This window comes from Siccibacter turicensis LMG 23730, assembly GCF_000463155.2.
Lineage (GTDB): Bacteria > Pseudomonadota > Gammaproteobacteria > Enterobacterales > Enterobacteriaceae > Siccibacter > Siccibacter turicensis.
On the sequence record NZ_AWFZ01000030.1, the window covers coordinates 255,267 to 312,017 of the forward strand.

At 59.3% G+C, this 56,751-nt stretch carries 58 protein-coding genes and 1 tRNA gene (2 of these 59 running past the window's edge); 22 read left to right on the forward strand and 37 right to left on the reverse strand.

The window, feature by feature from the left end:
- Window positions 1-703 carry the 3' portion of an alanine transaminase AlaA gene (gene alaA, locus DW58_RS10750; RefSeq protein ID WP_024549275.1) on the forward strand. 512 nt of this gene lie to the left of the window's left edge, so only the last 703 of its 1,215 coding nucleotides appear in the window; its start codon lies off the left edge, out of view; the stop codon is at window positions 701-703.
- Between the two features lie 76 nt (window positions 704-779).
- The gene (gene yfbR / locus DW58_RS10755) at window positions 780-1,379 is read left to right on the forward strand and encodes a 5'-deoxynucleotidase (RefSeq protein WP_024549276.1); all 600 of its coding nucleotides are present in this window, start codon (window positions 780-782) and stop codon (window positions 1,377-1,379) included.
- A 38-nt stretch (window positions 1,380-1,417) separates the two neighbouring features.
- On the opposite strand, the gene DW58_RS10760 is transcribed toward yfbR, so the two are convergent.
- The 4 genes from DW58_RS10760 to yfbV form a co-directional block, all read right to left on the reverse strand.
- Window positions 1,418-3,250 (reverse strand): SLC13 family permease, encoded by a 1,833-nt coding sequence (locus DW58_RS10760; protein WP_024549277.1) that lies wholly within the window; start codon window positions 3,248-3,250, stop codon window positions 1,418-1,420.
- A 97-nt stretch (window positions 3,251-3,347) separates the two neighbouring features.
- Complete coding sequence (locus tag DW58_RS10765; RefSeq protein ID WP_071789263.1) at window positions 3,348-4,049, reverse strand: sugar phosphatase; 702 nt, start codon at window positions 4,047-4,049, stop codon at window positions 3,348-3,350.
- Window positions 4,021-4,515 carry a YfbU family protein gene (locus tag DW58_RS10770; protein ID WP_024549279.1) on the reverse strand — a complete coding sequence of 165 codons (495 nt, stop codon included), beginning with the start codon at window positions 4,513-4,515 and terminating at the stop codon, window positions 4,021-4,023. Before DW58_RS10770 ends, DW58_RS10765 begins: the two co-directional genes overlap by 29 nt.
- Window positions 4,516-4,590: 75 nt before the next feature.
- Window positions 4,591-5,046: a terminus macrodomain insulation protein YfbV gene (yfbV, locus tag DW58_RS10775; RefSeq protein WP_024549280.1), complete on the reverse strand. Its 456-nt coding sequence runs from the start codon at window positions 5,044-5,046 to the stop codon at window positions 4,591-4,593.
- Between the two features lie 332 nt (window positions 5,047-5,378).
- Between yfbV and ackA the strand changes: the two genes are divergently transcribed.
- Window positions 5,379-6,581, forward strand: a complete 1,203-nt coding sequence (gene ackA / locus DW58_RS10780) for an acetate kinase (protein WP_024549281.1) — start codon at window positions 5,379-5,381, stop codon at window positions 6,579-6,581.
- An 81-nt stretch (window positions 6,582-6,662) separates the two neighbouring features.
- Entirely contained in the window at window positions 6,663-8,804 is a 2,142-nt protein-coding gene (gene pta, locus DW58_RS10785; protein ID WP_024549282.1) for a phosphate acetyltransferase, read from the forward strand.
- A gap of 58 nt (window positions 8,805-8,862) precedes the next feature.
- On the opposite strand, the gene DW58_RS10790 is transcribed toward pta, so the two are convergent.
- The gene (locus DW58_RS10790) at window positions 8,863-9,213 is read right to left on the reverse strand and encodes a RamA family antibiotic efflux transcriptional regulator (RefSeq protein ID WP_024549283.1); all 351 of its coding nucleotides are present in this window, start codon (window positions 9,211-9,213) and stop codon (window positions 8,863-8,865) included.
- Window positions 9,214-9,532: 319 nt separating this feature from the next.
- Here DW58_RS10790 and DW58_RS10795 point away from each other — a divergent pair, with 319 nt between their 5' ends.
- Window positions 9,533-10,105: a TetR/AcrR family transcriptional regulator gene (locus DW58_RS10795; protein WP_024549284.1), complete on the forward strand. Its 573-nt coding sequence runs from the start codon at window positions 9,533-9,535 to the stop codon at window positions 10,103-10,105.
- A 61-nt stretch (window positions 10,106-10,166) separates the two neighbouring features.
- Here DW58_RS10795 and yfcD read toward each other — a convergent pair whose 3' ends face one another.
- Genes yfcD through yfcF form a run of 3 tightly spaced genes read right to left on the reverse strand, consistent with a single transcriptional unit; the run spans window position 10,167 to window position 12,006 of the window.
- Window positions 10,167-10,718, reverse strand: coding sequence for an NUDIX hydrolase YfcD (yfcD, locus tag DW58_RS10800; protein WP_024549285.1), 552 nt, complete (start codon window positions 10,716-10,718; stop codon window positions 10,167-10,169).
- Between the two features lie 56 nt (window positions 10,719-10,774).
- Entirely contained in the window at window positions 10,775-11,326 is a 552-nt protein-coding gene (gene yfcE, locus DW58_RS10805; protein ID WP_024549286.1) for a phosphodiesterase, read from the reverse strand.
- A 35-nt stretch (window positions 11,327-11,361) separates the two neighbouring features.
- Window positions 11,362-12,006, reverse strand: coding sequence for a glutathione transferase (gene yfcF, locus DW58_RS10810; RefSeq protein ID WP_024549287.1), 645 nt, complete (start codon window positions 12,004-12,006; stop codon window positions 11,362-11,364).
- Window positions 12,007-12,152: 146 nt separating this feature from the next.
- Between yfcF and yfcG the strand changes: the two genes are divergently transcribed.
- The 4 genes from yfcG (at window position 12,153) to DW58_RS10830 (ending at window position 14,790) form a co-directional block, all read left to right on the forward strand.
- Window positions 12,153-12,782, forward strand: coding sequence for a GSH-dependent disulfide bond oxidoreductase (yfcG, locus tag DW58_RS10815; protein WP_024549288.1), 630 nt, complete (start codon window positions 12,153-12,155; stop codon window positions 12,780-12,782).
- A 75-nt stretch (window positions 12,783-12,857) separates the two neighbouring features.
- A complete protein-coding gene (gene folX / locus DW58_RS10820) occupies window positions 12,858-13,229 on the forward strand; it encodes a dihydroneopterin triphosphate 2'-epimerase (protein WP_024549289.1) in 372 nt (123 codons plus the stop codon).
- A 71-nt stretch (window positions 13,230-13,300) separates the two neighbouring features.
- Window positions 13,301-14,194 (forward strand): TIGR01777 family oxidoreductase, encoded by an 894-nt coding sequence (locus DW58_RS10825; protein ID WP_035894770.1) that lies wholly within the window; start codon window positions 13,301-13,303, stop codon window positions 14,192-14,194.
- 74 nt (window positions 14,195-14,268) lie between these two features.
- Window positions 14,269-14,790, forward strand: coding sequence for a GNAT family N-acetyltransferase (locus tag DW58_RS10830; RefSeq protein ID WP_024547452.1), 522 nt, complete (start codon window positions 14,269-14,271; stop codon window positions 14,788-14,790).
- Window positions 14,791-14,810: 20 nt separating this feature from the next.
- Here the strand turns inward: DW58_RS10830 and hisP are convergent, their stop codons facing one another.
- The 15 genes from hisP to pdxB form a co-directional block, all read right to left on the reverse strand.
- Complete coding sequence (gene hisP, locus DW58_RS10835) at window positions 14,811-15,584, reverse strand: histidine ABC transporter ATP-binding protein HisP (protein WP_024547451.1); 774 nt, start codon at window positions 15,582-15,584, stop codon at window positions 14,811-14,813.
- Window positions 15,585-15,595: 11 nt separating this feature from the next.
- On the reverse strand, window positions 15,596-16,315 hold the full coding sequence (locus DW58_RS10840; RefSeq protein WP_024547450.1) for an ABC transporter permease: 720 nt from the start codon (window positions 16,313-16,315) through the stop codon (window positions 15,596-15,598).
- Window positions 16,312-16,998, reverse strand: coding sequence for a histidine ABC transporter permease HisQ (locus DW58_RS10845; RefSeq protein ID WP_024547449.1), 687 nt, complete (start codon window positions 16,996-16,998; stop codon window positions 16,312-16,314). Before DW58_RS10845 ends, DW58_RS10840 begins: the two co-directional genes overlap by 4 nt.
- A gap of 105 nt (window positions 16,999-17,103) precedes the next feature.
- The gene (gene hisJ, locus DW58_RS10850) at window positions 17,104-17,886 is read right to left on the reverse strand and encodes a histidine ABC transporter substrate-binding protein HisJ (protein ID WP_024547448.1); all 783 of its coding nucleotides are present in this window, start codon (window positions 17,884-17,886) and stop codon (window positions 17,104-17,106) included.
- Window positions 17,887-18,103: 217 nt separating this feature from the next.
- Window positions 18,104-18,886: a lysine/arginine/ornithine ABC transporter substrate-binding protein ArgT gene (argT, locus tag DW58_RS10855; protein ID WP_024547447.1), complete on the reverse strand. Its 783-nt coding sequence runs from the start codon at window positions 18,884-18,886 to the stop codon at window positions 18,104-18,106.
- Window positions 18,887-19,160: 274 nt separating this feature from the next.
- Window positions 19,161-19,730 carry a UbiX family flavin prenyltransferase gene (locus tag DW58_RS10860; protein WP_024547446.1) on the reverse strand — a complete coding sequence of 190 codons (570 nt, stop codon included), beginning with the start codon at window positions 19,728-19,730 and terminating at the stop codon, window positions 19,161-19,163.
- Between the two features lie 118 nt (window positions 19,731-19,848).
- Window positions 19,849-21,366, reverse strand: coding sequence for an amidophosphoribosyltransferase (purF, locus tag DW58_RS10865; RefSeq protein WP_024547445.1), 1,518 nt, complete (start codon window positions 21,364-21,366; stop codon window positions 19,849-19,851).
- A 34-nt stretch (window positions 21,367-21,400) separates the two neighbouring features.
- Window positions 21,401-21,889 carry a colicin V production protein gene (gene cvpA, locus DW58_RS10870; RefSeq protein WP_024547444.1) on the reverse strand — a complete coding sequence of 163 codons (489 nt, stop codon included), beginning with the start codon at window positions 21,887-21,889 and terminating at the stop codon, window positions 21,401-21,403.
- A 220-nt stretch (window positions 21,890-22,109) separates the two neighbouring features.
- Window positions 22,110-22,811, reverse strand: a complete 702-nt coding sequence (gene dedD, locus DW58_RS10875) for a cell division protein DedD (RefSeq protein WP_024547443.1) — start codon at window positions 22,809-22,811, stop codon at window positions 22,110-22,112.
- A complete protein-coding gene (folC, locus tag DW58_RS10880) occupies window positions 22,801-24,069 on the reverse strand; it encodes a bifunctional tetrahydrofolate synthase/dihydrofolate synthase (RefSeq protein ID WP_024547442.1) in 1,269 nt (422 codons plus the stop codon). The genes dedD and folC overlap by 11 nt, the downstream gene beginning before the upstream one ends.
- A 73-nt stretch (window positions 24,070-24,142) precedes the next feature.
- Window positions 24,143-25,060, reverse strand: coding sequence for an acetyl-CoA carboxylase, carboxyltransferase subunit beta (accD, locus tag DW58_RS10885; RefSeq protein WP_024547441.1), 918 nt, complete (start codon window positions 25,058-25,060; stop codon window positions 24,143-24,145).
- 265 nt (window positions 25,061-25,325) lie between these two features.
- Window positions 25,326-25,985 (reverse strand): DedA family protein, encoded by a 660-nt coding sequence (locus tag DW58_RS10890; protein WP_024547440.1) that lies wholly within the window; start codon window positions 25,983-25,985, stop codon window positions 25,326-25,328.
- 25 nt (window positions 25,986-26,010) lie between these two features.
- On the reverse strand, window positions 26,011-26,823 hold the full coding sequence (truA, locus tag DW58_RS10895; protein WP_024547439.1) for a tRNA pseudouridine(38-40) synthase TruA: 813 nt from the start codon (window positions 26,821-26,823) through the stop codon (window positions 26,011-26,013).
- Window positions 26,823-27,836 (reverse strand): aspartate-semialdehyde dehydrogenase, encoded by a 1,014-nt coding sequence (locus DW58_RS10900; RefSeq protein WP_024547438.1) that lies wholly within the window; start codon window positions 27,834-27,836, stop codon window positions 26,823-26,825. Before DW58_RS10900 ends, truA begins: the two co-directional genes overlap by 1 nt.
- A gap of 61 nt (window positions 27,837-27,897) precedes the next feature.
- Window positions 27,898-29,034: a 4-phosphoerythronate dehydrogenase PdxB gene (pdxB, locus tag DW58_RS10905; protein ID WP_024547437.1), complete on the reverse strand. Its 1,137-nt coding sequence runs from the start codon at window positions 29,032-29,034 to the stop codon at window positions 27,898-27,900.
- A gap of 159 nt (window positions 29,035-29,193) precedes the next feature.
- Between pdxB and flk the strand changes: the two genes are divergently transcribed.
- Window positions 29,194-30,198: a flagella biosynthesis regulator Flk gene (gene flk, locus DW58_RS10910; protein ID WP_024547436.1), complete on the forward strand. Its 1,005-nt coding sequence runs from the start codon at window positions 29,194-29,196 to the stop codon at window positions 30,196-30,198.
- A gap of 66 nt (window positions 30,199-30,264) precedes the next feature.
- Here the strand turns inward: flk and fabB are convergent, their stop codons facing one another.
- Window positions 30,265-31,485, reverse strand: a complete 1,221-nt coding sequence (gene fabB / locus DW58_RS10915; RefSeq protein ID WP_024547435.1) for a beta-ketoacyl-ACP synthase I — start codon at window positions 31,483-31,485, stop codon at window positions 30,265-30,267.
- 156 nt (window positions 31,486-31,641) lie between these two features.
- On the opposite strand from fabB, the gene mnmC reads away from it, so the two are divergent.
- Both mnmC and DW58_RS10925 read left to right on the forward strand, forming a co-directional pair.
- Window positions 31,642-33,642: a bifunctional tRNA (5-methylaminomethyl-2-thiouridine)(34)-methyltransferase MnmC2/FAD-dependent 5-carboxymethylaminomethyl-2-thiouridine(34) oxidoreductase MnmC1 gene (gene mnmC / locus DW58_RS10920; RefSeq protein ID WP_024562625.1), complete on the forward strand. Its 2,001-nt coding sequence runs from the start codon at window positions 31,642-31,644 to the stop codon at window positions 33,640-33,642.
- Between the two features lie 153 nt (window positions 33,643-33,795).
- Window positions 33,796-35,343 carry a methyl-accepting chemotaxis protein gene (locus tag DW58_RS10925; protein ID WP_024547969.1) on the forward strand — a complete coding sequence of 516 codons (1,548 nt, stop codon included), beginning with the start codon at window positions 33,796-33,798 and terminating at the stop codon, window positions 35,341-35,343.
- A gap of 35 nt (window positions 35,344-35,378) precedes the next feature.
- On the opposite strand, the gene DW58_RS10930 is transcribed toward DW58_RS10925, so the two are convergent.
- From DW58_RS10930 to prmB, 6 genes are all read right to left on the reverse strand, one after another.
- Window positions 35,379-35,657 (reverse strand): YfcL family protein, encoded by a 279-nt coding sequence (locus DW58_RS10930; RefSeq protein ID WP_024547968.1) that lies wholly within the window; start codon window positions 35,655-35,657, stop codon window positions 35,379-35,381.
- A 31-nt stretch (window positions 35,658-35,688) separates the two neighbouring features.
- Complete coding sequence (locus DW58_RS10935; protein WP_024547967.1) at window positions 35,689-36,228, reverse strand: elongation factor P hydroxylase; 540 nt, start codon at window positions 36,226-36,228, stop codon at window positions 35,689-35,691.
- Window positions 36,228-37,028, reverse strand: a complete 801-nt coding sequence (locus tag DW58_RS10940) for a sulfite exporter TauE/SafE family protein (RefSeq protein ID WP_024547966.1) — start codon at window positions 37,026-37,028, stop codon at window positions 36,228-36,230. The genes DW58_RS10935 and DW58_RS10940 overlap by 1 nt, the downstream gene beginning before the upstream one ends.
- A gap of 9 nt (window positions 37,029-37,037) precedes the next feature.
- Entirely contained in the window at window positions 37,038-37,862 is an 825-nt protein-coding gene (gene mepA / locus DW58_RS10945) for a penicillin-insensitive murein endopeptidase (protein WP_024547965.1), read from the reverse strand.
- A 4-nt stretch (window positions 37,863-37,866) separates the two neighbouring features.
- Window positions 37,867-38,952, reverse strand: a complete 1,086-nt coding sequence (gene aroC, locus DW58_RS10950) for a chorismate synthase (protein ID WP_024547964.1) — start codon at window positions 38,950-38,952, stop codon at window positions 37,867-37,869.
- A gap of 71 nt (window positions 38,953-39,023) precedes the next feature.
- Entirely contained in the window at window positions 39,024-39,956 is a 933-nt protein-coding gene (gene prmB / locus DW58_RS10955) for a 50S ribosomal protein L3 N(5)-glutamine methyltransferase (protein ID WP_024547963.1), read from the reverse strand.
- Between the two features lie 168 nt (window positions 39,957-40,124).
- Between prmB and smrB the strand changes: the two genes are divergently transcribed.
- Window positions 40,125-40,676, forward strand: coding sequence for an endonuclease SmrB (gene smrB / locus DW58_RS10960; protein WP_024547962.1), 552 nt, complete (start codon window positions 40,125-40,127; stop codon window positions 40,674-40,676).
- 107 nt (window positions 40,677-40,783) lie between these two features.
- On the opposite strand, the gene sixA is transcribed toward smrB, so the two are convergent.
- The 4 genes from sixA to DW58_RS10980 form a co-directional block, all read right to left on the reverse strand.
- Window positions 40,784-41,272, reverse strand: coding sequence for a phosphohistidine phosphatase SixA (gene sixA, locus DW58_RS10965; protein WP_024547961.1), 489 nt, complete (start codon window positions 41,270-41,272; stop codon window positions 40,784-40,786).
- Window positions 41,273-41,478: 206 nt separating this feature from the next.
- Window positions 41,479-43,632, reverse strand: coding sequence for a fatty acid oxidation complex subunit alpha FadJ (fadJ, locus tag DW58_RS10970; protein WP_024547960.1), 2,154 nt, complete (start codon window positions 43,630-43,632; stop codon window positions 41,479-41,481).
- Window positions 43,632-44,942: an acetyl-CoA C-acyltransferase FadI gene (fadI, locus tag DW58_RS10975; protein ID WP_024547959.1), complete on the reverse strand. Its 1,311-nt coding sequence runs from the start codon at window positions 44,940-44,942 to the stop codon at window positions 43,632-43,634. The genes fadJ and fadI overlap by 1 nt, the downstream gene beginning before the upstream one ends.
- Window positions 44,943-45,089: 147 nt before the next feature.
- Window positions 45,090-45,374 carry a YfcZ/YiiS family protein gene (locus DW58_RS10980; RefSeq protein ID WP_024547958.1) on the reverse strand — a complete coding sequence of 95 codons (285 nt, stop codon included), beginning with the start codon at window positions 45,372-45,374 and terminating at the stop codon, window positions 45,090-45,092.
- Between the two features lie 369 nt (window positions 45,375-45,743).
- On the opposite strand from DW58_RS10980, the gene fadL reads away from it, so the two are divergent.
- Complete coding sequence (gene fadL, locus DW58_RS10985) at window positions 45,744-47,105, forward strand: long-chain fatty acid transporter FadL (protein WP_035885542.1); 1,362 nt, start codon at window positions 45,744-45,746, stop codon at window positions 47,103-47,105.
- A 76-nt stretch (window positions 47,106-47,181) separates the two neighbouring features.
- On the opposite strand, the gene mlaA is transcribed toward fadL, so the two are convergent.
- On the reverse strand, window positions 47,182-47,934 hold the full coding sequence (gene mlaA / locus DW58_RS10990) for a phospholipid-binding lipoprotein MlaA (RefSeq protein ID WP_024547956.1): 753 nt from the start codon (window positions 47,932-47,934) through the stop codon (window positions 47,182-47,184).
- Window positions 47,935-48,425: 491 nt separating this feature from the next.
- Here mlaA and DW58_RS10995 point away from each other — a divergent pair, with 491 nt between their 5' ends.
- The 4 genes from DW58_RS10995 (at window position 48,426) to ypdK (ending at window position 51,057) form a co-directional block, all read left to right on the forward strand.
- Entirely contained in the window at window positions 48,426-49,367 is a 942-nt protein-coding gene (locus DW58_RS10995) for a formate/nitrite transporter family protein (RefSeq protein WP_024547955.1), read from the forward strand.
- A gap of 88 nt (window positions 49,368-49,455) precedes the next feature.
- A tRNA-Arg gene (locus DW58_RS11000) sits at window positions 49,456-49,527 on the forward strand.
- A gap of 165 nt (window positions 49,528-49,692) precedes the next feature.
- The gene (gene corA, locus DW58_RS11005; RefSeq protein ID WP_024547954.1) at window positions 49,693-50,661 is read left to right on the forward strand and encodes a magnesium/cobalt transporter CorA; all 969 of its coding nucleotides are present in this window, start codon (window positions 49,693-49,695) and stop codon (window positions 50,659-50,661) included.
- 339 nt (window positions 50,662-51,000) lie between these two features.
- A complete protein-coding gene (ypdK, locus tag DW58_RS21580; RefSeq protein WP_390901340.1) occupies window positions 51,001-51,057 on the forward strand; it encodes a membrane protein YpdK in 57 nt (18 codons plus the stop codon).
- A gap of 43 nt (window positions 51,058-51,100) precedes the next feature.
- On the opposite strand, the gene alaC is transcribed toward ypdK, so the two are convergent.
- A complete protein-coding gene (alaC, locus tag DW58_RS11010) occupies window positions 51,101-52,339 on the reverse strand; it encodes an alanine transaminase (RefSeq protein WP_024562561.1) in 1,239 nt (412 codons plus the stop codon).
- Window positions 52,340-52,383: 44 nt separating this feature from the next.
- Between alaC and DW58_RS20925 the strand changes: the two genes are divergently transcribed.
- The 3 genes from DW58_RS20925 to DW58_RS11020 all read left to right on the forward strand — a co-directional run bounded on the left by DW58_RS20925 (window position 52,384) and on the right by DW58_RS11020 (window position 55,182).
- Window positions 52,384-52,629 carry a hypothetical protein gene (locus DW58_RS20925; protein WP_152525654.1) on the forward strand — a complete coding sequence of 82 codons (246 nt, stop codon included), beginning with the start codon at window positions 52,384-52,386 and terminating at the stop codon, window positions 52,627-52,629.
- 118 nt (window positions 52,630-52,747) lie between these two features.
- On the forward strand, window positions 52,748-54,454 hold the full coding sequence (locus DW58_RS11015) for a sensor histidine kinase (RefSeq protein ID WP_024550054.1): 1,707 nt from the start codon (window positions 52,748-52,750) through the stop codon (window positions 54,452-54,454).
- Window positions 54,451-55,182, forward strand: coding sequence for a LytR/AlgR family response regulator transcription factor (locus tag DW58_RS11020; RefSeq protein ID WP_024550053.1), 732 nt, complete (start codon window positions 54,451-54,453; stop codon window positions 55,180-55,182). Before DW58_RS11015 ends, DW58_RS11020 begins: the two co-directional genes overlap by 4 nt.
- A gap of 52 nt (window positions 55,183-55,234) precedes the next feature.
- On the opposite strand, the gene glk is transcribed toward DW58_RS11020, so the two are convergent.
- Window positions 55,235-56,200: a glucokinase gene (glk, locus tag DW58_RS11025; protein WP_024550052.1), complete on the reverse strand. Its 966-nt coding sequence runs from the start codon at window positions 56,198-56,200 to the stop codon at window positions 55,235-55,237.
- 391 nt (window positions 56,201-56,591) lie between these two features.
- Between glk and mgrA the strand changes: the two genes are divergently transcribed.
- A protein-coding gene (gene mgrA, locus DW58_RS11030; RefSeq protein ID WP_024550051.1) for an L-glyceraldehyde 3-phosphate reductase crosses the window boundary here: on the forward strand, window positions 56,592-56,751 show its 5' end (the start). Its footprint extends 830 nt past the window's final position; the window shows 160 of its 990 coding nt (coding positions 1-160); the start codon lies at window positions 56,592-56,594; its stop codon lies beyond the right edge, outside the window.

Below are 56,751 nucleotides of genomic sequence, written 5' to 3' on the forward strand. Positions count from 1 at the left end.
CATTGTGATTATCAACCCCAACAACCCTACCGGCGCGGTCTACTCCCGCGAGCTGCTGATGGAGGTGGTTGAGATCGCCCGTCAGCACAACCTGATTATTTTTGCCGACGAGATCTACGACAAGATCCTCTACGACGATGCCCAGCACCACTCGATTGCGGCGCTGGCGCCTGACCTGCTGACCGTGACCTTCAATGGCCTGTCCAAAACCTACCGCGTGGCCGGATTCCGTCAGGGGTGGATGGTGCTGAACGGCCCGAAAAAGCACGCCAAAGGCTATATCGAAGGGCTGGAGATGCTGGCCTCAATGCGCCTGTGCGCTAACGTGCCTGCCCAGCACGCCATTCAGACCGCGCTCGGCGGATACCAGAGCATCAGTGAATTTATCATACCGGGCGGCCGTCTCTATGAGCAGCGTAACCGGGCGTGGGAGCTTATCAACGACATTCCGGGCGTCAGCTGCGTGAAGCCAAAAGGCGCGCTCTACATGTTCCCGAAAATCGACGCAAAGCGCTTCAATATCCACGACGATCAGAAAATGGTGCTCGACTTCCTGTTACAGGAAAAAGTGCTGCTGGTTCAGGGCACCGCCTTCAACTGGCCGTGGCCGGATCACCTGCGTATCGTGACGCTGCCACGCATTGACGAGCTGGATATGGCCATTACCCGCTTTGGCCGCTTCCTGTCCGGATACCATCAGTAATCGCCCGGGGGAGGATTTGCATCTTCCCCCGGCTGCCAGCACAATGGCTCTTCGGTTGACATTGACAGAGAGCGTTATGAGCCAGAGCCATTTTTTTGCCTATCTTTCCCGTCTTAAACTGATTAACCGCTGGCCGCTGATGCGCAATGTCCGTACGGAGAATGTCTCCGAACACAGCCTTCAGGTCGCGATGGTTGCTCACGCCCTGGCCGTTATAAAAAACCGCAAATTTGCCGGAACGGTAAACGCCGAGCGCATCGCGCTGCTCGCCATGTATCACGACGCCAGCGAAGTGCTGACCGGTGACCTGCCGACGCCGGTGAAGTATTTCAACAGCCAGATCGCTCAGGAATACAAAGCCATCGAAAAGATTGCCCAGCAGAAGCTGGTGGATATGGTACCCGACGAGCTGCGCGACCTGTTTGCCCCCCTTATCGATGAGCATCACTACAGCGCAGAGGAAAAAGCGCTGGTGAAACAGGCAGACGCCCTGTGCGCCTATCTCAAGTGCCTGGAGGAGCTGTCAGCCGGGAATAACGAGTTTCTGCTGGCGAAAACCCGCCTGGAAAAGACGCTTGCCTCGCGCCGTAGCCCGGAGATGGATTACTTTATGGAGGTCTTCGTGCCGAGCTTTCATTTGTCGCTGGATGAGATCAGCCAGGACTCAGCCCTTTAACGTGCCGGGGCGCGCGATCGCGCCCCTTAACCTCGGGATCAGAACGGGAACAGCAGCGGGATGGTAACCACGCTGACCACCATCACGATGAACGTGAACGGTACGCCGATTTTCACGAAATCACTGAATCGGTAGTTACCCGGCGCCAGCACCAAGGTGTTCACCGGGGAGGAGACCGGCGTCATAAAGGCCGCTGACGCCGCCATCGCCACCACCATGGCAAACGGATAGGGTGAGACGCCCATGGATTTCGCCGCAGCCAGCGCAATCGGCGCCATCAGCACCGCGGTAGCGGTATTAGAGATAAACAGCCCGATGGCGGCACACATCATAAACAGGCAGATCAGCATGCCGTACGGCCCATAGCCGCCGCCAATATCCATCAGCCCCCGCACAATCAGATCCACACCGCCGGTTTTTTGTAGCGCCTGCGCAAACGGCATCATGCCGACAATCAGTATGATGCTCGGCCAGTGAATCGCCCGGTAGGCGCTCTCCACCGAGACACAGCGGAACTTGCCCATCAGTAGACACGCGATGATCGCCGCAATCGGGTTGGGTATTTCATCGGTGAGCATCAGGGCCACCATCAGCACCAGGCAAAACAGCGCGTGCGGCGCCTGACTGTGCGCCGGAGAGGCATCGCTCTCCTCCACCGGCAGGTTAAGCACCAGGAAGTTGCGGTTGTGCAGGCCAAGCTGGGTGATGCGCTTCCAGTTGCCCACCACCAGCAGAATGTCGCCGAGCTGGAGCGGCTCATCCGCCACATCCCCTTCAAAGGCGACGCCCTCCCGGCGTAGCCCAACCACGTTCAGCCCATAGCGGGTACGAAACCCGATATCGCGCACGCTTTTGCCGGTCAGCTCCGACTCCGGCACCAGCGATACCTCTGCCATCCCGACGTCCAGCGCCCGGTCGGAGAAATACTCGCCGCGCAGCACCATGGGTTCCAGCAGCTGCTCGCTGCAAAACTGGCGCAGATCGACGTCGGAGGCGGACATATCAATCAGCAGCACGTCGCGCTCGCGAAACTCGGTGACGCCCTGCGGATCCACCATCACCCGTCGGAAGTGCCGCCAGCGCTCCACGCCGATGACGTTAGCTCCGTAGCGCTCGCGCAGCTTGAGATCGTCGAGCCGGCGTCCGATCATCGGCGAACCGTGACGCAGCGCCAGACGCCGTGCGCGACCGGCCAGATGATAGGTTTTGATCAGCGAGCGAAACGTGGGCCGTTTCCAGTCGTCACCCTGCTGGGTTTCACTGCGGCCGGCAAGCGCGGAGCGCGCCACCAGCATATAGAGGATGCCGAGGATCAGCACCAGCACGCCGAGCGGCGTCACGCTGAAGAAGTGAAAACCCTCTAGCCCTTCGCGCACCAGTTCACTGTGCACCACCAGGTTCGGCGGCGTCGCCACCAGGGTCATCATGCCGCTGATAAGTCCGGCGAAGCTGAGCGGCATCAGGAGCCGTGCCGGCGAGATCTTCATGCGCAGCGACACGCCCAGCACCACCGGGATAAAAATCGCCACCACGCCGGTTGAGCTCATGAACGCCCCCAGCCCGGCGACGGTCAGCATCAACAGCACCAGCATTTTGGTTTCGCTGTTGCCGGCGACCTGCATCAGCCAGGCGCCCATTTTGGTGGCCACGCCGGTGCGTACCAGCCCGTCGCCGATAATAAACAGCGCCGCGATAAGGATAACGTTAGGATCGCTGAAGCCGGCAAACGCTTCGCTCAGCGTCAGCGTCCCGCTGAGCACAAAGGCGATAATCACCAGCAGCGCTACCGCGTCCATCCGTACTTTTCCGGTGGCAAACAGCACCACGGCGATAAAAAGAAGCGTCAGAACCCAAATCAATTCACTGTTCACATCATGTCCCTGAAGAGTAAACCTGCGAAAAGCGTGCCATAAAAAAGCCCCGACGGTGCGGGGCCAGGTCATATCTGAGGCATTTTTTCCGGTACGTTCAGCGTTTTTTGCCGATCGTAACCACGCCATCCGGGCCTTTTTCAACGGTCAGCTGTTCCAGGCTGGTCAACACGAGATCGACCTCATCGAGGCGTGGCGTATCTGCCGGGGCGTTAACGGCAATCACGCGGCACTTCGCATTCAGGCCCGCATGCACACCGGCCGGGGCATCCTCAACCACAACACACGCTTCCGGCGCCAGCCCGAGCAGCTCCGCGCCCAGCAGGTAAGCATCCGGCTCAGGCTTGCCGCGCGTCACGCGCTCTGCGGTGACAAACACTTCCGGCAACGGCAGCCCGGTCGCTTCACGGCGCGCAGAGGCGACCGGCAGCGAGCCGGAGGTGACGATGCCCCAGGGAATGCCCGCTTCATTGAGATGCGTCAGCATGGCCAGCGCGCCCGGCAGGGCAACGATACCCTCGGTATCGCTGGCCTCAATCTGTTCGAGACGGGTGAACTCGGCGGCAATCTCATCCTCGCTGCGCCCTTTCATAAAGTGGCGCAGCGAGGTGATAGCCTGTTTGCCATGAATGAAGCCGAGCACCTCGTCGTGGGCGATGCCAAAACGGTCGGCCCAGTTGCACCAGGCGCGCTCTACGGCTGGCAGGGAGTCCACCAGCGTACCATCAAGATCGAACAGAAAGCCTTTACACTTCAAAACTGCCTCCAGGTCAGGCGTTGATAATTTGGTGAATCTCATTTGCGCTCAGGTGGTACTGGCGCGGGCAGGCATGCCACACTTTCAGCATGCGCTGGTATTTTTCCCACATCGGGGTCTGGGCGTTAAATCCATGGGTACCGGCGTCAAAGTGGGTGTAGCGCCCTTCAATGTTGACCAAGAAACGCACGTAGCCAAGGTAACGCGCCTCGGTGGCGGCATCGAACCCCAGGAAGGTCACCCGGCGCTCGTCCACGCCCTGGGTATCTTTCAGGTTGGTCCAGGAGACGTGCAGGGCGTGGTACATCTCCATGGTGTCGATGATGGTGCGACAGGTCTCTTCTTTGAGCTCGCCGAACTCGTGATCGAGCTCGCGCATCTGCAGGCCGTACCCGCGCTCAATGATGGTTTGCAGACGACGATAGCGCTCGGCGTTGTCAGGGTCGAGCATGGTCATCATTTTGTACTGATTGGAGAGTATAAGACGCTGGGCGTTGGTCATTTCCACGGTGTACTCCTTAAGAGATCAAAAATGGATACTGCCGCTACTCTGCCTGTTTTTACGGATATGACTTTTGATCAATTACAAGTCATCAAGAAATGTTTTATCAAGTTGCGTAAAAGCACGTTTTAGGGTGTCGGCCAGCGCCTGATAGTCCGGCTTGCCTTCCACCGGGGTCAGAGCCTGCCCCGCTTCCTGAAGCTTACCGCGCACTTCATAGAACCAGTTGAGGATGCCGGGAGGTAACGGCGTTACCGAGCGTTTGCCGAGCCACCATAGCCCCTGCAACGGCAGGCTCAACGCAAACAGCGCGGTCGCCACCGCCGGGCCAAGCTGGCCGCCAAGCGCAATCTGCCATGTCAGGGTGAACACCGCCAGCGGGGGCATGAAGCGGATGGCGTATCGGGTGGCGCGGATAACGCGGTTTTCAACAAATACCGGCGCGAGGCGTTTGTCACTCGGCCACGTCTTTGCGTAGTGTTGTCCCCGGCGAAACAGACTAAAAAAGCTGACCGGGCTATTTTCAGGTGTCGACATGGCTTACCTCAACTTCACGAATAAAAAATAAAATTTTTGTGCAAAACAACAACTGGTAATGACAACGTTCAAAATATTTTGTCATACCATAACCCGATCGGGTATCCTTTGCGGGCCTTTCTGGCACCCGATATAAAACCGTGCGCGGTAAAATTTTTTGCGTTTTCGTCATGGCCTACATTGCGGGCAAATATGGCGTAAACTCTGTTTATTTATTCGCCATGTCATATTTGCACCTGGCATGACGTTAATCATAAATGTCGGCACCGCGTTGCGCTACGCTACGAGACTCGCTGACGTTTTTTTAGCCACGTTTAATAGTAGGTACTTCCATGTCGAGTAAGTTAGTTCTGGTTCTGAACTGCGGTAGCTCCTCACTGAAATTCGCCATCATTGATGCCGTAAACGGTGAAGAGTACATCTCTGGTTTAGCCGAGTGTTTCCATCTTCCAGAAGCGCGTATCAAATGGAAAATGGATGGCGCTAAAGAGGAAGCGGCTCTGGGTGCAGGCGCTGCGCACAGTGAAGCGCTGAACTTCATCGTTAATACCATTCTGGCACAAAAACCGGAGTTGTCCGCACAGCTGACCGCTATCGGTCACCGCATCGTTCACGGTGGTGAGAAATACACCCGCTCTGTAGTGATCGACGAAACCGTGATTCAGGGTATCAAAGAATCCGCGTCTTTTGCACCACTGCACAACCCGGCTCACCTGATCGGTATCGCTGAAGCGCTGAAATCCTTCCCGAATCTGAAAGACAAAAACGTTGCCGTATTCGACACCGCGTTCCACCAGACCATGCCGGAAGAGTCTTACCTCTACGCTCTGCCGTACAAACTGTACAAAGAGCACGGCGTTCGTCGCTACGGCGCGCACGGCACCAGCCACTTCTATGTGACCCAGGAAGCGGCAAAAATGCTGAACAAGCCGGTTGATGAAGTCAACATCATCACCTGCCACCTGGGCAACGGCGGTTCAGTGTCTGCTATCCGTAACGGTAAGTGCGTGGATACCTCCATGGGTCTGACCCCGCTGGAAGGCCTGGTCATGGGTACGCGCTCTGGCGATATCGACCCGGCAATCATTTTCCACCTGCACGACACCCTGGGCATGAGCGTTGACGACATCAACAAAATGCTGACCAAAGAATCCGGCCTGCTGGGTCTGACCGAAGTCACCAGCGACTGCCGCTACGTTGAAGATAACTACGCTACCAAAGAAGACGCGAAGCGCGCGATGGACGTTTACTGCCACCGCCTGGCGAAATACATCGGCTCCTACACGGCGCTGATGGATGGCCGTCTTGACGCCGTGGTCTTCACCGGTGGTATCGGTGAGAACGCTGCAATGGTACGTGAACTCACCCTGGGCAAACTGGGCGTGCTGGGCTTCGACGTCGATCACGACCGCAACCTGGCTGCCCGCTTCGGCAAGTCCGGCTACATCAATAAAGAAGGCACTACCCTCGCAATGGTCATTCCGACCAACGAAGAGTTGGTAATCGCTCAGGACGCCAGCCGCCTGACAGCCTGATCCCCCCGCCGCCAGCCACCCGCTGGCGGTGTTGTTTTGTATGTGCCAGCGTGGCTGGCCGTAACGACAAGAGGATAAACCGTGTCCCGTACCATTATGCTTATTCCTACCGGAACCAGCGTCGGCCTGACCAGCGTCAGCCTCGGCGTGATCCGCGCTATGGAACGTAAAGGCGTTCGTCTGAGCGTCTTCAAACCTATCGCCCAGCCGCGCGCCGGTGGCGATGCCCCTGACCAGACCACGGCCATTGTACGCTCCAACTCCGGCCTGCCGGCCGCTGAGCCGCTGCGCATGAGCCACGTTGAGTCTCTGCTCTCCAGCAATCAGCAGGACGTGCTGATGGAAGAGATCATTGCCCGCTACCACGAAAACACCAAAGATGCAGAAGTGGTGCTGGTAGAAGGTCTGGTCCCGACCCGTAAACACGCGTTCGCCCAGTCGCTGAACTTCGAAATCGCGAAAACCCTGAATGCGGAAATCGTGTTCGTGATGTCTCAGGGCACCGACACCCCGGAGCAGCTGAAAGAGCGCATCGAACTGACCCGCAGCAGCTTCGGCGGCAGCAAGAACAACAACATCACCGGCGTTATCGTTAACAAACTGAACGCCCCGGTTGATGAGCAGGGTCGCACCCGTCCGGACCTCTCCGAGATCTTTGATGATTCCAGCAAAGCGAAAATCATCAACATCGACGCGCAGCAGCTGCACGACATCAGCCCGCTGCCGGTGCTGGGCGCGGTACCGTGGAGCTTCGATCTGATCGCCACCCGTGCGATTGACATGGCGCGCCACCTGAACGCAACCGTGATCAACGAAGGCGACATCAACACCCGCCGCGTGAAATCCATCACCTTCTGTGCACGCAGCATTCCGCACATGCTGGAGCACTTCCGCGCAGGCTCCCTGCTGGTGACCTCCGCTGACCGTCCGGACGTGCTGGTTGCCGCCTGCCTCGCCGCGATGAACGGCGTTGAGATCGGCGCCCTGCTGCTGACCGGCGGCTACGAAATGGACGCGCGCATTAAGTCCCTGTGCGAGCGCGCTTTCGCCACCGGCCTGCCGGTATTTATGGTGAACACCAACACCTGGCAGACCTCCCTGAGCCTGCAGAGCTTCAACCTCGAAGTGCCGGTCGACGACCACGAGCGTATCGAGAAGGTTCAGGAGTACGTTGCCAGCCATATCGACAGCGAGTGGGTGGAATCCCTGACCGCGACCTCCGAGCGCAGCCGCCGTCTCTCTCCGCCGGCGTTCCGCTACCAGCTGACCGAGTTGGCACGCAAAGCAGGCAAACGCGTGGTGCTGCCGGAAGGCGACGAGCCGCGTACCGTGAAAGCAGCCGCCATCTGCGCACAGCGCGGCATCGCGACCTGCGTGCTGCTGGGTAACCCGGACGAGATCAACCGCGTTGCGGCGTCGCAGGGCGTTGAGCTGGGCGCCGGAATTGAAATCGTTGACCCGGAAGTGGTGCGCGAAAGCTATATCGCCCGTCTGGTTGAGCTGCGTAAGAGCAAAGGCATGACCGAAGCCGTGGCGCGTGAACAGCTGGAAGACAACGTGGTGCTGGGCACGCTGATGCTTGAGCAGGACGAAGTCGACGGTCTGGTTTCTGGCGCCGTGCACACCACCGCCAACACCATCCGTCCGCCGCTGCAGATCATTAAAACCGCGCCGAACAGCTCGCTGGTCTCCTCCGTGTTCTTCATGCTGCTGCCGGAACAGGTTTACGTGTACGGCGACTGCGCCATCAACCCGGATCCGACCGCAGAACAGCTGGCTGAAATTGCGATTCAGTCCGCGGATTCCGCGACCGCCTTCGGTATTGACCCGCGTGTGGCCATGCTCTCCTACTCCACCGGTAACTCCGGCGCGGGTAGTGACGTGGAAAAAGTGCGCGAAGCAACCCGTATCGCGCAGGAAAAACGTCCGGATCTGGTGATCGACGGCCCGCTGCAGTATGACGCCGCCGTGATGGCTGACGTGGCGAAATCCAAAGCGCCGAACTCGCCGGTTGCCGGTCGCGCTACAGTGTTCATCTTCCCGGATCTGAACACCGGTAACACCACCTACAAAGCGGTACAGCGTTCTGCTGACCTCATCTCCATCGGGCCGATGCTCCAGGGGATGCGTAAGCCGGTGAACGACCTGTCCCGTGGCGCGCTGGTAGACGATATCGTCTACACCATCGCCCTGACCGCGATTCAGGCATCTCAGCAGCAGTAATCCTCTGCTGATGTGAAAAAGGGCCGCATAGTGCGGCCCTTTTTTTATGATGCTGTGCTTAGCGCATACAGTGGCTGTAGCCGTCGCGCTGTCGACGATAGCTGCCCGGCGACATGCTGAAGCGGCGCGTAAACAGCCGGGTAAAGGTCTGCTGTGAATCAAAACCATACTTCATCGAGATGTCCAGCACCCGATCGTTGGTGGCACGCAGATCCTGTGCCGCCAGCTTCAGCTTCTTCTCCCGAATGTAGCGCCCGAGGCTTTCGCCTTTGTGGTGCTGAAACAGCCGCTGTAAGTGCCATTTTGAATAGCCGGCGTGACGCGCGATGTCGTCGATGCGCAGCGGCTTATGCAAGTTTTCATCTATCCAGTCAGAAATGGTTTCAATAACCTGAGCGGGAAGTTCCATACGGTCCCCTCCAGAAATATACAAAGATGGTCGAATTGCCTGCGAGACAAGCGGTCCTGCGCTCACCTGCACCCGGTCATTTACCGCGCAGCTATCTTAGCGCGCGCCCTGTTACGCTTTTGCGGTGATGACGCCTGTACGCCGCTTTTACGCTCCCCCACTTTACCTCTGCGCTGAGGCCCTTATAATGAGTGAGTAGACACTCATTATAGAAATGATGATTAATGCGTCAACCCGTTTTTACAATGTGATCCCTCACCTTGCAGCGGGTGGTGACTCATGATTCAATCTCGGGTTTGATGACAGGAGAGTATGTTTAGTGGCGCGTCCCCGCAGTGAAGATAAACGTATGGCGATACTTGAGGCCGCGATTGAAGCGATTGCTGAAGCGGGTTTAGGTGCGTCCACCGCCCTTATCGCCCGCAAAGCCGGGGTGGCAGAGGGCACGCTGTTTCGCTACTTTCCCAACAAGGATGCGCTTTATAACGCCCTGTTTATCCATCTCAAGCAGAGCTTCTGTCAGTCGATGATCGACAGGCTCGACAGCAAAAACGATCATAAAGCCAATGCGCGCTTCATCTGGAACAGTTTTATTGAGTGGGGTCTGGCCCATCCCCAGGCCAATCTGACGATGCGCAAGCTGGAAGTCAGCAACCGCATCAGCGATGAAAGCGAAAAGGTGGTCACCGACCTCTACCCGGAACTCAATGAAATCTGCGAGCAGGCCATCTCGCCGGTGTTTCGCTCACCGGAGTTTCACAGCTTCGGGGATGAACTCTTTTTCGCCCTGGCGCAGACCACCATGGATTTTGCCACCCGTGAACCGAACCGGGCTGAGGAGTATAAAGCGGCGGGTTTTGACGCGATGTGGCGCGCGCTGTGCGTGGCATAGCGCTGGTAGCGTCTCTGAGGGAAGAAAGATAACGGACGCCCCGCGGGGGCGTCGCTGAGGTTTACTGCGCTTCCTGCTCGACCTGGCTGCCGTTTTCCGCCCCTTTGTAGCGGCTCATCCACAGCGCCAGCGCTTTGAGCGAATCCGGCGTGAACTCGTCACAGCGGGCCGTGATCTCCTCCGGGGACATCCAGCTCGCCTCGCTCACCTCGCTCTCCTGCAACGCAAACGGACCGTGGGATACGCAGCTGAACAGCCCGCCCCAGACGCGGCAGTGCTCATCTTCGAAGTAAAACTGGCCGTGCTCCGCAAACGGTACACCGGCGATGCCCAGCTCCTCTTCCGCTTCACGTCGCGCCGACTCCAGCATCCCTTCGCCCGCCTGCACGACGCCGCCTGCGGTCGCATCCAGCATGCCGGGAAGAAAATCTTTTGTCTCGGTGCGACGCTGCACCAGCACCTTGCCCATGCCGTCGTGCACCACGATGTACGTGGCGCGATGACGCAGGCGTTGAGCGCGCATCTGCTCGCGGCTCGACTGTGCAATGACGTCATTGTTTTCACTAACGATGTCGACCCATTCCGTGCCGGAAATTTGACTCTGCTCCACCATCATCGGACCTTTTTTCAATGCGCTCTTACGGCGTATAAGTGGTTAACTGCGTTACGTTAAGGGCTAATGCAAATCTGTGCAATAACCGTGTCGTCTTTCAGGGTGCGAACGCTCAGAACGCCCTCATCCAGCATGCCGTAGCTGGCTGCGAAACCGCCTTTCGGCATGCTCACCGAACCGGGGTTGAAAAAGACAATGCCTTCGCGTTTTTCCGCCACCGGAATATGAGTATGGCCGGAAATAAACGCATCGCCCTGTTCCAGCGGCGGTAAATTATCCGGATTGTAAAGATGACCGTGAGTCAGGAACAGGCGCTGCTCGCCCAGCAGTATCTGCTGCCATGGGGCGGTGATGGGAAAGTCGAGCAGCATCTGATCCACTTCGCTGTCGCAGTTGCCGCGCACCGCGATAATGCTGCCCGCCACCGTATTCAGACGCCGGGCGACCGCGGCCGGGTCGTAACCGTCAGGCAGCGCGTTGCGCGGGCCGTGGTAGAGCAGATCGCCCACCAGCACCAGCCAGCGTGCGCCGCTGTCGGAAAAGCGCGTCAGTATTGCCTCGGTCGCCGGGAGCGAGCCGTGGATATCTGAGGCGAACACTATTTTCATGTCAGCTCCTTTACCCATGAATCACGCGTGCCGTATCAGCCTGCCTGCCGCGTTTTCAGGGCGATGAACTGCTGAACCGACGCGCGCTGCCACTGGAACGTGGCGTACTCAGCCACACGTTCCGGCACCTTATCACCATTGAGAACGAGGCGATTAACCATCAATGCCAGATCGGTATCGGCGATGCACCATTCGCCGAACAAATTCTGCTGGCCCGGTGGCAACAGGCTCTCCACGGCCTCAATCAATCGCTGCGCCTGGGCTTCCCCGGCAGGCGTAAGCGCCGGTTTCGTTGCCCCGCCAAACACCACGTCGGTGGGCCGTTCCTCGCGAATCGGCATCAGGTCGCTGCGCAGCCATGCCTGTATCTGGCGGGCGCGGGCACGGTTCTCGGGATTGTGCGGGTAGATGCGCTCCCAGGTTGGCGGCGCGAAGCGCTCTTCGAGGTATTCATCGATGGCGGAGGATTCGCTGAGCGCGAAGTCGTCGACAACCAGTACCGGTACGCGACGCGTCAGTCCCGCGCCTGGCCAGCCGGCGTGCTGATGCTCGCCGCTGTTAAGGTCGAGGGTTTCCAGCGAGAACGGCACCCCTTTCTCGGTCAGGGCGACAAATACCGACATCACATAGGGGCTATAAAAATTGGCATCGGACCACAGCGTCACGGACAGTTGGCTCATAAATCCTCGCAAAATCAGGGGAGAGAAACAAAAATATAACGCACCCTTTGCGCTGTCACCTGATTAAAATCGCGCCGTCATCCAGCGCGCGAGGGAAACATCTATACTCGATGAGGTAATACGCACGTCATCACCCCGGAGACGCTATGATCGATCTTTACTATGCCCCTACGCCAAACGGCCACAAGATAACGCTGTTTCTTGAAGAGGCCGGCCTCGCGTATCGTATTCACCGTATCGATATCAGCAAGGGCGACCAGTTTCAGCCCGCATTTTTGGCGATCTCCCCCAACAATAAGATCCCGGCGATCGTCGACCATGAGCCAGCCGACGGCGGCGCCCCGCTGAGCCTGTTTGAATCCGGCGCCATTCTGCTCTACCTGGCGGAAAAGAGCGGTAAGCTGCTCAGCACTGAGCTGCGCGAGCGCCAGGCGACGCTGGAGTGGCTCACCTGGCAGGTGGCGGGCTTTGGCCCGATGCTGGGCCAGAACCACCACTTCAACCACTTTGCACCGCAGCCGGTACCCTACGCCATCGAACGCTACCAGGTGGAAACCCAGCGCCTGTACGGCGTGCTGAATACCCGGCTGGAGAAAACGCCGTGGCTCGGCGGCGAGCACTACAGCATCGCCGATATCGCGACCTATCCGTGGGTGGTTTCCCACGAACGTCAGCGCATTGCGCTTGAGCTCTATCCGGCGGTAAAGAACTGGTTCGACAGGATAAAAAGCCGCCCGGCAACCCTGGCAGCGTACAAGCAGGCGGAAAAAAATTAAAGCGCAGCGCCCTCATGGGCGCGCTGATTTTCCTCGTGTATTATTGACGCGATTTATACACAGAGGATTGTTCACATGTCAGCCCAGCCGGACGCCATCATTCGTATTAAAAATCTGCGCCTGCGTACGTTTATTGGTATCAAACCTGAAGAGATCGCGAATCGCCAGGATATCGTGATTAACGTCGTTATCCACTACCCGGCCGACAAAGCGCGCCAGAGCGAGGATATCAACGACGCGCTCAACTACCGCACCATCACTAAAAACATCATTCAGCACGTTGAGAACAACCGCTTTGCCCTGCTGGAGAAGCTGACCCAGGACGTGCTCGACATCGCCTGCGAACATGCGTGGGTGACGCGCGCCGACGTGGAGATCGACAAGCTCTACGCCCTGCGCTACGCCGACTCTGTCTCCATGACCATGAGCTGGTGCCGTCCGCAGTAATTACCGGCAGGCATCCCGGTCGGGAATGCGCTACGCTGAAACGAGCGGAAGAAGCACGACCGGGAGCAAACATGAATATTGTGGTCACAGGTGGTACAGGGCTGGTGGGACGCGCGCTGGTAGCGCGTCTGCTGGAGACGGGGCATCAGGTCACCGTCGTCACGCGGGATGTTAACCGGGCGCGTCAGGCGCTTGATACGCGGGTCACCCTGTGGAAAGGGCTCGATGACCGCAGCGATCTCAACGGGGTCGATGCGGTGGTCAATCTGGCGGGCGAACCCATCGCCGATAAGCGCTGGACCGATGCACAAAAACAGCGGCTGTGCGACAGCCGCTGGCAGATCACCCAGCGGCTGGTGGATCTGATCAAAGCCAGCGAACGTCCCCCTTCGGTACTGGTCTCCGGTTCTGCGGTCGGCTATTACGGCGATCTTGGCGAAGTGGTGGTCACCGAAGATGAGCCGCCGCACAACGAATTTACCCACAAGCTCTGCGCGCGCTGGGAACAGATTGCCGCCGGGGCCTCTACACCGCAGACCCGGGTCTGCCTGCTGCGCACCGGCGCGGTGCTGGCCTCCAACGGCGGCATGCTCGGCAAACTGCTGCCGCTGTTTCGCCTGGGGTTAGGCGGCCCCATCGGCTCCGGGCGTCAGTATCTGGCCTGGATCCACCTGGATGATATGGTGAATGGCATTCTCTGGCTGCTGAACAACGACCTGCGCGGGCCGTTCAATATGGTTTCCCCCTACCCGGTTCGCAACGAACAGTTCACCCACACGCTCGGCCACGCCCTGCACCGTCCGGCCTTTATGCGTGCCCCGGCGGCGGCGGTGCGTCTCTTGATGGGGGAATCCTCGGTGCTGGTGCTGGGCGGTCAGCGCGCGCTGCCCAAACGCCTTGAGGCCTCCGGGTTTGGTTTCCGCTGGTTTGAACTGGATGAAGCGCTGCGGGATATCGTGCGTTAACCCCTGCTATTTCCGGTAGTTACCCTGAACGGTGACGGTGGTAAGGTAGACCGTCGTTCACCGCTCAGGCTCTGCTGATGACCCTTACCACACCGCGTCTTACCCTCACCCTGTTCCAACCCGCCGACTGGGCATTCTTTCTGGCCCTGCGTCAGGACCCCGCTAATATGCAGTTTATGGCCCAAATAAGCACGGTGGATCAGATTCGCCAGACCTTTGAGGCGCGGCGGGCGAACCCGGCGGCGTTTATCCTGCGTGCGGCGGGCGAGGCAACGCCGCCTGGAGAAGCGGGTCTGCTTATCAGCCAGCCGCATCCCGAGGTGGCCGAAGTGGGCTACTCCGTGGTGCAGGCCGCGCAAGGAAAAGGGTACGCCAGCGAGGCGCTGCGCGCGCTGTGCGAGCATGGTCTTCACACCCTGGGACTGGAGGCGATCCACGCCTGGGCGCTGGCGGATAACGCCGGGTCGGTGCGGGTGCTTGAGAAGCTGGGGTTTGAGCGGATACAGGTGCTTGAGAAGGCATACCTGCTTAACGGGGTGTACCACGACGACTGTCAGTTCCGGCTGGTCGCCTCTCACTTCATACGTAAGGAGTGAGAGGCGCGCCGTCGCGAGACTTACTTCAGGGAGCCTTTCAGGAACTGCTGCAGGCGCGGGCTTTGCGGATTGTTGAACACCGCCTCGGGCGTGCCCTCTTCTTCAATTTTGCCCTGATGCAGGAAAATCACATGGCTGGACACATGGCGGGCGAACTCCATTTCGTGGGTCACCACCACCATGGTTTTCCCCTCCTCCGCCAGCTGCTGCATGATGCGCAGCACTTCACCGACCAGCTCGGGGTCGAGCGCCGAGGTGGGTTCATCGAACAGCAGCACATCGGGTTCCATCGCCAGCGCACGGGCAATGGAAACGCGCTGCTGCTGACCGCCTGAGAGGTGCACCGGGTACTTCGCCTGGGCGCGTGCATCGATGCCGACTTTGGCAAGGTACTTGAGCGCCCGCTCCCGGGCATCGGCCTTGCTCAGGCCGAGCACCTGAATCGGCGCTTCCATGACGTTCTCCAGCACCGTCATGTGGCTCCAGAGGTTGAAGTGCTGAAACACCATGGTGAGACGGGTGCGCAGCAGGCGCAGCTGGTTTTTATCCGCCACCTTCAGCTGGCCGTCCTTATCGCGCACCAGGGTGATGTTCTGATTGTTAACCGCGATGCTGCCTTCGCTCGGCTTTTCGAGGAAGTTGATACAGCGCAGGAAGGTGCTTTTTCCGGAGCCTGACGAGCCGATAATGCTGATCACATCCCCGGCGTTCGCTTTCAAAGAGACCCCTTTCAACACCTCATGCTCGCCGTAGCGCTTGTGGAGATCGGTTACGTTTAATTTATTCTCGGACATGGGGAAACCACTCAGTGCGACGAAGAGGTAGGTTTAACGTGTCCCAGCCAGCGCTTCTCCGCTTTACGGAACAGGCTGATCAGGACATAGGAGATCATCAGGTACAGCACCGCAGCAATGCCGAACGCAGTAAACGGCTGGTAGGTCGCCGAGTTGATATCCCTGGCGATTTTCAGCAGATCCGGCACCGTCGCGGTAAAGGCCAGCGCCGTGGAGTGCAGCATCAGGATCACTTCGTTGCTGTAGGCCGGAAGCGCGATACGCAGCGCCGAAGGCAGAATAATGCAGCGGTACATCTTCACGCGCGAGAAGCCGTAGGCCCGGGCGGCTTCAATCTCGCCGTGCGGCACCGCACGGATAGCCCCGGCGAAGATCTCGGTGGTATAGGCGCAGGTGTTGAGCGTCAACGCCAGCACGGTACAGTTCATGCCGCTGCGGAAAAAAGCGTTAAGCATCTCGGTGCCTTTGACGATCTCCAGGGTATACATCCCGGAATAGAACACCAGCAGCTGCACATAGAGCGGCGTACCGCGGAAGATATAGGTAAACAGCCAGATGGGAAACTGAATCAGCTTGTTGTCAGAGACGCGTCCAATGGCGAGAAATATCGCCAGCACGCCCCCCATCACCACCGAGGCGATGAGCAGCCACAGGGTGACGGCCACACCGGTAAAGCGGTAGCCATCCGTCCAGAGCAGGGATTTCCAGTACTCCTGAATAATCTCGATCACAGCTCGGCCCTCTTCACGCCTACGGTATAGCGACGCTCAAGCAACCACAGCACGCCGTTCGAGACGGTAGTAAATACCAGATAAATCACCCCGCAGACCACCGCGAAGTAAAACGGCTCCCAGGTACTTTTCCCGGCCAGCTGCGTGGCTTTCACCACGTCTTCCAGCCCCAGCAGCGACACCAGCGCCGTGGCTTTTAAAATCACCTGCCAGTTGTTGCCGATGCCCGGCAGCGCGTAGCGCATCATGGCCGGAAACAGAATGCGGCGGAAAGTTTGCGCGCTGGTGAAACCAAACGCCGTGGCGGCCTCGATATGCCCGCGCGGCACGGCCATAAAGGCGCCGCGGAAGGTTTCGGTGAAGTAGGCGCCGTAGATAAATCCAAGGGTGATGATACCGGCCACCATCGGGTCAATATCGAACTGGCCGACGCCCAGCGCATCGGTGATGCTGTTCAGCGCGATTTGCAGCCCGTAGAAGATCAGCAGCATCAGCACCAGATCGGGCACGCCGCGGATAAGCGTGGTGTACGCTTCAAACAGCAGTGCCAGGGGGCGATTGCGGGAGAGCTTCGCCGCCGCACCGGCAAGGCCAATGACAACGGAGAGGACGACTGAGGTAAGGGCGAGCTCAAGCGTGACCAGCGCGCCCTGAAATATGACCTGAGAAAACCCATGCAGCATGCGTCTGTCCTGTGTGAGAAGTGGTATTCAGCGAGCGGTGTCTTGTAGTCCGCCGCCGCGCGTAACGGGCGGCGACGGGGATCGCACCTTGCTCACAGGTGGGGATCAGCCACCGTACACATCAAAATCAAAGTACTTTTTCGCCAGCTTTTCATACGTGCCGTCGGCGCGCATCTCGGCGAAGGCCTTGTTCAGCGCTTCACGCAGTTCGTTATCTTCTTTACGCAGGCCCATGCCGGTGCCGACGCCAAACAGCTTCTCGTCTTTAATCGACCGGCCGCCAAACTGGTAATCTTTGCCAATCGGCTGCTTCAGGAAGCCTTCGCTGGCTGCCACTTCGTCCTGGAAGGCCGCATCAATGCGTCCGGCCGTCAGGTCGGCATAGATGTTGTCCTGCCCCTGATAGGAGACGATATCAATGCCTTTCGGCGCCCAGTGCACGTTACCGTAGGTTTCCTGAGTGGTGCCCTGCAGTACGCCCACGCGCTTGCCCTTGAGTTTTTCCGGTGTAGGTTCGATATCAGACCCTTTCGCTACCACCAGGCGGGAGTTCGCTGCATAGAGCTTGTCGGTAAACGCAATCTCCTGCTGACGTTTTTCGGTGATGGAAAGCGAGGACATGATGGCGTCGATTTTGCGTGCTTTCAGCGACGGGATCAGCGCGTCCAGCGGGTTTTCCACGAAGGTACATTTTGTCTGGATGCGTTTGCACAGCTCTTTTGCCAGATCGATATCAAAACCCACCAGTTCGCCCTGCGCGTTTTTCGATTCAAACGGGGCGTAGGTCGGATCGGTGCCGATACGAACGGTGGAAGGCAGCGCAGCGAACGCCGTGGAAACACTGGAAATTGCCAGCGCCAGAGATAAAGACACAACCAGCTTCTTCATAAAAATCCTCGTCAGACTCATTTTTTGAACAGAATGCGTAAAAGGATAAAAGTGCTGGTATCGTGCCATTTTATGCATGACAGGGCAAAACATTCTGCGGCCTGCCGTCGTCTTCCCAATTCTGGTGCGTAAGTATGCAGTTTTGCGCCATTGCGGTGCAGCGCACGCACCGCAACGGCACATCGTACTCCTCTACCCCAACGGGGTACCTCGGACATCAGTCACCGTAGACGTTAAAGTCGAAGTATTTTTTGGCGAATTTATCGTAGGTACCGTCTTTGCGCAGCTCGTCGAACGCTTTGTCGAACGCGGCTTTCAGCTCGGCGTCATCTTTACGCAGACCGATACCGGTGCCGTCCCCAAAGAACTTCTTATCTTTCACCGACGGACCGGCAAATGCAAACGCTTTACCGGCAGGCTGCTTGAGGAAGCCTTCACTGGCGGCCACTTCATCCTGCAGCGCGGCGTCAAGACGGCCTGCGGCCAGATCGGAGTAGATCAGATCCTGGTTCTGATAGGCCACCACATCCACACCCTGATTGCGCCAGTTGGTGTTGGCATAGGACTCCTGAGTCGAGCCCTGCAGCACCCCGACGTGCTTGCCTTTCAGCGCGTCAATGTCAGGCGTAATCGGCGAGCCTTTCGCGGCAATCAGGCGGGAGTCAGCGGCATAAAGTTTCTCGGAGAAGGTAATCTCCTGCTGGCGTTTTTCGGTGATGGAGAGCGAGGAGATAATCGCGTCGATCTTCTTCGCCTTCAGCGAGGGGATCAGCGCATCAAAATCGCTTCCAACCCAGGTGCATTTCACCTGCATGCGTTTACACATCTCATTGCCAAGATCGATGTCAAAGCCGACAAACTCGCCTTTTGAATCCTTCGAGGAGAACGGCGCGTAGGTCGCATCGGTACCAATACGCACGGTCTGCGGCAGCGCGGCAAAGGTGCTGGCGCTGGCGGAGAGTCCCAACAGCAGTGACAGAGCAAGAGCCTTCTTGTTCATACATAACCCTCAAGTGATGAGATTTTTATTATCTGATGTTGTGTGTTGCACTAAGCCGTTGCACTTCTTGTGCCACTTTTCACGACGCAGGCGCGGGGCGGCGAATGTTAATGAAAGGTTGCAATCATGCTGTACGAATGAAAGATAGCATCCTTCAGACGCTTGCCAGAGGGGGAAGAAGCGATAAGGCGGGTTAATTGTTCAGGATATGATCGCGCTTGCAGATTTGCGCCAGAATGAGGCACCCCGGCTCGCTTTGCACTAAAAGCGGGCGTCAGGCGCCCTGCCAGCGGGTGAAAAGTTCAGCGGGAAGGTCGATGTCAAACTGGTCCAGCACGCGGTTAACGGTCTGGTTAATCACATCGTCCAGGCCCTGCGGGCGGTGATAGAACGCCGGTACCGGCGGCATGATCACGGCACCCAGTTCTGCGGCCTGGGTCATCAGGCGCAGATGGCCGAGATGCAGCGGTGTTTCGCGCACGCACAGCACCAGCGGACGGCGCTCTTTCAGCACCACGTCGGCGGCGCGGGTGATCAGGCTGTCGGTGTAGCTGTTCACGATCCCGGAGAGGGTTTTGATCGAGCACGGCAGCACGACCATGCCGGCGGTTTTAAACGAGCCGGATGAGATGCTGGCGGCAATGTCCCGGGTGTCGTGTACCACATCGGCCATGGCCTGCACGTCGCGCAGCGCGTAGTCGGTTTCCAGCGCCAGCGTCTGACGCGCCGCCTGGCTCATCACCAGATGCGTCTCGACGTCGGGCACATCGCGCAGCACCTGGAGCAGGCGTACACCATACACGGCACCGCTTGCGCCGGAGATCCCAACAATGAGTCGTTTCATATCTTTCGCCTGAGTAAAAGCATCTGGCGCTGACTTTGCCGCAATCGGCGAGGAGTTGCAACCTGCGGTTGCCGGGAAGGGAGCGGCCTTCCCCCCGCAGGAGGAAGGCGCGAGGGGGTTAACCCTCGTTGTGCATTTCGAGGTTTTCGACTTCGTTTTGCAGCGCGAGGGCTTTGGTATCGTCGTTGCGCAGGGCGTCCAGATAGTCGAGATACTGCTGATCGACATCTTTGGTGACGTACACGCCGTTAAATACCGAGCATTCGAACTGCTGAATATCCGGATTTTCCGCACGTACCGCGTCAATCAGATCGTCGAGATCCTGGAAGATTAATCCATCCGCGCCGATGATCTGGCGAATCTCGTCCACTTCGCGACCGTGAGCGATCAGCTCGTTGGCGGTCGGCATATCGATGCCGTAAACGTTCGGGAAACGAATTTCCGGTGCCGCCGAGGCGAGATAGACCTTTTTCGCACCGGCTTCGCGTGCCATCTCAATGATCTGCTCAGAGGTGGTCCCGCGCACGATGGAGTCGTCCACCAGCAGCACGTTTTTATCGCGGAACTCAGCGCGGTTGGCGTTGAGCTTGCGGCGCACCGACTTACGGCGCAGCTGCTGACCCGGCATGATAAAGGTGCGGCCAACGTAGCGGTTCTTCACGAAGCCCTGGCGGTACGGTTTGTCGAGAATGCGGGCGATCTCCAGTGCGATATCGCAGGAGGTTTCCGGGATCGGAATCACCACGTCGATATCCAGATCTTCCCACTCGCGGGCAATCTTCTCGCCGAGCTTTTTGCCCATCCCAACCCGGGCGCTGTAGACGGAAATTTTGTCGATGAACGAGTCAGGGCGCGCGAAATAGACGTATTCGAACAGGCATGGGTTGCTCACCGGGTTGTCGGCGCACTGGCGCGTAAACAGCTGGCCCTTCTCGGTGATGTACACCGCTTCGCCCGGCGCGACGTCGCGCAGGAATTCGAAGCCCAGGGTATCCAGCGCCACGCTTTCCGAGGCGACCATATATTCAGTGCGGCCATCGCCGACGTCACGCTTGCCGAGCACCAGCGGACGAATGCCGTTGGGATCGCGAAACGCGACCATGCCGTGACCGATGATCATTGCCACGCAGGCGTACGCCCCGCGGATCATGCGGTTTGTCGCGGCGATAGCGGCGAAAATGTTGTCGGCTTCCAGCGGGTAGTGGCGGAAATTATCCAGCTCGCTGGCGAACACGTTGAGCAGCACTTCAGAATCTGAGGTGGTGTTGATGTGACGACGCTTCTCCTCGAACAGCTTCTTGCGGAGTTCGTGGGCGTTCGTCAGGTTGCCGTTATGGGCAAGCGTAATGCCGTACGGGGAGTTGACGTAGAAAGGCTGGGCTTCCGATGCGCTGGAGCTGCCTGCGGTGGGGTAGCGCACGTGGCCGATACCCATATTGCCCTGCATACGCTGCATATGGCGGGCTTCGAACACATCACTCACCAGACCGTTCGCTTTACGCAGACGGAAACCATTATTGGCATCAATGGTGATGATGCCTGCGGCATCCTGCCCACGGTGCTGAAGCACCGTTAACGCGTCATAAATCGACTGGTTGACCGGCATAACACCGGCGATACCGACAATACCGCACATACGTCTTATTCCTCGTTAAGCCACATCACAGGGCTCACGCCCTGGGCAAAAAACTCGACGAGCCTTTCAGGTAATCGAAGAACCACCCGATGATGACGCTGAAGTGTGGGATAAGCACTGACTGCTGCCAGTCTACGCCTTTCGACATGCCGGTGAAGGTATCAAGGAAGAACAGAATGGCGGCGACGATCAGTACTCCACGCAGCGCACCAAAGCAAATCCCTAACACCCGGTCTGTACCCGACAGGCCGGTCTTCTCGACCAGCGCCCCTAACACGTAGTTAACGACAGCGCCGACGATAAGCGTCGCGATAAACAGCACCGCGATGGCAATCCCATTACGTACCAGTTCGTCTTCAAAGCCCGTAAACCAGACAGACAGGTAAGTGTAGTAATGACTGGCGACAAAGAAAGCACAACCCCATGTCACCAGCGATAACGCTTCACGAACAAAGCCGCGAATCAGGCTAACCAGAGCGGAAAAACCTACGATTGCGATAATGGCGTAATCAATCCAGACCATATGTGTCCCACGATGTTACGCCCTGTCATCCAGTTCGGGGCGCATTCTAACAGAAATAGAAAACGTTTGCGTAGGGATTTCCTTCCCCCGCACAAATAAAAAAGGCGTTGAAAAAAACTTCAACGCCATCGGATATTTCGCTGCTTTTTTACCCGCTGCGCCTGGGCGCCGCACGCGTTCATGACGCCGCGCATCGCATACGCCCCGCGCAAACGGGAGGTCAGTTGGCGCTATACCCCATCACCACGCCGTTCAGCCCTGAGAGCTGGTTAAGTTCCCCGAGCGAGCTTTTCAGCTTGTCGCGAGAGGCATCCGGCCCCACAAGGATACGGGTGATTTTGCCCGGTACCGGCGTTGATGGCGAGGTGTAGACCCGGTAACCGTTGGCGCGCAGTTTACCAACAATCTCATTCACTTTGTCGGCATTTTTCAACGCGCCTAACTGCACTACCCAGGCTTTGCCGGTCGGTGCCGGGATTGGTTTTTGCGCCTCGGCGTCCGCGAGCTGCTGGTTTGCACTCTCGCGCTGCGGCTGCGGTTTTTCAACCGGCTTCGGTTTCGCGGCTTCCACCGGTTTGGGTTTCGTCTCAACCGGTTTTGGCTTCGGCTTGGGTGCCGGTACCTCGTCGACGTCCGCACCGTTATCGGCAACGATCTGCGACGTATCCAGCGACGGCGCAGCGGCATTGCCCGCCCTCACCTCTTCCGCCGCCCCTTCAGGCGGCTGCGCCGGCAACGCCTGCGTGGCGGCAGGCAGCATATCCGGTTCGTCGTTATCCCCAGGCTTTGGCACCAGTGGAATCGCGGCGAACTCGTCCTGATAATGCTTTTTCTGACCGTCGAGCATACCGGGGAGCAAAATCACCCCGAGCGCCACCAGCACAATGGTCCCAACTAAACGGTTCTGAAACTTACTGGCCACCGGTTCTCCCCGCTTCGATTTCTTCCATTACCTGCGCGACCGTATGAAACGAGCCGCACACCAGAACGGTATCCTGCGCTGAGGCCTGCGACATCGCGCACTGCCATGCCGCGGCGACGCTGTCGAACAGCTCGCCTTTGCCAAGGTGCGCCGTCAGCTCTTCCGCTTTCGCACCGCGCGGCCCGTCCAGAGGGGCACAATACCAGCTATCCACCACCGGCTCCAGACAGGCCAGGGTACCGGCGATGTCTTTATCGTGCAGCATTCCCACTACCGCCAGCGTGCGTCCCGCCGTCGGCTGCTGGGCCAGGCGCTGCGCCAGATAAGCGGCGGCGTGCGGGTTGTGGGCGACGTCGAGAATGACGCGCGGTGCCTGCTGGACAATCTGAAAACGGCCCGGCAGCGTCGCACCGGCCAGCGCGTCGCGGATCGCCGCCTCGCTGACCTTAAGCCCGCTGGCGCGCAGCGCGGCCAGCGCGGTGGCGGCATTGGCTTGCGGTACCAGCGGCAGCGGCAGCGCGTTGAGCTCGCCGTGAGCATCGCTGAAGCGCCAGCTATCGGCATCCACCGTATAGCGCCACTGTTTATCGCGCTGAAGCAGCAGCGCGCCCTTCTCACGCGCCACGTCGGCAATGCTCTGCGGCATATCCGGCTCACCGACCACCGCAGGCTTACCGGCGCGGAACACGCCAGCTTTTTCACGCCCGATGCTTTCGCGGTCCGGGCCAAGCCAGTCGGTGTGGTCGAGCGCAATGCTGGTTATCACCGCCACGTCAGCATCCACCAGGTTGGTGGCATCAAGGCGGCCGCCCAGCCCGACTTCGAGGATCGCCACGTCTACCTGCTCGGCGTTAAACAGCCACAGCGCGGAGAGCGTGCCGTATTCAAAATAGGAGAGCGAGGTGTCGCCGCGTGCGGCTTCGATATGGGCAAACGACGCGGTGTGCCGCGCCTCGGCCAGCTCCTCACCCTGAATGCGTACCCGCTCGGTATAGCGCACCAGGTGCGGCGAGCTGTACACGCCGACGCGGTAGCCTGCGGCAATCAGCATCGCTTCGAGCAGGCGGCAGGTGGTGCCTTTGCCGTTGGTGCCGGCAACGGTAAAGACAAACGGGGCCGGCCTGGTAACGCCCAGGGTCGCCGCCACGCGGCTGACGCGCTCAAGCCCCATATCAATGGTTTTACCGTGCAGATTTTCCAGATAAGAAAGCCACGTGGCCAGGGGCGACGTGGCGTTGGGAATTACGTCTTTGTCCATCATACCCGTGTCTTTATTGCGAACGTGAAAGGCAAAAAGGCAGAGCCACTGTGGCCCTGCCCTTTGATTCCGATTAGATCTCGTCCTGCTGCGGGGCAGGCGGCACGACAATGCTTTCGCGCGGCTTATCGGGGTTCGGTGCGGGGAGATTCATGAACTTCGCCAGCACGCTTGCCAGCTTGAGGCGCATCTCCGGGCGGCGCACGATCATGTCGATCGCGCCCTTTTCAATCAGGAACTCACTGCGCTGGAAGCCCGGCGGCAGTTTTTCACGTACGGTCTGCTCGATAACGCGCGGGCCGGCAAAGCCAATCAGCGCTTTCGGCTCGGCGATGTTCAGGTCGCCCAGCATCGCGAAGCTTGCAGAGACGCCGCCCATGGTCGGGTCAGTCAGTACCGAGATATACGGCAGACCGCGCTCCTGCATTTTCGCCAGCGCCGCAGAGGTTTTCGCCATCTGCATCAGCGACATCAGCGCTTCCTGCATACGCGCCCCGCCGGACGCGGAGAAGCAGATCAGCGGGCAGTTATCTTCCAGCGCCTGCTCAACCGCACGCACGAAACGCGCGCCAACCACGGAGCCCATTGAACCGCCCATAAAGGCGAACTCAAAGGCCGCAGCCACAACCGGCATGTCGTGCAGAGTGCCTTTCATTACCACCAGCGCGTCTTTCTCGCCGGTCTCTTTCTGGGCCGCCGCAAGACGATCTTTGTATTTCTTAGAGTCTTTGAACTTCAGAACATCTTTCGGCTCAAGTTCGCTACCCAACTCCACCATTGAGCCTTCGTCTAACAGGCTGTGCAGGCGGTCACGCGCCGACAGGCGCATATGGTGATCGCACTTCGGGCAGACCCCAAGGTTGCGCTCCAGCTCGGCACGGTAAAGTACCTGACCGCAGCTGTCGCACTTGGTCCACACCCCTTCAGGGATGCTTGCCTTGCGGGTGGGGGTGATATTGCTCTTATTGAGAATTCGTTCAATCCAGCTCATTGATGACCTTTCTGCCTGAACCTGGGATACCGTTACCGGGCGGTACTGCATAGCACTACAGCACATGCCAGCGCGGGTACAGATGCCAGTTTTGTCCGTGGGGCGCGGGAGGCGACTCCCCCGGACAACCAAATAAATGGTGCACATTAAAACATAACGGCCGACGACTTGGGATAAAAAAGTGGTCTAACCGCGCTTAGCTGCGCATATTTCCGGTGATGCCACCGGCCCGAAGGCGTTTATCCGCCGGGCCGATGGTATAACCTTAGCGCCCCTGACGCGCCGCTGCACGCTTGTGGCGAATCACTTCCACCACCCCCGGCAGGATCGAGACGATAATAATCGCCACAATCAGCAGCTTCAGGTTGTCCTGCACGAACGGCAGGGTACCAAAGAAGTAGCCCGCGTAGGTAAACAGCAGTACCCACACCAGCGCGCCAATCACGTTATAGGCCGCAAAATGACGGTAGGACATCTTGCCCATTCCCGCCACGAACGGCGCAAAGGTACGGACAATCGGCACAAAACGGGCAAGAATGATGGTCTTACCGCCGTGCCGCGCGTAGAACGCGTGGGTTTTATCAAGATAGCTGCGACGGAAGATTTTGGAATCCGGATTGCTGAACAGCTTGTCGCCAAACAGCCGTCCGATGGTGTAGTTCACCGCATCACCGGCGATGGCGGCGACGATCATCAGTAGCACCATCAGGTGCACGTTGAGATCGTTGCCCGGCAGCGACGCCAGCGCACCGGCGACAAACAGCAGTGAATCTCCCGGCAGGAATGGCGTGACCACCAGCCCCGTTTCACAAAACAGAATCAAAAACAGAATGGCATAAACCCAGACGCCGTACTGCGCGACCAGCTCTGCAAGGTGAACGTCGATATGCAAAATGAAATCAACGATAAAAAGAATAACATCCATAATATTCCGGCTTCCCAGACTGCATTCAGTCAGCTAAAAAAAGTGGGCCCATCGGCGGGCGCGGCAGGTCGAACCGGGTCGGGTAGTCTACCGCAACCAGATACAGCCCTTCCGCTTTCGCCGTCGCTGCCGCAAGCGTTCTGTCCTTTGCCGCCAGCAGTTGTGCAATCCAGCTCTCCGGCTGGTTACCACAGCCCACTTCCATCAGGCTGCCCGTAATATTACGCACCATGTGGTGAACGAACGCGTTCGCTTTGATATCTATCACCACATACTCCCCGTAGCGCGCGACGTCGATATGCATCACGTTACGCCAGGGGGTGCGGGACTGACACTGGACGGCGCGAAACGAGGTAAAGTCGTTTTCGCCGATCAGGCTCTGTGCCGCACGGTGCATCCGCTTTTCATCGAGGGGCTGATGAAAATGGGTCACGCCTTGCTGTAAAACGGCCGGTCGCAGACGATTATTGAAAATAATGTAGCGATACCGGCGCGCCGTTGCGCTAAACCGCGCATGAAAATCTGCCGGCACATCTTTGACCCAGCGAACGGCGATGTCTCCAGGTAAATTCGCATTTACACCCAGCGTCCAGGCGGCGTCTTTACGCACCGCGCTGGTTTCGAAGTGGACCACCTGCCCGGTGGCGTGCACCCCGGCGTCGGTACGCCCGGCGCAGAACACGTTAATCGGCTCGTTCGCCACCTGAGAAAGCGCTTTCTCCAGCTTTTCCTGCACGCTGCGGACTTCGTTCTGACGCTGCCAGCCGTAATATTTACTGCCGTCGTACTCTATCCCCAACGCGACTCTGACGCGCGGTTTGTCCTGCGGTTCCGACATCAGTAGAGGTACTCCTGCAGGAGTTTTTCGGCGGTTTTCACCGCCATCAACGCGCCGCCGTAGCGCACGTTGTCGGCCACCGACCAGAACTGAATCTGCTCCGGCATACCGTAGTCGTTACGCAGACAGCCGATGGAGAGCTGGGCGTTGCCTGACGCATCCGCCACCTGGGTGGGAAACGCATTCTCATCGGACAGCGCAATGTCTTCAACCAGGCCCAGCGCGTCGCGCGCCTCTTCCGCCGCCAGCGGACGCATGGCTTCAAAGCTCACCATCTGGGCATGGCCGTAAAACACCGGCGACTGCACGCAGCTGGCGGAGATCATCAGCCCTTCGTCCTGCAGGATTTTACGCGCTTCATCCACGATGGTGCGCTCTTCGGCGACCACGCCCTCAGCATCCGGAAGCAGCGGCAGCATGTTAAAGGCCAGCTGACGGCCAAAGAAGTCATCTTCATCGACCGGCATCCCGTTGAGCAGGCGCGCGCTCTGCCCGGCCAGCGCATCCACCGCCGCCTTGCCGTGGCGCGACGCGGAGAGCAGGCTGGTGACCTGAATACGGCCCAGTCCACCGGCATCGATAAGCGGCTTCAGCGCTTCCAGCAGCTGGCTGGTGAGGCTGTTCGCCACCGCCACCAGATTGCGGTTGCGGTAATCGGCCAGCACGAACGGGTTGACGTCCGGCACCACCAGCGGCACGTCCGGCTCCAGCGCAAACAGCCCGCTGCTGTCGATCACCAGGCAGCCCGCGTTGGTCGCCTCTTCGCACCAGGCAGCAGAGGCTTCCGCGCCTGCCACGAAGAAGGCAAGCTGGGCCTGCGTCCAGTCAAAGGCAGCCACATCTTCAACGCGGATGCTTTTACCCGCATAGCGCAGGCTCTGCCCCGCGCTCTCGCTACGTGCCAGGGGATAAATTTCACCAACCGGGAACTGGCGCTCTTCAAGCAGTTCAAGCAGGGCTTCACCCACGGCTCCCGTGGCGCCCAGGATGGCGATATTCCAGCCTTCAGACATGTGGTTTACTCCAGACAATAAAGAAGCGTTCCCCTAAAGCGCGAAGAACGTAAGAATCGAATTAGCGGGCCGGGTGATACACGGCGTTAAAGCCCAGTTTCGCCAGCAGCGCGGCGGCATTAGCGTCATCGCACTGAATATAGAGCGAGGACCACTCGCGGCGCTCTTTGTAGTGCTTACGCAGCTTATCAAACTCGCCCGGCGTACCGGCAACCGCGCGCAGCGGCGCATCGTCGCGGCGCACATCATACACCAGATGCACCAGCCTTTTCAGCGTAGCCTGATCGAGTGCGCCGTGCAGCGTCAGGCGACCAAACTCCGGGGCCGGCAGCAGAGCATCAAGCGCCACCTGCTGCTTCTGACCGATAAATTCGCTGAAGGCTTCGAAGACCTGCGTGGTGCCGCGCGCTTTGCCCTCCAGGGTATAGCCGGCAATGTGGGCGGTGCCGATATCCACTTTGTCGAGCAGCGCGACGTTGAGATCCGGCTCCGGCTCCCAGACGTCCAGCACCACGCTGAGCCGTTGTCCGGCATTCAGGCAGGCGAGCAGCGCCGCGTTATCCACTACCGGACCGCGGCAGGCGTTGATCAGAATCGCGCCGGGTTTCAGGGCGCGGATCAGCGTCTCGTCGGCGAGGTGCAGGGTTTTATACGGCCCCTCTTTAAACAGCGGGGTGTGAAAAGTCAGAATATCCGCATCACGCACCAGCGCGTCGAGGGGCTGGAAGTCACCCTCGTCACCGCGATCGGCGCGCGGCGGATCGCACAGCAGCGTGCGCACGCCCAGCGCCTCAAGCCGCGCCTGCAAACGCGATCCGACGTTACCGACGCCCACAATGCCGACCGTGCGATCGGTCAGGTTGAACCCGTCACGCTCGGCGAGCATCAGCAGCGCCGAAAACACATACTCCACCACCGCGATGGCGTTGCAGCCGGGCGCGGCTGAAAAGGCAACTCCCGCCTGCGCAAGCCAGGCCTCATCCACATGATCGGTCCCGGCGGTGGCCGTTCCCACAAACCGCACCGGTTTGCCGGTCAGCAACGACGCGTTCACTTTGGTCACCGAGCGCACCATCAGCGCGTCGGCATCGTTCAGTTCTTGCTCTGGAATCGGGCGGCCCGGCACCGCCCTGACATCGCCAAGGCGACTGAAAAGTTCGCGGGCGTAAGGCATATTTTCATCAACGAGGATTTTCACGATACGGTACCTGTATGGATGCGGGAAATAACCGTTTAAAGCCTGCCCTCAGGGGCTATTGGGCCAGGGCGTAAGTGTGCCATAATCTCGCCGCCAGGCATACTTGCTCAACTGGCTTAGTGTGGCGCTACCTCGTGGCAGATTTAAGGATTATTGATGATGCAACCCATTCAAGGGGCTCCGGCTCGCCCTCCCGGTGAACCGCCTGCTCCGCAGACGTCTGCCGGAGAGCTTCCGCTGTCCACCCATCAGCGTACCGTGCTGGAGCGGCTGATTACACGCCTTGTGGCGCTCACGCACCAGCAGAGCGCGGAAGTGTGGGCCGCCGTACGCCACGATCTGGGGCTTGCGAGCGAAACCCCGCTGCTGTCGCGCCACTTCCCGGCCGCCGAGCAGAGCCTCAACCAGAAGCTTGGCAGCGCGCAGGATAACCACGCCACGCGCCAGGTGTTGCAGCAGCTGACGGAACTGCTCGGCCAGGGCAATAATCGTCAGGCCGTTAGCGACTTTATCCGTCAGCAGTTTGGCCAGACGGCGCTCAGCCAGCTTACGCCAGAGCAGTTAAAAACCGTGCTGACGGTGCTCAAAGACGGGCAGATCGCCATTCCCCAACCCCAGCAGCGCCCGCAGACCGACCGCCCCCTGCTGCCAGTAGAGCACAACGCGCTCAACCAGGCGGTAACTAAACTGGCTGCCGCCACCGGCGAATCCAGCAAGCTTATCTGGCAGTCAATGCTGGAACTCTCCGGAGTGAAAAGCGGCGAGCTGATCCCGGCGAAGCATTTTGCCCTGCTTAACACATGGCTTCAGGCGCGTCAGACCCTCAGCAATCAGGCTGCGCCTACGCTGCACAGCGTGCAGACCGCCCTGAAACAACCGCTGGAGCCGCAGGAGTGGCGCGAGATGACCGATTATGCGCAGCAGCGCTGGCAGGTGACGCCCCAGACCATCCTTACCACCGGTCAGGTTCAGGATCTGCTGAACCAGGTGTTCTTGCGCCGTGCCGAACGCGCCCCCGACTTCCTGGAAGCGCGCAACGTTCAGCCCATCTACAACCCGTTTATCGCGCCGTTCATCTCGCCGATTAAAACCCTCACCGCACGGCCCGGCATCGCCTTTATCGCCCTGCTGGTGGTGATGATCCTGTTCTGGATGCTGTTCTGAGTCTGCGCTATCGCGCCCATAAAAAAAGGAGCCAGAAGGCTCCTTTTTTTGTCGCTCGCTAACGGCTTACGCGTTGTATTTACGCATTACCAGCGTGGCGTTGGTACCGCCGAAGCCGAAGCTGTTAGACATCACGGTGGTCAGCGCTTTCTCGGTTGGCTGGGTCACGATGTTCATGCCCTTCGCCATCTCGTCCAGCTCATCGATGTTGATGCTCGGCGCCACGAAGCTGTGCTCCAGCATCAGCAGGCTGTAAATCGCTTCCTGCACGCCCGCCGCACCCAGAGAGTGACCGGTCATGGCTTTGGTGGCGGAGATCGCCGGGGTGTTATCGCCAAACACGTCGCGGATAGCGCCCAGCTCTTTCACGTCGCCCACCGGCGTAGAGGTGCCGTGGGTGTTCAGGTAGTCGATCGGGGTGTCCACACCGTGCATCGCCATCTGCATGCAGCGCACAGCGCCTTCACCTGACGGGGCAACCATGTCTGCGCCGTCTGAGGTTGCGCCGTAGCCAACGATTTCAGCATAGATATGCGCGCCGCGCGCCAGAGCGTGCTCCAGCTCTTCTACCACGACCATACCGCCGCCGCCTGCGATAACGAAGCCGTCACGGCTCGCATCATAGGTACGGGAGGCCTGTGCCGGGTTCTCGTTGTACTTGGTGGAGAGCGCGCCCATCGCGTCGAACTCGCACGCCATTTCCCAGCACAGCTCTTCGCCGCCGCCGGCAAAGACGATGTCCTGTTTGCCAAGCTGGATCTGCTCAACCGCGTTACCGATACAGTGCGCGGAGGTGGCGCACGCGGAGCTGATGGAGTAGTTCACGCCGTGAATTTTGAACGGGGTGGCGAGGCAGGCAGAAACGCCGGACGCCATGGATTTGGTTACCACATACGGGCCAACCGCTTTCAGGCCACGCGGGCTGCGCATTGCATCCGCACCGAACACCTGGTATCTCGGAGAACCGCCGCCGGAACCGGCAATCAGGCCGACGCGCGGATTGTTCTGGTACTGTTCATCAGTAAGACCTGAATCCGCAATCGCCTGTTCCATAGAGAGGAAAGCATAAACAGATGCATCGCTCATGAAACGCACGATTTTACGATCGATAAGGCCAGTGGTATCCAGTTTAACGTTACCCCAGACGTGGCTGCGCATTCCGGAATCTTTGAATTCCTGGGAAAAAGTAATCCCTGAACGCCCTTCACGCAGAGATGACAGGACTTCCTGCTGGTTGTTACCGATGCTGGAAACGATGCCCAGGCCAGTAATCACTGCACGTTTCATTCAATACCTCTGTAATAGCTCTGTTTAGGATTCGAGACGCAAGATAGCGTACACTTGTACGCCGAACAAGTCCGATCAGCCAATTCCCTGGTAAATTTGCGCCCGGCGCCTCACCTCGTTAAGATCGCCCCACTGCTTGCCAGACGAGTCACTTACGTGAAAGAAAACGCTATCCAACCTGCCCGACTGCACTTCAATGATGAGGGTACACCTGTTTCCCGAGATTTCGACGACGTTTACTTTTCTAATGATAATGGACTCGAAGAGACTCGCTACGTTTTTCTTGAAGGAAATCGCCTCCCGCAGCGCTTTGCCAGCCATGCGCGGCCCCTGCTGGTGGTGGCGGAGAGCGGCTTTGGTACCGGACTTAATTTCCTGACCCTCTGGCAGGCGTTTGACGCCTTCGCCCGCGCGCACCCGCAGGCTACGTTACAAAGATTACATTTCATCAGTTTTGAGAAATTCCCGCTCACCCGTGATGACCTGGTCCAGGCGCACACCCGCTGGCCTGAACTGGCGCCGTTCGCCGCCCAGCTTCAGGCCCAGTGGCCGCTGCCTTTCCGGGGCTGCCACCGCCTGCTGCTCGACGGCGGGCGCGTCACGCTCGACCTGTGGTTTGGCGATATCAACCAGTTGACCGATGAGCTGGACGACGCTCTCGACGGCACGGTGGACGCCTGGTTCCTGGATGGCTTTGCGCCAGCGAAAAACCCGGACATGTGGACGCCGAATCTGTTTTCAGCCCTTGCGCGCCTCGCGCATCCTGAGGGCACCCTCGCCACCTTTACCTCCGCCGGGTTCGTGCGCCGCGGCCTGCAGGAAGCCGGGTTTGCTATGCAGAAGCACAAGGGGTTTGGGCGCAAGCGCGAGATGCTGATTGGCCAGCGTGAGGCGTCGCCTTATCCGCCGGCCCGCGCGCCGTGGTATGCCCGGCGGGCGGCCACCGGACGCGATGTCGCGCTGGTCGGTGGTGGCGTCGCCAGCGCGATGCTGGCCCTGGCCCTGCTGCGCCGCGGGTTTCGCGTCACCCTGTGGTGCGCAGATGCTGCCCCGGCCCAGGGCGCGTCCGGTAACCGCCAGGGGGCGCTCTACCCGCTGCTGAGCCAGCACGATCCGGCGCTGGCGCGCTTCTTCCCCGCGGCGTTTACCTTCGCTCGCCGTCTGTATGATGCGCTGCCGGTGAATTTCGATCGCGACTGGTGCGGCGTGACACAGCTTGGCTGGGACGAGAAGTCCCGGCACAAAATCGACCAGATGCTTGAAGCAGGCTTACCGCCGGAGATTGCCCGGGCGGTGAGTGCGGATGAGGTCGAGGCGAGCTGCGGCGTGGTGACCGGCTGCGGGGGAATCAGCTATCCGCTCGGCGGCTGGCTCTGTCCGGCGCAGCTGACCACCGCTGCTATCGCCCTGGCCTGCGAGCAGGGGATGACCGTCCATTACGAACGCGCCCTGCACCGGCTTGAGCGTCAGGCCGACGGCTGGCAATTGCACTTTGCCGACGGAAGCGAGGCCACGCACCCGGTGGTGGTGCTGGCGAACGGGCACCGGCTTAGCGATTTCAGCCAGACCCGCGAGCTGCCGGTCTATGCGGTGGGTGGGCAGGTCAGCCATATTCCCACCGCGCCGGGGCTCAACGCCCTGCGCCAGGTGCTGTGCTATGACGGCTACCTGACGCCGGAAAATCCCCATACCCAGCAGCACTGCATCGGGGCCAGCTATCACCGCGGGCAGCGCGACGTGGGCTACAGCGAGACGGATCAGCAGCATAACCGCCAGCGGCTCATCGACTGCCTGCCCGAAGCGGACTGGGCCCAGGCCGTTGATGTCAGCGCCGGAGAGGCGCGCTGCGGGGTTCGCTGCGCCACCCGGGACCACCTGCCGATGGTGGGCGGCGTGCCGGACTACGACGCTACGCTTGCGGCCTACGCACAGCGTGCCGGCGAGCCGGATGACGCGCCCGAGGCGCCGGTGCATCCGGATCTGTTTATGCTGGGTGCCCTCGGGTCTCGCGGCCTGTGCACCGCCCCGCTAACCGCCGAGGTTCTGGCAGCGCAGATGAGCGGCGAACCGCTGCCGCTGGACGCGTCTACCCTCGCCGCGCTCAATCCGAACCGGCTCTGGGTGCGCAAACTGCGCAAGGGCAGACCGGTAAAATAACCCTTGAGGGCGCCGCACGGCGCCTTTTTTGTACCGGCATACAGGCGGTGACGATATTACGTAAAAGCATGATCCAGATTAATAAAGCCATATAAAGGAAAGGGTTTTTGTGCCGTTAATCAACTCAATTCTTATTAACGCTATGGCATAAAAATGAACCGACTCTCTTTTACGCAAAAAATAATAGCCAGCCTTGCCGCGATACTTCTGTTAATGCTGGTAATGGGTTCCATCTCCCTGTGGTTTCTGAATAACAATAATCGCCAGGCGCAAAACCTGCTCGAAACGCGGATGCCTGCCGTACGCTACACGCTTGAAATGCGTGGCGTTTTATCCGAGCTTCGCCTGCAGCAGGTGCAGATGATTGCCTCCCCTACCCTTGAAGAGCGCCACAAGCATCAGGACGAGTTGCAGCAGGCCATTAATAAGTTTATCAGCGCCCAAAATCACTATCTGGCGCTGTCGGATGAAAAAGCGGGCGACCCGCTGATGCGTACTATTGCCACAACCTTCACCGCGTTTGCCGCTTCGAATAAAGCGGTGCTGCAGGCGCTGGCGGCGGAGAATCTTCAGGAGGCCGGAAAAATCAGCGGGGACAATTCGCGCCAGTACCGCACTAAGCTGATGGCCGATTTAGCGACGCTCGAACAGAATGAAATCGCCCAGGCCGATCGGGAAGTGAAGAGCGTTGACGACAGCGTTCACAGCGCGTTGCTGATTCAGATCGTGCTGGGCGCGCTGGCGCTGGCGCTGTCGGCCACGGTGGCGCTGCTGCTTACCCGCAGCCTGATGCGTCAGCTCGGCGGGGAACCGGCACAGGCGCAGCAGGTAGCCGCCGTCATCGCCGCCGGCGATCTCTCCTACCCGATTACCAGCAAAGGCCAGAACAACCTGATGCACTCCCTGCACATCATGCAGGAGGAGCTGCGCCGGCTGATTGCGGCGATCCGCGCCTCGGCGGAAACGGTGCTCAACCACTCCGGTGAGATTGCCGCTGGCAACCGCGAGCTGTCGGCGCGCACCGAGCAGCAGTCTGCGGCGCTGATTGAAACTGCCGCCAGCATGGAAGAGATCACCTCCACGGTAAAAAACAACGCCGACAACACCCGTCAGGCGAAGGCTATCGCCGGCAGTACCGCCACCAGCGCGGAAGACGGTGGCAAAGTGATGCAGCAGGTCTCCCTGACCATGCAGGATATCGCCGGCAGCGCAGGCCAGATGACCGATATCATTTCGCTGATTGAGGGCATTGCGTTTCAGACCAATATCCTGGCGCTGAACGCCGCGGTAGAAGCCGCGCGGGCGGGCGAACACGGTAAAGGGTTTGCGGTGGTCGCAGGGGAAGTGCGCAGTCTGGCGCACCGCAGCTCGGAAGCGGCGAAGGATATCCGCCAGCTGATTGAGCGCACCACCGGCAAAATGGACGAGGGTTCGCGCCTCGTGAACCAGGCCGGAAAATCGATGCACGAGATTATTATCAATGCCACCCGGGTACGCGACCTGCTGGATGACGTGACGATGGCAACCGAGGAGCAGCAGCGCGGGATTGAGCAGATTAATCAGGCCATTGCCGAACTGGATAAGGTGACGCAGAGCAACGCGTCGATGGTAGAGGAGCTGGCGACCTCAGCGGACGTGATGATTGATCAGGTTAACGTGCTGAATGAGGGAACGCGGGCGTTTCGCCTTCGCCACGCGTGAAACCGTGCCCCCTGCCCTGCGGCAGGGGGACAGGCTTAGCGGAGCGTCGCCTGCTGGAACAGGGTGTCCCACATGCCCAGCACCAGCGCCTGGTCGCGCGGTGAGAGCTCACCGGCGAGAATCGCTTTCTCAAGGCTGGTGGTGACCTGCGCGGAGACGGCTTCCGGCGAGTGGTCTTCGCCGTGTTCCAGTTCCGCTACCGCAAGCGTAAGGTGGCCGCGCAGATAACCGCTGGCAAACAGCTCATCATCGCTGGCGTGCTCCACCATATTGTCAATTAACGCCAGAATGCGTGCTTCAAATTCCGCGATCATCATCTTTCCTCATTCAAATGACATGGCCCCGTTACAGATCCTCGGGCCATGGAAACTGTTCCGCCGTCAGAGGCGGCGTGCGATAAAATGTGCGCAGCGCGGCGATAAAACGCGCCGGGCGTGACGGTATGCCCGCCTCAAGCCAGGCCATAACCTGCGCGTGGACGCGGCGCTGAAACGCAATGCGATCCGGCTCCACGTCGCCTTCGAGATTGTCACAGCTGACGTTAAAGGGGAAACCCGCCGCGACGCAGAACATCCACTCCAGCGCCTGCGGCTTAACCTCAACGTCTTCAAACTGGCCCTGGGTTGCCGCATCGCGTCCGTCCGGGCAGTACCAGTAGCCAAAATCCACCTGTTCGCGGCGCGCGGCACCCGCGATGCACCAGTGGGAAATCTCGTGCATCCCGCTGGCATAGAAGCCGTGGGCGAACACAATCCGGTGATACGGCACCTGCTCATCGGCAGGAAGATAGATCGGTTCGTCGTCGCCTTTAATCAGACGGGTATTAAAATCGTCGGCAAAGCAGCCGTCGAAAATGGCAATCAGATCCTGATAGCGGTGTGTCATTATCCATTCATCCCAAGCCAGTTGAGGATGTCCTGTCCATGGCTGTCATACAATAGTTTGGCGCTCATCACCGCCGAGACGATGACAATCATCGGGCGAATAAGCGCCTGCCCTTTACTGAGCACCAGCCGCGAGCCAAGCCGCGCGCCGCAAAACTGCCCGGCCAGCATCACCAGCCCGGTACCCCAGATGACTTTCCCGCCGATAATAAACAGCAGCAGCCCGCCGAAGTTGGAGGTGGCGTTGAGCACCTTGGCATGGGCGGTGGATTTGGCGAGGTTAAAGCCGCACAGCGAGACGAACGCCAGCGCGTAAAACGACCCGGCGCCCGGCCCGAAGAAGCCGTCGTAGAAGCCGACGCAGCCTCCGGCCACCAGCGCAAACGGCAGACCGTACAGACGACGCTGGCGATCTTCCTCGCCGAGGCGCGGCATCAGCAGGAAATAGAGCCCGATGGCGATCACCAGCACCGGCAGGATCTGGCGCAGCAGCCCGGAATCAACGTGCTGGACCAGCAGCGCCCCGCTGGTAGAGCCGATAAAAGTCATCAGAATATTGAGCTTCTGATCGCTCAGGCTCACCACCTTGCGCCGGATAAAATAGAGCGAGGCGGAAAACGAGCCGCCGCAGGCCTGCAATTTGTTGGTGGCGAGCGCCTGCGCGGGCGACATGCCCGCTGCCAGCAGCGCCGGTACGGTGAGCAGCCCCCCGCCGCCGGCCAGCGCGTCAATAAACCCCGCCAGCACGGCGACGAAAAACAGCGCGGCCAGCATCAGCGGGGAAACCATAAACCACTCCATGTCTGTTCCTTAAAGCAGATGCTTATCAAGCAGCGCCTGGCATGACGGCGGCGGCGGTGGCGGTGTGGATTTGCCCGGTGCTTTGCTGCCCGGCGGCGGTGGCAGGAACCAGCTTTGCAGCTCCGCGCCGCAGCCATCTCCCGGCGGCGGCGGGGCCTGCTCCTGGCACTCCAGGCTGTCTGCCGGACAGCGCAGCCGCACATGCATATGGGCGCGGTGGGCAAACCACGGGCGCACCTTGTTCAGCCAGCCGCGATCCGGCCCCGCATCGAGGCAAAGCTGCTGTTTGATGGCCGGGTTAACGAAGATACGCGTGACCTCGCTGTCTTCGGCGGCGGTCTTAATGAGCGTGCCAATCTCCGGCTTCCACAGCGACGGGATGACCCGCTTGCCGTTGACGGCCACCAGATCGAGCGCCTGCGGCCTGCTCAGCTGGGCGCTGGTCCAGCGCGTCTGAGGCAGTTGCAGAAAGATATCGACGTCCAGCCCCGTCTGGTGGCTGGCATGGCCGCTGCTAAAACGTCCGCCGGCGGCCATGCCCATATCGCCTACCAGCACGGTGCCCAGCCCCTGGCCGCGCACCTGCTGACTGAGGCGCTCGATAAAGCGCACCAGATCGGGATGCCCGAAATAGCGGCGCTGCTCGGTGCGCATCACCTGATAGTTTTCCGACTGGAGCGGCAGCGCCGAGGCGCCCACGATGCAGCCGTTTGAGAAGCTGCCGATGGACTGCGGGCTGCCCGCCACCGGATGGGTGATCTGCTGCCAGGGCGTTGCGGCCTGCGCCGCGCTGCCGGCCAGAAGGGCCAGCAGCAGAGCGAACGTTTTTTTCATGGCGTTACCAACGAGGAAGTGAGGTGACCACATCGCCGTTCTGCGCGCGTTGGCGCAGGAGGTGATCCATCAGCACGATAGCCAGCATGGCTTCCGCAATCGGCACGGCGCGAATACCCACGCAGGGATCGTGACGCCCGCGGGTTACCATCTCCACCTCTTCGCCGCTGCGGTTCAGGGTACGGCCCGGCACCATAATGCTGGAAGTGGGCTTCAGCGCCATGTGGGCGACAATCTGCTGCCCGCTGCTGATGCCGCCGAGGATGCCGCCGGCGTGGTTGCTCTGGAAGCCCGCCTGGGTGATTTCATCGCGGTTTTCGCTGCCGCGCAGGGCAACCACGCCGAAACCTTCGCCGATCTCCACGCCCTTCACGGCGTTAATGCTCATCAACGCATGGGCGATATCGGCATCAAGGCGATCGAACACCGGCTCGCCAAGGCCCGGCGGCACGTGGTCTGCCACCACGGTCACCTTCGCGCCGATGGAGTCACCCGCTTTTTTCAGGCTGCGCATCAGCTCGTCCAGCGCCTCGATTTTATCCGGATCCGGGCAGAAGAACGGGTTCTGCTCTACCTGCTCCCAGTCTTTTATCTCAAGCGGAATGTCGCCCATCTGAGTGAGGCAGCCGCGAATCACCACGCCGAACGTCTGGGCCAGATACTTTTTGGCAATCGCCCCGGCCGCCACGCGCATGGCGGTTTCACGCGCCGATGAGCGCCCGCCGCCGCGGTAGTCGCGCTGGCCATATTTCTGTTCGTAGGTGTAGTCGGCGTGCCCGGGTCGGAACACATCCTTAATGGCGCTGTAGTCCTGGGAGCGCTGATCGGTGTTTTCAATCAGCAGGCCGATACTGGTGCCGGTGGTGACGCCTTCGAAGACGCCGGACAGGATTTTCACCTGGTCGGGTTCGCGACGCTGGGTGGTGTAGCGCGAGGTACCCGGGCGGCGGCGGTCGAGATCGTGCTGCAGATCCGCTTCGGTCAGCGGAATGCCCGGCGGTACGCCATCCACGATGCAGCCCAGCGCCAGACCGTGCGACTCACCGAAGGTGGTCACCCGGAAGAATTGTCCAATACTGTTTCCTGCCATCACGGCCCCGTTGTCGTTGTTGTGTTTTCAAGGAGTAGTGAAGCGGGCCGCGGCCCGCCGGAGTTCTTATTTTAATCTTTGTAGATGCTGAAGTGCTCGCGCGCGGCGATGAGCTGGTCGCGGGTCAGCATAAACACGCCGTCACCGCCGTTATCGAACTCAAGCCAGGTGAACGGCACGTCAGGATACTGCTCCATCATGTGTACCATGCTGTTCCCCACTTCGCACACCAGAATACCGTTTTCGGTCAGGTAGTCCGGGGCACAGGCGAGGATGCGGCGCGCCAGCTTGAGGCCGTCGCTGCCGGCGGCAAGGCCCAGCTCCGGCTCGTGGCGGTACTCGCCCGGCAGGTCGGACATATCGTCCGCGTCCACATACGGCGGGTTGGTGACGATGATGTCGTACTGCACTTTCGGCAGATCCCGGAACAGGTCAGAACGGATCGGCGTGACGTGATTCAGCAGGCCGTGCTCTTCGATATTGTGCTCGGTGACCGCCAGCGCGTCGCTGGAGATGTCCACCGCGTCCACTTCGGCTTCCGGAAAGGCATAGGCGCAGGCAATGGCGATGCAGCCACTGCCGGTACACATGTCCAGAATGTGCTGCGGCGCATGGTCGATAAGCCCCGCGAAGTGGTTGTTGATAAGCTCACCAATCGGCGAACGCGGCACCAGCACGCGCTCGTCAACGTAGAATTCGTGACCGCAGAACCAGGCTTTGTTGGTGAGATAGGCCACCGGAATGCGTTCGTTGACGCGGCGAATCACGCGCTCAACGATGCGGTGCCGTTCGCTGGAGGTCAGGCGCGCGTTGCGCATCTCCTCAGGGATATCCAGCGGCAGCCAGAGCGTAGGCAGCACCAGCTGGACCGCCTCATCCCACGGGTTATCGGTGCCATGGCCATACCAGATACCGGCAGCGCTAAAACGGCTCACCGCCCAGCGCAGCATATCCTGAATGGTGTGCAGCTCATTGACTGCTTCATCGACGAAAATTTTATCCACTGGCCCTCCCCAGGCACGCTCCGCTTTTACTCGGCGGGTAGTTTGCCATGAAGGCCGCGATAAATCAGCACTGGCGGTGGCGTACGGCGGTGAAAAGGCGCGTTTTATTTAGCGCCGACGGCATCGTCAGGTAAACTGCCGGCATGAGCCTGACAGGAAAATGCAAAAATGAAGAAAAAACCATCGCTGAATGAGGAGGATCAGGCGCTGTTCCGTGAGCTGATGCGCGGCACAAGGAAGATCACCCACGATACCATCGTGCATCGCCCTGCCCGTAAAAAGGCCTCAGAGGTGCCGGAAAAAAGGCTGATTCAGGAGCAGGCCGACGCCAGCCACTACTTCTCAGACGAGTTTCAGCCGCTGCTCAACAGCGACGGGCCGACGCGCTACGTGCGGGACGGGGTAAGCCACTTTGAGCTGAAAAAACTGCGCCGGGGCGACTACTCTCCCGAGCTGTTTTTGGATCTGCACGGGCTGACGCAGATGCAGGCCAAGCAGGAGCTGGGCGCGCTAATTGCCGCCTGCCGCCGCGAGCATGTCTACTGCGCCTGCGTGATGCACGGTCACGGCAAACATATTCTGAAGCAGCAAACGCCGCTGTGGCTGGCCCAGCATCCGCACGTGATGGCGTTTCATCAGGCGCCGAAAGAGTACGGCGGTGATGCCGCTGTGCTGGTGCTGATTGAAGTCGAGGAGTGGCAGCCGCCTGAATTGCCGTGATGACGGTAACGCGGCGTTACGCGAGGGTCCGCACCAGCTGAACACGCCTCGCCAGAAACGAAAAGAGCCGCATCAGCGGCTCTTGTTAGCAGGGTTGGGCTACGCGGTTAGATCGCTTTCGCCATTTTCAAATTGCAGGGACTCATCTGCCAGTTAAAGACCCCGGCCTGGCTGTGCGCGTCCAGCGTCACATTGGCGATGGCCGACGTGGTAAACATCGGCGGCGTTTCGCCAGGGCAGAGTTCAGAAACCAGATAGCCGACCAGCGGCAGGTGGGAGATCACCAGCGCGGACTTCACGCCTTCATCTGCCAGCATGTGCAGGTAAGCGCCTACCTGGCTTACATCGCCGCAGGGGGTCAGCTCAGGCAGAACGTCGACTTTCGTCGGCAGGTTCATCACCTCGCTTACCACGCCCAGCGTCTGTTCAGCACGCAGGAAAGGGCTCACCAGAACACGGTCGATATCCACTTTCTGACCTTTTAACCAGGTCGCCATCTGTCGGGACTCGTCGCAGCCACAGTGAGTGAGAGGACGAACCGCATCGCTTGCAGCATCGAGTGCCGCGTCGCCATGACGCATAATAAAAACTTGCATATTGCACCGCTTTTGTTGACCAGAATCGCCGCGCGTTCGCGCACAAAGGGACATTTTTTGTGCGGGAAATTCGGCGGTCGGGCATTGTGCCTTATCCGTACATCAAATGGAACGCTGTTTTTTACCTTAATGCTGTAAGTATAGTCAATTGCCGTTTATTAATTGACCACCCAGCCGAACCCTTCTCAATACCGGAACACCCTTTGTCAGACCGTCTGCGGTTCGTTCGAACCCGCCTGCGGCCAGAATGTCTGCTGCTCCAGGGCCATGCGCAACAATGCCTCGCAGGGTGTAAATCGCTCACCGTGCGTGGTTGCCAGACGTTGCAGAATGGCGACAACTTCACCCGCGCCGAGACTATCCATATAGCGGAACGGGCCGCCCAGGAACGGCGGAAAACCAATACCAAATACCGCGCCGATATCGCCATCGCGCGCTGAGCGGATAACGCCCTCGTCATAGCAGCGTGCCGCTTCATTAAGCATCATCATCACGCAGCGCTGCGCAATCGCTTCAGGCGCAAGGTGCTGCCCCGGCGTGACGCCGATTAAAGGATATATCGCAGGGTCGACCTGCTTCTTGCTTGTACGCCCTTTCGCCGGGTAAAGATAGAAGCCACGGCCATTTTTTCGACCTTTGCGATCGTCCTTAAGGATGGCCGCCACCGCCCCTTCCGGCGCGCTGAATCGGTTCCCGTACGCCTGTTCCAGCACCGGAATAATCTTTGTGCCGACGTCGATACCCACTTCATCCAGCAGCTGAATCGGCCCCACCGGGAAACCAAACCGCAGCAGCGCCTGGTCGATGGCCTCAATACGCTCGCCTTCCATCAGGCAGCGCATGGCTTCGTTAATATAGGGCGCGAGAATACGGTTGACGTAGAAGCCCGGCACGTCGCTCACCACAATCGGTGTTTTGCCCTGCTTCTTCGCCAGCGCGACGGTGGTCGCCACGGTTTCCGGGGTGGTGCCCGCATGTGGAATCACCTCCACCAGCGGCATTTTGTCCACCGGGCTGAAGTAGTGTAATCCCACTACCTGCCCAGGGCGTAGTGCCCCGGCGGCGATATCTGCGATAGGCAATGACGAGGTATTTGAGGCGAAAATCGTGTGCGCTCCGGCGTGCTGCTCCACCTCGGCAACCATCTGCTGCTTGAGGGCCAGATCCTCAAACACCGCTTCGATCACCACGTCGCGCTGCCGGAATCCGCTGTAGTCGGTAGTGCCGGAGATGCGCGCCATATCGCGGGCCCGCTCCTGCGCCGTGATATGGCGGCGGCGCACTTTTTTATCCAGCAGATCCCAGCTGTATTTCAGGGCGTGATTGATGCCTTTTGTGTTGATGTCCTTGATGCGCACCGGTAGGCCGCCTTTCACCGCGGTAACGTAGGCGATGCCGCCACCCATCAACCCACCGCCGAGGATACCGATCTCGCGCAGCGCACCGGGGGACGCGCTACTGCCGTGCTCTTTCTTAAGCTCGGTGGTGGCGAAGAAAATACCGCGCAGCGCAGCCGACTGCGGCGTCATCGCCAGCTCGCCGAACGCCTGCGCCTCGGCCGCCAGGCCGCTCTGCATGCCCTGGGTCAGCCCAATGCGTACCACATCCAGAATGCGGGTGGCCGCCGGATAGTTGCCCTGGGTTTTCGCCAGGGTGCGTTTTTCGACGGTGTTAAACAGCAGGGTGCGCCCCAGCGGCCCGGCCAGCACGCGCTCGCGCATCGGCAAACGGCGCGCGGTGCTGCGCCCCTTCTTCGCCAGCGCCACGGCGGTGTCGAGCAAAATCGACTGCGGCACCACATCATCCACCAGCCCCGCTTTCAGCGCCTGACGCGGACGCAGGCTTTTCGCGGTGAGCATCATCTCCAGCGCGGTGCTGACCCCGACAAGTCGTGGCAGGCGCTGCGTGCCCCCCGAACCGGGCAGCAGCCCGAGCTGCACTTCAGGCAGGCCGAGCTGGGTACGCCGGTCGTCTGTGCAGACCCGGCGGTGACAGGCCAGCGCCAGCTCCAGCCCGCCGCCAAGGCAGGGGCCGTGAATCGCGGCAACCACCGGAATTGTAAGAGCGCGGATATCACCCATGATCTGCTGCCCCTGACGCGCCAGCGCTTCGGCTTCCTGCGCGCTGCGGCATCCGGCGATCATATTGATGTCGGCCCCGGCGATAAAGTTGTCGGGCTTGCCGGAGATAAACACCACGCCCTCCAGCTGCTTATGCGCCAGTATCTGTTTCAGAATGGCGCGCACCTCGGTGGCAAACGCCGCCTTGAGGGTGTTCATCTTCTCCCCCGGCACATCAATGGTCACCACGGCGATGTTGTCCGAACGAATCGTCAGAGAGAATGCGGTTAACTGTTCCATTATTCAGCCTCCAGAACCATCGCCGCACCCAGCCCACCCGCCGCACAGGCGGTAACCAGCCCGAAGCCGCCGCCGCGGCGTTTTAGCTCGTGCAGCGTCTGGGTAATCATGCGCGCGCCGGTCGCGGCAAACGGGTGTCCATAGGCGATAGAGCCGCCGGAGACGTTAAAGATGCTGTCATCCACCTCGCCCGTCGCCTGCGCGCGGCCCAACACCTCGCGGGCGAAGCGATCGCTGGCGAGCATCTTCAGGTTCGATAGCGTTTGTGCCGCAAAGGCTTCGTGCATATCGAACAGCGTAAGATCGGCGAGCGTCAATCCGGCGCGATCCAGCGCCAGCGGCGTCGCCCAGGCCGGCCCGAGCAGCATGTCCTGCCAGACGTCAACGGCGGTAAAGGCGTAGCTGCGCAGATAGCCAAGCGGAACCAGACCCAGCTCGCGGGCGCGGGATTCGGTCATCAGTATCACCGCGGCGGCACCGTCGGTGAGAGGCGTGCTGTTGGCCGCTGTCACCGTGCCGTGCTTGCGGTCAAACGCCGGGCGCAGCTTTGCATAATCCGCGAGGCTCGCAGATTCACGAATGTTGTTGTCCTGACTAAGGGGGTCGCGGTACGGCGGAACGTAAGTGGTCATCACTTCCTGGGCCAGTTTCCCCTCGCGCCATGCCTGAGCCGCCAGCTGGTGCGAGCGATGCGCCAGCGCATCCTGGGCTTCCCGGCTGATGCCGTGGCTTTTCGCCATCTGCTCGGCGGTATCGCCCATGCGCAGGCCGGTGGAGTACTCCGCGACCGCCGGCGGGACCGGAAGCAGATCTTTCAGACGCAGGCGCGAGAACAGCTTCAGGCGCTGCCCCATCGAACGTGCTTTGTTGGCGTCCACCAGGGTGCGCGCCAGGGTTTTGCTGACGCCAATAGGCAGTACCGAGGAGGAGTCCGCCCCGCCGGCAATCCCGGCGCGAATGGTTCCGGCCATCAGGCTTTCCGCCACGTTAGCTACCGCCTGGAAACTGGTGGCGCAGGCGCGGCTCACGCTGTAGGCGTCGGTATGCACGTTCATGCCGGTGCCGAGCACGATTTCCCGCGCAATATTGGGCGCTTCAGGCATCTGCACCACCTGGCCGAACACCAGTTGCTCAATGACCTCCGGCGGGATTTCGCTGCGGGCCAGCAGCTCGCCGACCACCATTTTGCCGAGATCGACGGCGGGAACGCCGTGAAATGCCGTCGCCTGACGGGCGAAAGGCGTGCGTAAACCACTGACGATGGCAATGCGACCACCCTCGCGGGCAACCAGCGGTAATGCCTGACTCATAACGCTCCCCTGTGAAATTTTTTTAATGTAAAAAAGTGGTCTGACCTGATAACAGTTTTAACCAGAAGTTTACATCCAGCCAACCGGGGAAGCAGAAAAGTGAGAGGGATGACACAGTTGCGCCCCGGTAAACGGGGCGCGGAGGGATTAACGCAGGCCGAGCTGGAAGATCATGGTCTCCGCCTGGCAGGCGAAGATGAAATCGATGTCCAGGCGCACGCCGCCGTTTTCGTCGGTGTAGCGCGGAACGATCTGGCACGGCTCGGACTCAACGTCACGCGCCTTCGCGGTCAGCGCGGCCAGCGTCTCGTCGGCTTCAGCGCGGGTAGCAAATACGCGGCTGTAAGAGGCGGTGCAATCGGTGTTATCCATGATGGTACCGACATCGATACAGCAGCAGACCGGAGTTTCATCAGCACTGTTTTTGCTCATCGTGATTTCCTCTGAAGTGGGCACCGGAGTGCATAAACAAACTGCGATCTATTTTACGCCCGGCCCGAAACAGGCTCCAGTCGAGAATGCCCGTATCGCTTTCAAGTGACAGATATCACAATTAAAAATGATCTAACGCAAAAATCGCGTTGGGGTATGAAACAAAGCGGCGGCAATTTTGCCAGACAGATCCCGTTTATAAGATCATACTTGCAAAAACTTATAAACATACTTGCAACATCCTATCTGGTCAGACCTATACTCTCGCCACTGGTCTGATTTCTCAGCAGTACCTCAGACCCTACACTCTCGCGCTCCTGTTACGTCACGTAACATACTTACATAAAAATAATGTATGAGGTCATGGTCATGAGCCAGAAAACCCGGTTTGTGAAATCTGTACTCGCAGTCGCAGTGGCAATCGTTTCGACTAACGTCTGGTCAGCAGGTTTCCAGCTGAACGAATTTTCTTCCTCGGGCCTTGGCCGTGCCTATTCCGGGGAAGGCGCCATTGCAGATGACGCCGGCAACGTAAGCCGCAACCCCGCGCTAATTACGATGTTCGACCGCCCGACGTTCTCCGGCGGCGCGATCTTCGTTGATCCGGACGTTGATATTTCCGGTACCTCGCCAACCGGCGCCAGCCTGGGTGCCGATAACATTGCGCCAACCGCCTGGGTGCCGAATCTCCATTTCGTGGCGCCTATCAACGAACAGTTTGGTTGGGGCGCCTCCGTGACCTCCAACTACGGTCTGGCGACCGAGTTCAACAACAACTACGCCGGCGGGTCGATGGCGGGTAAAACCGACCTCGAAACCCTTAATCTTAACCTGAGCGGTGCCTACCGTCTGAACAACAGCTGGAGCTTCGGCCTCGGTTTCGATGCGGTATACGCCCGGGCGAAGATCGAGCGTTACGCAGGCGATCTGCCGCAGATTATCGCCGGTGGCGTTCCGGCCCTGGTGCAGTCCGGCCAGTTAACGCCTGCGCAGGCGGCTGGCGTGGGTCAGGCCGCAGGTGGCATCGGTGGCGACACCCAGATTGCGCGCCTCAAGGGCGACGAGTGGGGCTTCGGCTGGAACGCGGGTATCCTGTATGAAATCGACAAAGATAACCGCTACGGCTTTACCTATCGCTCAGAAGTGAAAGTAGACTTCGACGGCGACTATAGAAGCTCGCTGCCTGCCGCGATCAACCCTATCAACGCTGCCGCTGGTTTAGGCCTGCCATACGGCACCAACGGCAACACCGTCGATGGCTCCCTGACGCTCAACCTGCCTGAAATGTGGGAAATCTCCGGTTATAACCGCGTAGACCCGCAGTGGGCGGTGCACTACAGCCTGACCTACACCAGCTGGAGCCAGTTCCAGGAGCTGAAGGCCAAAGGCAGCGGCAACCAGACCCTGTTCTATAAAGAAGAAGGTTTCCGCGACGCGTACCGTATCGCGCTGGGTACCACCTACTATATGGATAAGAACTGGACCTTCCGCGGCGGCATCGCGTTTGATGACAGCCCGGTTCCGGCAGATAAACGTTCCATCTCTATTCCGGATCAGGACCGTCTGTGGCTGAGCGCCGGTACCACCTATGCGTTTAACGACAATGCGTCGGTGGACGTGGGCGTCTCCTACATGCACGGCCAGAAAGTGACCATCGAAGAAGGCCCTTACACCTTCAAATCTGAAGGTAAAGCCTGGCTGTACGGTGCAAACTTTAACTACGCGTTCTGATAAGCGCGCAGCATAAAAAAAGGTGAGCTTCGGCTCACCTTTTTTATTGGCTGACTATCCGGGGCGCCGCCCGCGGTTACTCTGAATCGATATCTTTTAAGTCGCCTTCGATCGCCTGCGCGTTCGGGTTCTCGTTCGGCTGGAGCTTACCGCCGCTGGCGATAAAGTCGTGGCGCTGGAAATAGGCTTCACGCACCAGAATATACGGGTCGGAGGACTGACGCAGCAGACCGTCGGAGTCCAGCAGCTGGGCGCGGGTTTCCAGCCCCTCTACCGTCCATTTGCCCACCGACAGTGGCCAGGTCAACCAGGAGAGCACCGGATAGAGCGTATCCGCCATATCGCCGCCATCTTCACGCAGGGTAAAGCTGCCGTAGAACGGAAGCTGCACGTAAGGGCCGTAACCGACGCCGTAGTGGCCGAGGGTGCTGCCGAAGCGGTGCGGCTCAACGCGCTGCAGTTTCGGGTTCGCCATGCCTGCGACATCAATGAAGCCGCCCATCCCCAACAAGGTGTTCAGGAAGAAACGGGTGAAGTGCACCATCCCCTGATACGGGTCGCCGCGCAGGAAGTAGTTGACCATGGAGGCCGGCTCTTCGAGGTTGCTGGTGAAGTTGCTCAGGCCGTTGCGCGCCGGCTGCGGCACGTAGTCGCGCCAGGCGACGGCGACAGGACGCACCACGTATGGATCAAGCACATCGTAGTTGAAGCTGTACATCGTGCGGTTGAACCCTTCGAGGGGGTCTGAACGTCCCTGGTTATCCGGCGAGCTGGCACAGCCGATAAGCAGCGTGCTGGCAAGCGCAAGCCCGGTCAGGCGAAATTTCATAGCGGTCTCCCTGTAAATGATAACTATCGCTTCAGGCCAGAGAGCGTCGGCTCTTGCCTGACAGACCAGGCGGGCGCGTGGGCGCGAAAGAGATGAATGCGCGTAAGCGATAGCGGATATAACCCGGAGGCGTTGTTATTAGCACCATTGACACTGCGTGCCGTCCGCGGCGTATAACCCCGGCTATCTGATTCATGAGCAAGGTTTTTCCGCCGCTGGCGTGACGTGATTTTAACAGCCAGTTCACGATTGTCTATCCCGGTTTCGGCTCTCGGGCCTGGGGAAAACAGCACGTCCGCGGCGTTCGCTTTGCCTGAGGGCGATTATCGGCCCTGTTGCGAACTCTATTGAGCATAGCCGCAGTTTGTTGCAATGCCGCACCACCCGGCGCACGACAACAAGAAAATTGTCTGAATTGCCCCGCAAATCCGCGCCTTATGGCCGCGACGCGCTACGCTTATTTCGGAGCAATTCGCAAACCGGGGAACAGCATGGACAAACTCACAGAAGATAAAATCGATAATTCCAGCGACGAACTGGAAGTAGAGAGTCAGGAAAAAGAGAGCGGGGAAGAGATTGAAGTGGATGAGGAGCGTCTCCCCTCGCGGGCGATGGCCATCCACGAGCATATTCGTCAGGACGGCGAAAAAGAGATGGAGCGCGACGCCATGGCGCTGCTCTGGTCTGCCATTGCCGCCGGGCTGTCGATGGGCGCATCGCTGCTGGCAAAGGGGCTGTTTCACGTCAACCTCGAAGGGGTGCCGGGCAGCTTTCTGATTGAGAACCTCGGTTACACCTTCGGGTTTATCATCGTCATCATGGCACGTCAGCAGCTGTTTACCGAAAACACCGTGACCGCGGTACTGCCGGTAATGCAGAACCCGACCGGGGCCAACATGCTGCTGCTGGGACGGCTATGGGGCGTGGTGCTGCTGGGTAACCTGATTGGTACCGCTATCGCCGCCTGGGCATTCGAGTACATGCCCATCTTCGACGAACCCACCCGTGACGCGTTTGTGAAGATCGGTATGGACGTGATGGAAAACACACCGCTGGAGATGTTCGCCAACGCCATCATCTCCGGGTGGATTATCGCCACCATGGTGTGGATGTTCCCTTCCGCCGGTGCGGCGAAAATCTGGGTAATCATTCTGATGACCTGGCTTATTGCCCTGGCCGACACCACCCACATCGTAGTGGGTGCGGTGGAGATCTTCTATCTGGTGTTTAACGGCAATCTGCACTGGAGCGAGTTTATCTGGCCGTTCGCCCTGCCGACGCTGGCTGGTAACATCTGCGGCGGTACCTTTATTTTCGCTCTGCTGAGCCATGCGCAGATCCGCAACGACATGATCAACGCGCGTAAGGCCGAGGCAAAAGCGAAGGAGAAAGAGGCGCGCAAACGCCGCGAGCAGGCCGGGAGCGGCGAATAAATAATTGCCCATTCTGGCGATGCTTTGAGCAAACGGGCCGCGTTGCGCTTAACGCGTAGTGAAAAAAAGGTATACTAGCGGCCGCGTTGTCCCCTTAGTTAAATGGATATAACGAGCCCCTCCTAAGGGCTAGTTGCAGGTTCGATTCCTGCAGGGGACACATATCAGCACCCTTCCCTATAGTTATCTTTTCCCTCTCTTCCTCATCTCTCCGACACGCAGCCCAGCCTCGTCCGGAATCCCCCGAATTCGCCCGCTCAATACTGAAACGCCGCCAAAGCGCGTTATAGTTACCGTTAAACGAGACAGCGGCAGGAAGCGAGAAATGATTGTAAACAGTCGGGTTTATCGGCCTGGACAGGCGGCGCGGACCATTGATATCGATGACATCAGCGACGCGGTACAGGAGCCGGATGCCTTTATCTGGCTGGGGCTATGGCAGCCCGATGAGCCCTTTATGCAGAAGATTCAGCAGGAGTTCGGCCTGCATGAGCTGGCGATTGAGGATGCCCTCACCGCCCACCAGCGTCCAAAAATCGAGCAGTACGGCGAATCAACCTTTATCGTGGTGAAAACCGCGTGGATGGATGACAACAACAATATCGAATTCGGCGAAACCCACCTGTTTGTCGGGAAAAACTTCCTGATCAGCGTCCGGCACGGTGCGTCGGAGAGCTACGCCCCTATTCGTACCCGCGCCGAAGAGCGCCCGGAGATGCTGGAGCACGGCGCGGGGTACGCGCTCTACTGCCTGCTCGACTTCATCGTCGATAACTATCTGGAGATCACCGCCTCGCTGTCTATCCGCATCAACGAACTGGAGGGCAATATGTTCTGCAGCGAGTTCGATCGGAATGAAGTGCAGAACGTCTATACCCTACGGCGCCATCTACTGTCGCTGCGCAATGCCGCCCTGCCGGTGGATGAGATCTGTAATCAGCTGATCCGGCTGCACGAGGACATTATCCCGAAAGCGCTGCGCCCTTACCTGCGCGACGTGCAGGACCACGCCCACCATGTGGTGATGGACACCGAAGACATGCGCGAGATGCTGACCAGCGCGATGCACGTCAACCTGGCGCTGGTGACGGTGCAGCAAAACGAAGTGGTGAAAAAGCTGGCGGGCTGGGGGGCGATCCTGGTCGTGCCGACGGTGGTGTTCAGCATGTACGGCATGAACTTCGAGAATATGCCGGAGCTGAACTCCGCATATGGCTATCCATTGGCAATCGGCGGGACGTTCGCGGTGTGCTGGCTGCTGTACTGGAAGCTCAAACGCTCGGGCTGGCTGTAATCACTTTGCGCGCGTTTTCATGCACTTAACCATCACGATATAGCCACGCTAAGTCCCTTATTTCTGGCGCTATTTACGCCCGGTGCGTTACCACATCGGGTGAAAAAATATTTTTGATTGTCCCGCCCCGCCGCCGCTTGTTAACCCCAAAATAAAGGATTACATTAGCGTCCGCAGGCGGGTTCGTTCGCCGCAGAATGTCGGCGAAGCGGCCGGTCGTGATGGGGGATTTATCCCAAATTTTCTCGACGGCGGTTTTGCCTCTCTATACTGGTTCCTTGCGTGACTAATTTATGCATGCTTATGCATGCGGAGCGATGTAACGTGAAATATTTCTTTATGGGCGTATCGGTGATCGTTCTGCTTTGGGCCGGTACTTTCGCCCTGATGATCTGAGCACCCCATTAAAAAAGGAGCCTGTCGGCTCCTTTCTTCATTATTACGCTGTACCTTCCGGCTGCCCGCCGCTCTCTTTCGTCAGTAATCCATCCGCGCGAAACATCGCTTTGATGCCTCTTATCGCCTGGCGTATACGGTCCCGGTTCTCAATCAGCGCAAAGCGCACGTGGGTATCTCCGTAGTCGCCAAAACCGATGCCCGGCGACACGCACACCTTTGCATCCTGAAGCAGCTTCTTGGCAAACTCCAGCGAACCCATAGCGGCATAGGCCTCGGGGATTTTCGCCCACACGTACATGGAGGCTTTCGGGCACTCCACCATCCAGCCCGCTTCATGCAGCCCTTTCACCAGCACGTCGCGGCGGCGTTTGTACTGCTCGGCGATATCGCGCACGCACTGCTGGTCGCCTTCCAGCGCGGCGATGGCCGCAACCTGTAACGGCGTGAAGGTGCCGTAATCGTGATAGCTCTTGATTCGCGCCAGGGCGCTGACCAGCTGCTGGTTGCCCACCATAAAGCCGATGCGCCAACCCGCCATGTTGTAGCTTTTCGACAGGGTAAAGAACTCTACCGCCACGTCACGCGCGCCGGGGACTTCCATGATCGACGGCGCTTTCCAGCCGTCGTAGACGATATCGGCGTAGGCCAGGTCATGCACCACCAGCACGTCGTAGCGTTTGGCGAGGGCCACCACTTTTTCGAAGAACTCCAGCTCCACGCACTGCGAGGTCGGATTAGACGGGAAACCGAGGATCATCATTTTCGGCTTCGGGTAGCTCTCGCGGATTGCCCGCTCCAGCTCGTTAAAGAAATCGACCCCTTCCACCAGCGGTACGGAACGGACCTGGGCGCCGGCAATCACGGCACCGTAAATGTGGATCGGGTAGCTTGGGTTCGGCACCAGCACGGTGTCGCCGTGGTCGAGCGTGGCGAGCATCAGGTGCGCCAGCCCCTCTTTCGAGCCGATGGTAACAATCGCTTCGCTTTCCGGGTCGATATCCACCTGATAGCGGTCTTTGTACCAGCGCGAAATGGCGCGGCGCAGGCGGGGAATGCCGCGCGAGGTGGAGTAGCCGTGGGTATCGGGGCGCTGCGCTACGGTGCAGAGCTTTTCGACGATGTGCGGCGGCGTCGCGCCGTCAGGGTTACCCATGCTGAAATCGATAATATCTTCGCCGCGCCGACGCGCCGCCATTTTCAGTTCAGAGGTGATATTAAAAACATAGGGGGGAAGACGATCGATACGCGAAAAACGACGGATGTGACTGGAGTCAGCCATGATTTCCTCTCAGATTACGTAAGCGCCCGGACCGTCCGAGCGACGTGACCACTGACGTGGCCTGTAGAGAAAATAGCCTGAAAAATTTTCTGCTGTCGAGAGGAAAACAGAAATATTTTTCACTGAGGTTAAAAGGGGAACGCTTTTTCCGGGAAAATAATAAGCGGAAATTTGCGCTGTTTGCCTGCAACCGCGGGCTAACATTCCCGCTACCCGAGGTCATGACACAGGCCGCTGAAGACCTGGCGTCGTCGCCGGGAGATGTTACAGCCTGCAAAACCCCTTTTTAAAAAAAGGTTTTCCGGGTTAGGCCTGCACGCCCGATGCCGGGAACCAACATGCGCAGCGCTGGTCATTCCCGGCCAGGTTTTCTATCATGCCTCTTTCGCCGTCTGCTCTGGATACCCCGTGCACGAAATTTTTGACATGCTGCTGGCCGTGTTCGACCGCGCCGCGCTGATGCTTATCTGCCTGTTTTTCCTGATCCGTATTCGCCTGTTCCGCGAGCTGCTGCATAAAAATGCGCATACGCCGAAGGAGCTGTTGGCCGTCACCGCCATCTTCTCGATGTTCGCACTGTTCAGCACCTGGTCCGGGGTCCACGTCGAAGGCTCGCTGGTGAACGTGCGTATCATCGCGGTGATGGCGGGCGGCATTCTGTTTGGCCCCTGGGTCGGGGCGATTACCGGGGTTATTGCCGGGGTGCATCGCTACCTGATTGATATCGGCGGCATTACCTCGATTCCCTGCCTGATTACCAGCATCACCGCCGGTTTCATCGCCGGGTGGATCCACGTCAAAGTGCCTAAAGCGCAGCGCTGGCGCGCCGGGATCCTCGGCGGGATGCTGTGCGAAACCCTGACCATGATCCTGGTGGTGGCCTGGGCACCGTCCGTGTCGCTGGGGCTGGATATCGTGTCGAAAATCGGCATTCCGATGATCCTCGGCACCGTGTCGATCGGTTTTATCGTGCTGCTGGTGCAGAGCGTCGAGGGCGAAAAAGAGGCAATCGCCGCGCGGCAGGCGAAACTGGCTCTCGACATCGCCAACAAAACCCTGCCGCTGTTCCGCAAAGTGAATACCGCGTCGCTGCGCCAGGTGTGCGACATCATCCGCCGCGATATTAACGCCGACGCCGTTGCCATCACCAATAACGAGCGGGTGCTGGCCTACGTGGGCGTTGGCGAAGCGAACTACCGGCAGGGCAACGACTCCCTGAGTCCCACCACCGTGCAGGCGATCCGCTACGGGAAAATCATCATCAAGAATAACGACGAGGCGCACCGCACGCCGGAGATCCACTCGATGATTGTGATCCCGCTGTGGGAAAAAGGGGAAGTCACCGGCACGCTGAAGATTTACTACTGCCATGCGCACCAGATCACCTCCTCGCTACAGGAGATGGCGGTGGGGCTGTCGCAGATTATCTCCACCCAGCTGGAGGTGTCGCGCGCCGAGCAGCTGCGCGAGATGGCAAACAAGGCGGAACTGCGGGCGCTGCAGAGCAAAATCAATCCGCATTTCCTGTTTAACGCCCTGAACGCAATCTCCTCTTCAATACGCCTGAATCCGGACACCGCGCGCCAGCTGATTTACAACCTGTCGCGCTACCTGCGCTACAACATCGAGCTAAAAGATGACGAGCAGATCGACATCAAGCGCGAGCTGTACCAGATCAAAGACTACATCGCTATCGAGCAGGCGCGCTTCGGCGATAAGCTGACGGTGATCTATGACATCGATGAAGAGGTAAGTTGCCTGGTGCCGAGCCTGCTGATTCAGCCGCTGGTGGAGAACGCCATCGTGCACGGTATACAGCCGCGCAAGGGTAAAGGCGTGGTCACGATAAGCGTGGCCGAGGTGGGTAACCGGGTTCGGATTGCGGTGCGCGATACCGGACACGGCATCGACCCGCAGGTGATTGAGCGCGTGGAGGCCAACGAGATGCCGGGCAATAAAATTGGCCTGCTCAACGTGCATCACCGCGTCAAGCTGCTGTATGGCGAAGGGCTGCATATCCGTCGCCTGGAGCCGGGCACCGAGATAGCGTTTTACGTTCCGAATACCGCCCCACCGCAGCAGACGCCCGCCCCATGGCCCGAGGAGAGAGCATGAAAGTCATCATCGTCGAAGATGAAGTGCTGGCTCAGCAGGAGCTGAGCTGGCTGATTAAGACCCACAGCCAGATGGAGATCGTCGGGGTTTTTGAAGACGGGCTGGACGTGCTGAAATTTTTGCAGCACAACAAGGTGGACGCCATCTTCCTGGATATCAATATTCCCTCTCTCGACGGGGTGCTGCTGGCGCAAAACATCAGCCAGTTCGCGCATAAACCCTTCATCGTGTTTATCACCGCCTGGAAGGAACATGCGGTGGAAGCCTTCGAGCTGGAGGCGTTCGACTACATCCTCAAACCCTACCAGGAGTCGCGCATCATCACGATGCTGCAAAAGCTGGAGGCCGCGGCGCAACAGCAGCATCAGCCCCAGAGCGCCGCGCCGGTAAACCGTGAAAGCGCCACCATCAATTTGATCAAAGATGAGCGCATTATCGTTACCGATATCAACGACATCTACTACGCCGAAGCGCATGAGAAGATGACCTTCGTGTATACGCGTAAAGAAGCCTATGTGATGCCGATGAACATCACCGAGTTTTGCAGCCGGCTGCCCGAGGCGCACTTCTTCCGCTGCCACCGCTCGTACTGTGTGAACCTGAGTAAAATCCGCGAGATCGAACCCTGGTTCAACAACACCTATATTCTCCGCCTGCGCGACCTGGAGTTTCAGGTGCCGGTCAGCCGCAGCAAAGTGAAAGAGTTTCGCCAGCTGATGCGCCTGTAGCGCGCAATAAAAAAGGCGCCCGTCGGCGCCCTTTTTGTTTACGGCCTGGTGCTTACAGAATCTGCCCCAGCGTCTGACGCAGATGCGCGCCGGCGCCCAGCAGCCCCGGGTTCTCATGCACAATCAGATAGACCGGGATGTCCTGCACGTAGCTGCGGAAGCGCCCTTTGTCTTCGAACCCGCCGCGGAAACCCGACGAGGTAAAGAAGTCGAGGAAGCGCGGCACAATGCCACCCGCGATGTAGACGCCGCCAAAGGTGCCAAGGTTCAGCGCCAGGTTACCGCCGAAGCGTCCCATGATGACGCAGAACAGCGACAGCGCGCGGCGGCAGTCGATGCAGCTATCCGCCAGGGCGCGGGTGGTGATCTCTTTCGGCTGCAGGTTTTCCGGCAGGCGTCCGTCAGACTTAACGATCGCGCGGTAGAGGTTCACCAGCCCAGGGCCTGACAGCACGCGCTCGGCAGAAACGTGGCCCAGCTCGGCGCGCAGCTCTTCGAGGATAATGCCCTCTTCTTCGCTGTTCGGGGCGAAATCCACGTGGCCGCCCTCGCCCGGCAGGCTCACCCAGCGCTGAGCAACATGCACCAGATGCGCGACGCCCAGCCCAGTGCCGGCGCCGTAAACGGCAATCGGTTTGCCTTCGACAGGCTCCGTCCCGCCAAACTGGATCAGGTGATCGCGGTTCAGCATCGGGATGGCCATTGAGACGGCGGTGAAGTCGTTGATGATTTCGAGATGGTCAAAGCCAAGGTTGGCTTTCATTTCGGCAATGGAGAATGCCCAGGTGTGATTGGTCATCGCTACCCAGTCACCGGTGATGGGGCAGGCAATGGCGATACAGCCATCGGTCACCACCACGTTTTGCTCGGCGAGGTAAACGCGTACCACCGCTTCCAGAGACGGGTAATCCAGCCCGGACCAGGTCTTCTCGTGTGAAATTTCCCCGGTCGCGACATCACAAAGCGCCAGACGGGCGTTGGTCCCACCCACATCACCCACCAAAGCATATTTTGTCATTATTCAACTGCTCCGCTAAATTCAGAATAAGTCCCCGCCACACTGTAATTTCAAGGGGCGCGAACAACAATGACCATAGCATAAGGCCGCCGGTATTATTGAAGCAAATCACAGAAAGCCCCGGCTTTTCAGTCCTTTTACCCCACCTGACCATCAGGTCAGAGGCATCACGCGCCGGCAAGCGGAATCTTCTGCTTATCCACACCATCGGGATATGCCATGCTTTGAAAGCGCTACCACGCTTGCGCCGTTTCTGCCTGCGCCGGGATGTGATCCGATTCAAAGAAATCAGCGCTGAAACGCCACTGAAGGCCAGGAACGCGTAGGGTGTCGCTGGGTAAGAGGCAATGTAACCGCATACACTTATTGTTGATTGATGAGGGGCCGTCCGATGGGCTATCAGCCAGATGCATCACGTTATCAGAACATGGAATACCGCCGCTGCGGGCGCAGCGGCCTGAAGCTGCCCGCGATTTCTCTGGGGCTGTGGCACAACTTTGGCGATGCGACGCTGGTCGAGAACAGCCGCCAGCTGCTGCGCCGGGCGTTTG

Bases quoted from the DNA above. Each gene is read 5' to 3' on its own strand.
- yfbR (WP_024549276.1), top strand. From the start codon at position 780: ATGAGCCAGAGCCATTTTTTTGCCTATCTTTCCCGTCTTAAACTGATT.
- DW58_RS10765 (WP_071789263.1), bottom strand. From the start codon at position 4,049: ATGAGATTCACCAAATTATCAACGCCTGACCTGGAGGCAGTTTTGAAG.
- yfbV (WP_024549280.1), bottom strand. From the start codon at position 5,046: ATGTCGACACCTGAAAATAGCCCGGTCAGCTTTTTTAGTCTGTTTCGC.
- ackA (WP_024549281.1), top strand. From the start codon at position 5,379: ATGTCGAGTAAGTTAGTTCTGGTTCTGAACTGCGGTAGCTCCTCACTG.
- DW58_RS10790 (WP_024549283.1), bottom strand. From the start codon at position 9,213: ATGGAACTTCCCGCTCAGGTTATTGAAACCATTTCTGACTGGATAGAT.
- yfcD (WP_024549285.1), bottom strand. From the start codon at position 10,718: ATGGTGGAGCAGAGTCAAATTTCCGGCACGGAATGGGTCGACATCGTT.
- yfcE (WP_024549286.1), bottom strand. From the start codon at position 11,326: ATGAAAATAGTGTTCGCCTCAGATATCCACGGCTCGCTCCCGGCGACC.
- yfcF (WP_024549287.1), bottom strand. From the start codon at position 12,006: ATGAGCCAACTGTCCGTGACGCTGTGGTCCGATGCCAATTTTTATAGC.
- yfcG (WP_024549288.1), top strand. From the start codon at position 12,153: ATGATCGATCTTTACTATGCCCCTACGCCAAACGGCCACAAGATAACG.
- folX (WP_024549289.1), top strand. From the start codon at position 12,858: ATGTCAGCCCAGCCGGACGCCATCATTCGTATTAAAAATCTGCGCCTG.
- DW58_RS10825 (WP_035894770.1), top strand. From the start codon at position 13,301: ATGAATATTGTGGTCACAGGTGGTACAGGGCTGGTGGGACGCGCGCTG.
- hisP (WP_024547451.1), bottom strand. From the start codon at position 15,584: ATGTCCGAGAATAAATTAAACGTAACCGATCTCCACAAGCGCTACGGC.
- DW58_RS10845 (WP_024547449.1), bottom strand. From the start codon at position 16,998: ATGCTGCATGGGTTTTCTCAGGTCATATTTCAGGGCGCGCTGGTCACG.
- hisJ (WP_024547448.1), bottom strand. From the start codon at position 17,886: ATGAAGAAGCTGGTTGTGTCTTTATCTCTGGCGCTGGCAATTTCCAGT.
- argT (WP_024547447.1), bottom strand. From the start codon at position 18,886: ATGAACAAGAAGGCTCTTGCTCTGTCACTGCTGTTGGGACTCTCCGCC.
- DW58_RS10860 (WP_024547446.1), bottom strand. From the start codon at position 19,730: ATGAAACGACTCATTGTTGGGATCTCCGGCGCAAGCGGTGCCGTGTAT.
- purF (WP_024547445.1), bottom strand. From the start codon at position 21,366: ATGTGCGGTATTGTCGGTATCGCCGGTGTTATGCCGGTCAACCAGTCG.
- cvpA (WP_024547444.1), bottom strand. From the start codon at position 21,889: ATGGTCTGGATTGATTACGCCATTATCGCAATCGTAGGTTTTTCCGCT.
- folC (WP_024547442.1), bottom strand. From the start codon at position 24,069: ATGGACAAAGACGTAATTCCCAACGCCACGTCGCCCCTGGCCACGTGG.
- accD (WP_024547441.1), bottom strand. From the start codon at position 25,060: ATGAGCTGGATTGAACGAATTCTCAATAAGAGCAATATCACCCCCACC.
- DW58_RS10890 (WP_024547440.1), bottom strand. From the start codon at position 25,985: ATGGATGTTATTCTTTTTATCGTTGATTTCATTTTGCATATCGACGTT.
- truA (WP_024547439.1), bottom strand. From the start codon at position 26,823: ATGTCGGAACCGCAGGACAAACCGCGCGTCAGAGTCGCGTTGGGGATA.
- DW58_RS10900 (WP_024547438.1), bottom strand. From the start codon at position 27,836: ATGTCTGAAGGCTGGAATATCGCCATCCTGGGCGCCACGGGAGCCGTG.
- flk (WP_024547436.1), top strand. From the start codon at position 29,194: ATGCAACCCATTCAAGGGGCTCCGGCTCGCCCTCCCGGTGAACCGCCT.
- fabB (WP_024547435.1), bottom strand. From the start codon at position 31,485: ATGAAACGTGCAGTGATTACTGGCCTGGGCATCGTTTCCAGCATCGGT.
- DW58_RS10925 (WP_024547969.1), top strand. From the start codon at position 33,796: ATGAACCGACTCTCTTTTACGCAAAAAATAATAGCCAGCCTTGCCGCG.
- DW58_RS10930 (WP_024547968.1), bottom strand. From the start codon at position 35,657: ATGATCGCGGAATTTGAAGCACGCATTCTGGCGTTAATTGACAATATG.
- DW58_RS10935 (WP_024547967.1), bottom strand. From the start codon at position 36,228: ATGACACACCGCTATCAGGATCTGATTGCCATTTTCGACGGCTGCTTT.
- DW58_RS10940 (WP_024547966.1), bottom strand. From the start codon at position 37,028: ATGGAGTGGTTTATGGTTTCCCCGCTGATGCTGGCCGCGCTGTTTTTC.
- mepA (WP_024547965.1), bottom strand. From the start codon at position 37,862: ATGAAAAAAACGTTCGCTCTGCTGCTGGCCCTTCTGGCCGGCAGCGCG.
- aroC (WP_024547964.1), bottom strand. From the start codon at position 38,952: ATGGCAGGAAACAGTATTGGACAATTCTTCCGGGTGACCACCTTCGGT.
- smrB (WP_024547962.1), top strand. From the start codon at position 40,125: ATGAAGAAAAAACCATCGCTGAATGAGGAGGATCAGGCGCTGTTCCGT.
- sixA (WP_024547961.1), bottom strand. From the start codon at position 41,272: ATGCAAGTTTTTATTATGCGTCATGGCGACGCGGCACTCGATGCTGCA.
- fadJ (WP_024547960.1), bottom strand. From the start codon at position 43,632: ATGGAACAGTTAACCGCATTCTCTCTGACGATTCGTTCGGACAACATC.
- fadI (WP_024547959.1), bottom strand. From the start codon at position 44,942: ATGAGTCAGGCATTACCGCTGGTTGCCCGCGAGGGTGGTCGCATTGCC.
- DW58_RS10980 (WP_024547958.1), bottom strand. From the start codon at position 45,374: ATGAGCAAAAACAGTGCTGATGAAACTCCGGTCTGCTGCTGTATCGAT.
- fadL (WP_035885542.1), top strand. From the start codon at position 45,744: ATGAGCCAGAAAACCCGGTTTGTGAAATCTGTACTCGCAGTCGCAGTG.
- mlaA (WP_024547956.1), bottom strand. From the start codon at position 47,934: ATGAAATTTCGCCTGACCGGGCTTGCGCTTGCCAGCACGCTGCTTATC.
- DW58_RS10995 (WP_024547955.1), top strand. From the start codon at position 48,426: ATGGACAAACTCACAGAAGATAAAATCGATAATTCCAGCGACGAACTG.
- corA (WP_024547954.1), top strand. From the start codon at position 49,693: ATGATTGTAAACAGTCGGGTTTATCGGCCTGGACAGGCGGCGCGGACC.
- alaC (WP_024562561.1), bottom strand. From the start codon at position 52,339: ATGGCTGACTCCAGTCACATCCGTCGTTTTTCGCGTATCGATCGTCTT.
- DW58_RS11020 (WP_024550053.1), top strand. From the start codon at position 54,451: ATGAAAGTCATCATCGTCGAAGATGAAGTGCTGGCTCAGCAGGAGCTG.
- glk (WP_024550052.1), bottom strand. From the start codon at position 56,200: ATGACAAAATATGCTTTGGTGGGTGATGTGGGTGGGACCAACGCCCGT.